Genomic DNA, 57671 nt, shown 5'->3' with positions numbered 1-57671 from the left:
TACTCGGCACCCGGCACCGGAGAAGGACTGAAGTAGGGTGGCGTCAGAGAGGCAGCATGAGCTGCTGCGGGCTGTATCCCGGATGCCCCCGAGGGCTGGTTTTGATAGCCGGCCGGAGCCCGACCACCATTGAACGGAGGTTGGTTTCCGGTAGTGGCGATCACATTCGTCCTGACAGATGGATTTGCCGTACCCTGATGTGATCCTTTTGAATTTAATGCACCGGGCTGCGTTGATCCCTCAGGATAGCCATTGATTCCTGAAGGCATATTTGTCATTCCCGGTGCGGAGACGCCCCGATTGATCCCCGTTGATGTGACGTCCCCGTATGAACCCGCAGGCAATGGACCAGAACTGTTGTACGGCCTCTTGAGAGACAAATGCGACCCCACGTCTGACGAACCACGTGAGGACTGTCCCGACATCGGTACATGCATCTGTGATTGAGAGCCGCTGATTCCGGCTTTAGCTGCAGCGGTGTAAGGCCCGGAGCCTGGCTGCTGATTGTCACGGGACAAAACGGTCGGCTGCTGCAAGACAGGTTGCTGTTGTTGAAGTGCCTGATACTGCGATGACTGCCCGTAAACAACGTTTTGATAATCAGTGTCCGACATGGTGGACACGGTTCCAATCCTGTGTTCCCGATCCGGCTGAGGAATCAGACCGCCGGAGGATACAGAATTCCCGTTATAGACATTCGCAGAAGCAGGCAGTGGAGGTCTCATATTTTGGTGTCCCGGGGGAAGTTTAAACCGAACCCCGATAGAACGTGCCGAATCCAGCGGTGACCGGAAATCCTGTTTGGCTGTCTGCTCAACCGTCTGCTGTATCGCCGCCTGAAAAACCCGATTTGGAGTCGTGTTTACCTCTTCTGCTCCTATATTCCGAACTGAGGACTGAGTCTGAATCAGACCCATTTTACCAACGGGCTGTAGTTGTGTCCGGCTGACATCCGAAGGTCCACTGATGTAACGACCGTGAAGCAATTGGGTCGAATTGTGTGATCCGGGTCCCTGGAGACTCAACGAGTTGGAGTTATGTGAGAGAACCGGGGGACGGGCATGGATCGTGGCCGACATTAAGGGCCGATGCTGTTCGATTAAAGCAACCAGCGAATCCCTGGCCTTTGCAGGGGCATAAACTCGCTCCAGGCAGACGAGTGCTGCGTCTCGGTTACCGCGACGAATATCAAGAATCGCCAGGTTAACATGTGCCTTTTCGTGGTTTGGTGAGATCTCCAGCACACGATTCAGATACCGTGAGGCCTCATGAAAACGATTCTGAAGTAAATACGAATATCCCTGATCGTTCAACAGTCGAACATCATCAGGCCGCATCGCCAGGGCTCGTTTGTAGTTTATGTCCGCCAGGTCCCAGTCTTCATTCAGATCCGACACAACGGCAAGCCCATGAAAGGCATCTGCGTTATTGGGATCGATCCTGAGTACATCACGGAAGGAAGAAGTCGCTTCGGACAGCATGGCCGAAGCTTCACGACTACCACCGGCCTGAGCAATTGCTTCCTGTCCGCGGCGCAACCGTGCTTCAATGCGACCTGTTCTTCGCTCGGTCGAAATATCGTCTGCCGGACCTGAGGAAACATCTGACTTTCCGGACGCCGTTTGAGTGACATCGTCGACCGCATCACGATCGGATGCGACTCCGTCGCCGAACTGATTGAGTTGTCCTTTGGTCATCTGCGGAAGTGAGGAATCATCGGTCCATGGCAACACCCCCAGGGAGGAAGTCCGGCAACCAGTTGCGAGCAGCACACACACAGATAACAGACAGTATGCACGAACGAACATCGTCAGCATCCATAATGAAAGTTCGAACAGACAGAATCAGACCCGTCATTCAAAAAAGCACGGCCCGATCAACTATGCTGAAAACCCTGACTCGACATTTCAGCACGGTGACTGCGTGTTGGAATATCGCGATATCGTTCTTATAGGACAAACTCCGGAAAGGTGTCGAGACATCCTGATTTGACACTGATACATCCGGCAGGATCTGCCGGTTGATGGACTGTCGTACAGATCAAATTGTCCTGATGCATGGAAAAAATCTCATCACCGGAATTTAGAGCCATTAACAAATGGACAACACTAAAGTGGTTCTTAAGGTTCGCGTCACGTTCAGACTCACAGAGAAAAAAAGTCCAAACAAACATTTCAGAACATACCGGTCAACTTTCGTTTTAACGGCAACTGCGCACCAGGGACCAAGGTCAGTTACGTACCTGGTCCACGAGATCAATCCTGCTCTGCTGGCCTGAAAAATGTGGTAAGCCTTCTGTGACGATCAACCGGTGCCGTCCGCTGTCGTATTCGAGAGGATCACTCTATTTTTGAACTCAAACGGGTCCTGCGACTTACCACAATCGGACCGGAAGTTTAGTCGACAGCATCAAAGAGAATTTGTTGAAATCATTTGAATCACGGTTCAGCTAACTGCACAAGCGCGGCATTCAAACTACCACTGCGAAACCCCTGAAGGTCCAGAGTGACGTTACTGAAGCCCAGTGCAGTCAGTTCCGAAACGAGCTTACTCCGGACTTGGTCCTCCACCAGTCTGATTAGTTGCGTCACAGGAACTTCGATACGTGCAAGGTCTCCACTCTCACACCGAACACGAAATTCCCGAATCCCGGTCAGTCTGCGTACACAGGCTTCCGCCAGCTCGATACGACGAACACGTTCCTCTGTCACTTCAACTCCATATGCAATCCGGCTGCTAAGACAAGGAGATGCGGGCTTGTCTGCCACGCTCAGATTCCAGTAGCGAGCAAGCTGACGGACACCTGTTTTGTCAATCCCAAGTTCAATCAACGGACTTCGGACACGGTGCTGTTTTGCTGCCTCCATTCCAGGCCGATAATCTCCCAGATCATCCATATTGGCACCGTTGACCAGAACTTCCACTCCCAGACTCTGCAGCCTTTCAGCCATCAGCGAATACAGAGTATCCCTGCAGAAAAAACACCGGTCGCCGGCATTGCGACGATATTCGTCACGCCCGAATTCCTGGGTACAGATTTCGATTTGCCGAATACCAATTGTCCGGGCTTCCTGCGCCGCACCACGCCGTTCCACCTCGGCCAGAGAAGGACTCACTGCAGTCACAGCCACCGCTTGTTCCTGTAGAGCAAGTGCAGCCGCTTTGGCAACAACAGCACTGTCAACCCCGCCGGACCAGGCAACAGCGACCGATCGTAGTTCCCGAAACAAATCTGTCAGCTGCTGCGCCATCTCGGCAACAGCATTCGATTGAACAGTCTGCTCAGAATCTGAGGGGAACTTAGTCACTCTAATCAGCGTCCTGTCACCGGAAAAATGTTTCTGAATCAGGAGTGTCGTTCCGACCCAAAGCCCCATTCGGACAGCAGCGTCAACCACCAGAAGAATTCGTCGCCGTTACCGGAACAAACAGACCTGCCGAAACACAGCACTGACTGATATTTCGTTCTCAGAATATGTAAATTCTGCAGAATTCCCCAAAAACTGCACTACACGCCAACCATTCAGAAAACTCATCATACACCCACAATCAGCATTACGCGACGAAACTGCAACCAGGACCATGAAGATGAATCCAATTCGGCAGCCATGGCTTCCGTCAGCAACGCTTATCGTTCTGATGATGACATCCGCCTCTGCACAGGAAAACACACCGAATGAGCGTTCCGAGCTCGAGTCAGACGGGGCCACCACAGCAGTTCCCGCACAGCCCCGGGAGGCCCCAGATGGAACGCCCGGTGCAGAATTATGGAATCGTCTGATCTATGTACCATTCGGTGCATTAAACAACGTGTTCAATAACGAGCCCCCTGCGGCTGTCGTACCTTATGACGACTATTTCGAACTGCGGAGCACTCGCTCGAAGAAACAGAGAGCCGATGTGTCTCCGGACGCCGTGGTCACGAAAGCCGTCTACACGGCTGCCATCGAAGAAGATATCGCGAAGATCTCTGTTAAATTCGACATCACGATCCTCAAACAAGATGGTTGGGCCAGACTCCCGCTAACGTTCGGAAACGCGGCTGTCAGCAGGATCACGTCCGATAGCGATGACAAGACAATTCTCAAAGGATCAAACGAAGGCGAATACGATCTGCTGCTGCAGGGAACGGGACTGCGAACGGTCACCCTTGAGCTTCTGGCTTCCGTCGTGACCACACCGGAAGCACGTTCCTTCGAACTCAACTGCCCGATTGTCGGCATCAATGAACTTCACGTCACTGTTCCTGAACAGAACCAAACCATACGGATCAGTCCGCACGAATTCCTGCTGCCAGTGGAGGACAATAACAATTCCCGGAGCGTGGCCAAAGCCGCTCTGGGCGCCACGCAGCAATTCAGCGTTCACTGGTTTCCCAAAGCCGGGTCTCGACCGGTTCAAAACGTCGTTGGCACCGTCGTGTCCAAAGCTGCCATTGAAATCGTGACAGAAAAACAGCCGCTGGCCAGTTACCGCTGCCGCTACCAAATCACCACCACCGAACGACAGCGACTAAAAATCGAAGTGCCGACAGACAGTGAATTACAGGCCCCGTTACTAAACAATCGCCGTACCACGCTTGAACCCGCCGAGGACACAGATGCCACAGAAGGCTGGCAGCCCTACTACATCAATATTTCCAGAAAGGAAGCCTCTGACCGGGCTTTCCTCTTATCGTTCCGGTTCCGTTGTCCGATTGTCGACGCGACCCGAATTCCTTACGAAGGGCAGGGTGGTATACAGTTGCTGCGGACTCCTCGCATCGGCCACGATTCGAAAAGCACTGTTGTCCAGGAAACGCGAATCGGCATCTGGACACCAAACGACGTGGTTGTTTCCGGTGAACCGGAACACTGGACGGCAATCCACACCCCATCATGGTCGATTCTGCACCCACCGAAATCGTCACAGGCCCTGAACGTCGCCAATTCACTGGGAGACTGGATCGGCGACGAAAGCACCTCAAGTGAATTTGCTCATCAGGGAAATGCAGCCGTCTTTCGCACCCAGGGCAGCAAAACAATCCTGCAGACCACCTGGTGGAATCGCCCCTTTGTGACCACGATCGTCAGTGGAGCATTGATACTCATGGGGTTCGTGTTGAGACGAACATCCTGGGAAAATCGCATCACACTGGTTCTCGTATCACTGGTGATCGTGACCTTTTGTGGATTGTTCGACAACTACGCAGTCCGTCAAGCCGTTGATGCTGGTGCGATAGGCCTCATGGCAGTTGCTGCAATCTGGACTATCAACCTGGTGGTGAGTCAATCTTCCCACAGGGAATCCAGTTCACCCACCGATAACAACAAGAACAACAACCAAACAGACGGCAAAGACCATTCACTGACAGCGAATTCTCGTCCGAAAACACGACCAGCCAAAGCTCAACCACACTCTCCCGCCACGGTCACCCCGACTCCCGTCGTCCGGAAAACAATGGACAAACCGAGGGGAAGCAAATAGAGATAAGCCACTCAGGTTTCACACGCAACAAAGGTGCCGGTGCATCACCACTGCCGTTCTTTCACCCAGGACAGGTTACACTTGGCGACTCACACCTGCTTCGGACGGACTTTCACCGTTATGGGATTTGTCAGCGGGTTGGCCGTTCCCGGCGTTCTGAGTATCTTCCTCCTGTTTCTCAGCATTGTTGTTTTCGTTGCAGTCTGCGCCGTTGAAATCAAACCATCAAAGGAAAACTGCAGCCGGAGCATCTTGGATTTCTGCTCATAACCCGTCTTGGCGTTGTCACTCAGATCTGATATCAGAATACTCAATTCACCCGCTCCAGCCGGAAGCACGGATGCTTCGATGGCCACTTCTCTTCACCAGCAGCTCAAAGAATGCTACGTACGCGATCCGTCCCGCCACGAAGTGGACCTGGACAATTATCGTATTGATGCTATTGACGACAACGGCCAACTGATCGAAATTCAATGCGCGTCTCTGGCAGCCATCCGCGACAAGATTCCAAAGCTCACAAAGCGAAACAGAGTCACAGTCGTCAAACCGCTGGCGTGGAAAAAGAAACTGCTGAAGAAACAGCGACGAAACGGTAAAGTCGTCAGTTCACGCTACAGTCCCAGTCATCAAACACTACCGTACATCTTTCTGGAACTGGTTCATTTTACAAACGCGTTTCCTCATCCGAATCTGCAGCTGGACATACTGCTCACCGAGCAGCAGGAAATTCGCGTGCCCGCCAAACGAAAGACCTGGCGTCGAAAGTACAGCGTTCAGGATCGCACACTGGTCAGCATTGAACAGACGATATCCGTCCGCACTCCTGCACAGCTCTGGCAAAAACTCAACCTGTCAGTCGACGCCCGGTTCACGACGATCGATCTGGCAGAGTTGGGCAATATGCCGCGCTGGCTGGCTCAAAAGGCCGCCTGGTGTTTTCGGAAGATGAATTTCATCGAAGTAACCGGCAAACAGGGAAATACGATTGTTTACCGACTGGTGAAACCGATCCGACAGCGGCAGGCTGCCTGAATCAGTTGCGTGCAGCCAGCATTCGCAGTACGGCTGCTCCCTGTTTCAGGACTTCATCCTCGGCGGCATACGAAATCCTGAAGTGTGTGTCCTGGTCACTGAAAACATTTCCGGGAATGATCAGCAGATTATTACGGATTGCTTCGGCCACAAATTCAGTACCGGTTCCCCAGGGCGTTTTCAAAAACAGATAGAAAGCTCCCTGACCACCATGCACTTCAAAATCATCCTGCAGTTCTGCCACGATCAGATCACGTTTTAATCGGTACTCCTCGGCGCGATCTGACACATCCACGTCCCACGCAGTGACTCCCGCCCACTGCACCGGGTGCGGTGCACAGACAAACGTAAACTGCTGAAGTTTCATCATTTGCTGAATGACGTAGTCAGGACCATGGACATATCCAAGGCGATGTCCGGTCATCGAATGCGACTTACTGAATCCATCGATCACGATTGTTTCCGGATTCCATTCCGCCGGACTGTGAAACTCGTGGTCGTAGCAGAAGACTCTGTAGATTTCATCACTGATCAATGCGATATCATTCTCAGCCGCCAGTTCCGCCAGTGCACGTGATTCTTCCGCAGAAGTGACCGCTCCGGTCGGATTGGCCGGGCTGTTGAACAGAATCACTCTGGTCCGGTCTGTGATGGCTGCTTTGACAGAATCGATCTGTATTCGGAAATCCGGATACGTCGTCACCTGAACCACACGACCTCCCGCCAGTGTGGTCAGATGTTTATACATCACAAACCACGGATCAAAGACAATGACTTCGTCTCCGGGATTCACCAGTGCACAAAGAGCCAACATCAAAGCTCCACTGGTCCCGGAAGTGACAAAGGCTTGCCGATTGCTGTGCCCATATTCAGCATCGACATACGTTTGCAGCTGTTGGAGCAGTGGACCGATGCCCTGGGTCTGACTGTAGGCATTCTTCCCATCTTCAACTGCCTGACACAGCGCGTCCTTGATTTCCTGAGGCGTATCGTAATGAGGCTGTCCGATGCTCAGGTTAATTGGATCGGTCATCGATGCCGCAAGATCAAATACCTTACGAATTCCGGAGGCATCGATGCTGTGCAACCGGTCGGAGATCCAGCGGGTACTCACGAAAACAAACTTTCTGTAGTGAATCGGTACTCAAGGACTTTAAAACGTTGCCGGATGAAGGAAATTGTGAGTTTCAGAAAACACTGGCTAACACCGCGAGGTACACAACCGCAGTCCGAACAATCGACCATTGCAGATCATTCAACAGTCAAATTCCATGAAATCAAAACAACACGATGGCCGGATGTTCTGTATAAACAAGAATCGTTATCGCCAAATCCACGTATCACTCACAGAAATTCAGTGATCTCGTGAACGCAACGACAACAATTCGCAAATTTCACGGTGGCTCAGCATCCCGTCCGCCGAAGCCGGTCAATCATTCAAAATACACGAATTTAACAAGTCAAAATTCTGTGGGTCGGCAATGCATTCTTCGGGAATTCCGGAGACCTACAGCCACAATTCGAATTTCTTTTATGCCCTGAGTGCAGCTGTCAACCAATCTGTCTGATTCAGTCAAACGCTGAATATCAGTCGTGCCCATCAGATAAACCGATCCAACGGACCAGCGGTCTTTTTGCCTTGTCGAAAGAATTTTGTTGAATTCAAGGTGCCTTGATCCTGAAATTTCGACAATAATAATAATAAACTGATCAATGTATCATATGTCGATTGGTAAACCACATTACTTCCATTGGTGAAAAGTTGGGGTTACCGTCGGTTGACATGCCTCTGTTTACGATTCTAAGGAAACTCATTATGCGAAAATGCCGTCGACGATCGCATGGATTCACACTGATTGAGTTACTTGTCGTCTTGTTCATTATTCTGATTCTGATCTCGTTACTTCTGCCGGCAGTTCAAAATGCCCGTGCCGCAGCCAGAAAAACACAGTGTCTGTACAACCTTAAGCAAACTGTACTCGCGTTGCATGAATACCACGATTCCTTCATGCTGTTTCCACCAGGACAAATTAGCGCGGCAGCTCCCGAACAGGTCGTCATTAGTGGAGTGGTGGTCAATATAGTCGACCCCGATGAAGCCACATTGAATTTTCAAGGTGCAAACTTCCACGGTACCAGCTGGATGCTGCACACTCTGCCCTACCTGGATATGGCGAACCTCTATAATCTGTGGCGGTTTGACCTCAACGTCTGGGGTAATGCGGAAATCAATTATAATCTGATTCCGTGGACAGAGGCGGGCAACCCGCCGGCAAGATGGGACATCGAACAGTTTTACTGTCCCTCGCGACGCACCTCCATGACTGGTGATGGCATCCGCCTCGATTGGCAATCGCCACTATCGAATTTGGAAACCGTCGGCAGCGGCGGGAATGACTACGCAGGCTGTGCCGGTTCCGGCCTGCTGTTCTGGCAGGATCAAAATCCAGTCGTTCTGAATCCCCTTAATCCAAATTCGAATCCGGACATCAACCCGCGCAGGTCTACATACAACCTGAATGCGCAACAGTTCGCAGACCTCGAAGCACTGGGTCTGAATTCTATTCCGATCTATCAACGCTCGGATTTGAGAGGGTTCTTCGGAGTGAACACTTCTAACTCACTCAAGCATTGCAAGGACGGCTCGAGTCAAACAATGATTATCGCCGAAGCAGAGCGATTCGACGGCATCGGACTCAACATTGATGACCAGTTCGGATTCACACGCACCTTCGAACAGTATGCTTCGGACGGCTGGTGCTGGGGTGGCCCGGCAACATTGTTTAGCGCATACCGACCTCCCAACAAACAGGAACACTTTGAAGCAGCGGGAGGACCTCATGAAAATGGCGTCCAGGTAGGACTTGCAGATGGGTCGGCTCGCATGGTCAGCGATTCAGTCAGTACGCTGGTCTGGCGTCAATTAGGTAGTATGAACGCCGGAATCCCAACCGGCAACTTCTAAGGACGTCTTGGTAGAACCGCGCTCGTAGCTGGATAACTGGTGCTGGTTGCACCCGAACTGGTGTGTGCATCGGAATGAAATCGCCAGAGTCGTCATAATAGCGACTCTGGCGATTTTTGTTGGCATTGCGTTTCACTATCGGAGACGATGCCACGTTAATGGAATCCTGTCGTCGCACCGATGATATTGCTGCGTCCTGTTCAGACAAGACAGGCGATTTTGTTGTTTTCCTCGGCTCAATTCATGTCCTCGATCCTGATTCTGTGCCACATGCCGGAGACTGCAGATGACAATTCGGTATGAATGTCCGGAATGCAGTTCCGTGATGAAAATCAAGGTCGAAAAAGCCGGTCGGCCAGGTAAATGCCCAAAGTGCAGGTTCGAATTTACAATTCCGGACGTGTCCCAACACGCCAAGCCCCTGCTGACCGAAGACGACCTGGTCGATATGCCGCTGGAAATCACACGTATCGCGACCACTGAAGACACGTCAACAGGTTCGACGGGTGAATTCAACCCGATGAGCACCCTGAACAGTAATTCGGCATCAGACCGAACTGAATCAGTTCAGGCAGACAGCAAAATCAAACCTTCAGTAGCAGAGTTGATGAAGGAACATCACAAAAAACTCGCTAAGAAAGAATTACGGCGTTCCAGTCAAACGGTCAAAAGGGTCAATCCGCTGCTGGACGGTGTCGAAACTGCCGGCACCGCCGCCGAGGCAATCACTCGGAGTTACGAAAAGAAACGAACAGACACGGATGTCCCGATATTAAGCCGTGAAGAACGTCGGGCGGCAGAAATGCAGGCCAGTCTGATCCGGTACATTCTGAAGAATGGCACCATTCTGGTGGCAGCAGTGATGTTCGCTTTTTTACTGTTGGACTACGTGCTCAGTAGACCACAGGCCTCCGTGGTGGAGGTCACAGGAAAAGTAACGATCAAAGGTAAGCCACTCGATGGCTGTCGGATTCGGTTCATTCCAATTCAACAGAGAGACGGACCAGCACTTGACGGAGGCGCGTCCTCCGCCGTTGTCGGCAACGATGGTGAATTTCGCTTACTCTACAATCCAACACTTGCTGGCGCGATTGTTGCAGAACACCAAATCACCATCGAAAACGAATTCGGATTACCCCTTTCCATTCCGGAAGAATTCACTCGTCGCGAAGTCAGAAAAGATGCCGAAAATTATTTCGAATTCGACCTGTAATCAAGATCTCGCGGAAAACACATCAGCATGACATCTCCGATCACCATTATCGATTATGGCATGGGAAATCTCCGCAGTGTTCAGAAGGCGATTGAAAGAATTGGCGTTTCAGCGAAGATTGAGAGCAGCGCTGTGCGGATCAGCCAGGCCGACAGATTAATTCTTCCTGGCGTCGGAGCATTTCGAGACGCTATCGCTGCATTGCGGACCAAAGATCTGGTCACCGTCATTCAGGATCATGTCGCAGCAAATCGCCACTTTCTTGGAATCTGCCTTGGTCTGCAGTTAATGTTCGATGTGTCGTTCGAAGATGGAGAGTACGAGGGACTCGGTATTATTCCGGGTGAAGTGCGCCGTTTCAATTTATCGACCGACTACAAAATTCCGCACATGGGCTGGAATCAGCTTCGGACGGTTCAGGAAACCCCGCTACTCACCGGCTGTCCAAAAAATCCATGGTTCTATTTTGTTCACAGCTACCACGTTGTTCCCGCGGATAACTCCTGGATAGTAACCACGACCGAATATGGCTGCGATTTCGTATCGATGGTGGGTCGCGGCAACATCGCCGCGGCACAGTTTCATCCAGAGAAAAGCCAGTCAACCGGAATCCGTCTGCTCTCCAATTTTGTTCAGCCGGAACCTCTTACGACGTCTGCCGCGGCGTATCACACAGAAAATTGACAATGCAGATCTATCCTGCCATCGATATCCGTGGCGGCAAATGCGTCCGCCTGCGTCAGGGTAATTACAGCGACGAAACAGTTTTCGGCGATGATCCCGTCGATATGGCTCTTCGCTGGAAGTCCGCAGGTTCGGAGTGGCTGCATCTGGTTGATCTGGACGGAGCAAAAGCCGGTCATCCGGTCAATCACGACGTGGTTCGACAGATCACTGAAGCGACCGGTTTACCCTGTCAGATGGGGGGCGGTATTCGCACCGAAGACAGTATTCGACAGGCAATCGATCAATTAGGACTCGCTCGCGTCATTATCGGTACGCGGGCCCTCCGCGAACCCGAATGGTTTGCAGAGGTTTGCCGACGGTATCCCAACAAACTGGCACTGGGACTGGATGCTAAAGATTCAATGATCGCAACAGACGGCTGGCTGGAAGTTTCACAGGTGTCCATCATGGAACTGGCACAGAAATTCACAGACGTCCCGGTCTCGGCTGTCATCTATACTAATATCGCCAACGATGGCATGATGCAGGGTATCGACCAGGCAACATTCAGCGATCTGGAAAAACTCGCCGACATGGGACTACCTGTCATTGCCTCAGGCGGGGTTACAACCATGGATGATATTCGACATCTTAAACAGATTTCTGATCGCGCACCCAACCTAATTGGTGTGATCACCGGCCGAGCAATCTATGAGGGAACCATTGACGTTGCAGAAGCCTGCCGTGTGGTCGCCAACTGAAAATCCAGGATCTGTGCATCAGAGACCCATATTTTAGTGAATCAAGACTTTCCGGTCTTTTCTCAAATGACTGCTAAGCCGGACAAGCCAAACACTGCGAATATGCTGAAACAGCGAGGGCACGAACTGGGCTTCCACCACATTGGAATTGCCGCAGCCGTGACCCCCCCGGGATTTCATCCGTTTCTTGAATGGCTCAACCACGGGTTCGCTGCGGACATGAAATGGATCCATCGTCGCCGCGATGCCTATGAACATCCTGACGGCGTTCTACCGAACACTCGCAGCGTCATAATGGGAGCGATGAATTATCACAACAAAGACCCGCAGCCGGACACTGCACGAATTGCACGATACGCGTGGAGCGGACACGACTATCACAGCGTCCTTCGCGAACGTCTCAGAGAACTGAGCGGACACCTGCAGACGGCGGTACCCAATTCTCGGTCACGCATTGTAGTCGACACGGCGCCCCTGCTTGAACGTGATTTCGCCCGTCTTGCCGGCATCGGCTGGTTCGGAAAAAATACAATGCTGATCAGTCGCGGGATCGGCAGCTGGTTCTTCCTGGGCGCCATTCTGACGACAGCCCAACTGGCATACGACAAACCCTATGCGGGTGATTACTGCGGGACCTGCACTCGATGTATTGACGCATGCCCCACCGACGCTTTTCCTCAACCCTATTTACTGGATTCCAACCGCTGCATCAGCTACCACACCATCGAAAATCGTTCAGACGAGATTCCGCCGGATTTATCAGCTGATTTCGGAAACTGGCTGTTTGGCTGCGATATCTGTCAGGAAGTCTGTCCCTGGAATCGCTTCGCCCCCGGGGACAGCGATCCGGCTTTTCATCCCCGATCGGACCTGCATTCCGTGACACCGCAGTCGATACTGGAGCTGACTGAAGACGAGTTTCAAGAACAATTCCAGGGAACACCACTGGAAAGGACCGGATTCGCTGCCATCCAAAGAAATGCCCGAATTGCGCTGCAAAATATGAAAAACGGGTGATCGCTTTGACATGAGTTCACATTTCCTGATTTTGTCTGAATCGCCATAATCCGGTACGGCACCACTGTCTGCTCAATGTTACGGAGAACACGATGCGGATCATTAACCTGTTTCTGATGGCCGACGAAGTTGAATCGCCGTATTTACTTGACCTGCTGTTTAAAGATCCAAAAGCGGCGCTGACGTCGCCTGACGCAGTCAACGTACTGACCACGTATGGCATCGACCTCGTTTCAGCAATCACTGTTTTTGTTATTGGACGGTGGGTGGCAAAATTTACAACCGGATTGATTGTCCGGGCCGCTCGTCGGGCACAAGTGGACGAGACTCTGCTGGGATTCCTGCGGAATGTAGTCTATCTGCTGCTGCTGGTAGCAGTCTGTATCGCGGCTCTCGGCTGCCTTGGAGTCGACACGACATCACTCAGTGCAATCCTTGCAGCTGCCGGTTTCGCAGTGGGGATGGCCATGCAGGGGTCTTTGGGCAACATTGCCTCAGGAGTCATGCTGGTGGTTTTCAAACCTTTCAAAGTCGGAGACTATATTGATCTGGGAACAACCAGTGGCACAGTGGTGCAGATCCAGATGTTCAGCACGATTCTCCTGACACCCGATAACGTTCGCGTTGTGGTTCCCAATGCAAATATTACGGGAGGAGCAATCAGCAATTACTCAGCCGAAAACAAACGTCGCATCGATCTGAGCGTTAGTTGTGGTTACAGCGATGACTTAAAGCAGGTTCGTAGTTTCCTGGAAGAATTGGTGGAATCCGATTCACGTGTCCTGACTCATCCAAATCCTGTCGTAGCAGTTGCCGAACTTGCAGACAGCAGCGTGAATTTCGTGGTCCGGCCCTGGGTACTCAGCACCGACTATTGGGATGTCAAATTTGACCTGACAGAACGAATTAAGCTCGGATTTGACGAACGTCGGTTCACCATTCCCTACCCGTCAAGAGATGTATTTATGCACCCGTCCGACGCTGCCTGAACGTAGACATTCCTCTCTGCGAGGCAATCAGACGCATCCATAACAGAGCCTGCACCTCACCACACATAACTCCTTGCCCCTCATAACTTTACCGATCAATAACACTCTGAAGATTTAACGATTTTGACTTACAGGGAACAGAGAGTAGCTTCGAGCCGGTGGGGTGCGCCGAACCCGTGACAACAGGCCTTAACTCGGTGCGTATTTCGTTGTTCGTAATGCAGATAGTGGACCCAACATCGGAGATCACCTTTTCGGGAACAGGCTAACGAACTGTCGACCATGCCCTTACGTCAATGAGTCAATCTTCGTTTTCCTGAGCTCATGAACAGTCTTCGGAAAAGATTGGAAACTGCCATTTCGGCCGAAAGGAGTGAATCGTCAATCTTTCAACCTTAAGTGGCTCGGGCTGCCAGCGATCTCGTATTGTGGCATTTTCCACATTGAGCTATTGCTACGTCGGTTGCGCAGGTCACTCACTGTGTGACACCCTCTCTCAAGACTGACATTCCCCTTCGAACCTCTCTCTGTCTCTCTTTTCTTTCATCCGCCATCCCTTACTTCAATGAGGTCACTGGCGGTGTTGCACGCACCATGACACAGATTCGATTCGATTCCCGACGGACGGCAATTCGTGCCCTGGCGAACATCGGAACCGTGTTGTGGTTCGCACTTTTTGGCAACATGCTGACCGCCGATCAGGTGCCAAAATCCATCGTTGAGATACGCATCGAAGGTAACGAAACCATCCAGGAAGACTGGATCCTGCAGAAACTCAAAACTCAGCCTGGCCGACAACTCACTGGCCGAATGATTCTGGAAGACGAACGTACCCTGAGACAGACACGCCTGTTTTCTCATGTACAGTCTCGCTACGAAAACACAAAAAACGGTGCGGTGCTGATTTTTAAAGTACGTGAACGTGCAATCGTTCGCAGTGTCCGGTTCGAGGGAAATAAAAAGATCAAAACCAAGCATCTGACTTCCTGGACCGGACTGGCAAAAGGAAGCCCGTTTGATCCCAGAGCCAACGAACAGGCAGTAAGCCGAATCGAACAGGAGTACAGGGAAAAAGGCTACTACCACGTTCGTGTGAAACTCAGAAAAGGCGGTCACCCGGATGACCGCGACGTAGTCATCGAAATTGAAGAAGGCCCGGTCGTTCGAGTCATCAGACGCGACATCACGGGCGCCGTTCAGATGGGCAAGGGGTCACTTAAAAAGAATCTTGTTACAAAGTCAGCTATTCTGGGAATGATCAAGGGGATCTATCGTCCGGAAACACTGAAACAGGATGAAGAGGCATTAAAGGCTTACTGCCAAAAACTTGGATACTTCGACGCACAGGTAAAAGCTGAAGCGTTGTTTTCCAAAGATGGCAGTTCCGTACGCGCCGTGTACTCGGTCACGGAAGGACCACGTTACAAAGTCGGCCAAATTAAATTTGAAGACAACCATCTGTTCTCCGGAGAGACTCTTCGAAAGAATGCGAGGATCCGGGAAGGTGACTTTTTCAACTCAGGACGTCTGACGAAGGATGTCCGTGAGATGTTAGCGCCGTACTGGAATCTGGGTCACTATTACGCCAGCATCGTCCCGGTACCCTTATTTACGGAAAAATCCGGAGAGGTTGATCTGGTGTTCCGGTTTGACGAAGACCGCCCGCGTTACGTGCGCAACATTAATGCGGAATTTTCGGGCGATAACCCCTACACAAAGCAAACGGTACTGCTGAACAACCTCCAGATACGTCCTGGTGATCTGGCTGACCCACGACTGATTCGCCGAGGTCAGAGTCGAGCCAACAGCAGCCAGGTCTTCAACGGCGTCCAGCTGGATGTCGTCCGGATCGATCCGGAAACTGAGATGTTTACTGCAGCTGACGGAACATATCGAGGGCAGCAGCCGGTGCCGGGCGCCGGACCTCACTCCTCATGGCTTGAGGAATTCACATCAAAACTTGATCGCCTTCCCCGACTGGAAAAAAACGGTCACCACAGTGAGTTTGCGCCGCCCAAACAACGGTCACCGGCAACATATCAGTCACAAGGCCGTCGCCTAAACGTTGAGCCGGCTGTTCAAACTTCAGAACAAGATCTGCCCGGGATGTCACACCAGGACAATCAGCAGATACCGGCATCATTCATTTCCTGGCAACCCGTCAACCCCGAGATTTTCCACAGGCCCTGGGGCCCGCTGCTGCCCCAGGACATCACACGTCCGACCGAACCGGTGGTGATTCGAGCTCAGGGACCCGGTCGGGGCAATACGGTACTGGAAGGCAGCCCGTTCTACGGCGAATCCCAGGCACAACCTCCGGGATACGTCGATATCAATGCGATGGGAACCGAAGGACGCACCGGACGCATCATGTTTGGAGCGGGTGTCAACAGCGACAACGGACTCGTCGGATCATTTATCTGGGAAGAAAATAACTTCGACCTGTTTGCTCCACCACGGAATTTGTCCGATGTTGTCAACGGACGCGCTTTTCGCGGTGGTGGACAACGGTTCCGCGCAGAAGCAGCTCCCGGTGACATCGTCAGCCGATACGCCGTCAACTGGGTCGACCAGTATTTCATGCAAACAGACTACGCACTGAGCCTGAGCGGTTTCTATTACAATCGTTTCTTCAACGACTGGCAGGAAGATCGACTGGGCGGGCGAATCGGACTTGGTCAGCAACTGTCTCCGGAGGCGTCTGTGAATGCCACGTTGCGACTGGAAGAAGTCACCGTCAAAAACCCACGCATCCCCACGCCAGCCATTCTGACCGACGCTGTGGGCAGTAATTTTCTGTCCACGATTCGTCTGTCTGCAACGAATGACACCCGTGATGCCAGCATTATGCCGGGTGACGGACACTTTATGGAAGTTGCGTTTGAACAGGCAGCAGGAGACTTCACGTTTTCCCGGTTTGACGGTGAGGCGCGACGATACTTTACACTCTTCCGGAGACCTGATGACAGCGGTCGTCAGGTACTGACCCTGTCCACAACGATGGGATTCACGACCGCCGACACACCAATATTCGAGCGATATTATGCCGGTGGTTTTCAGTCGTTTCGTGGATTTGCCTTTCGGGGAGTGACGCCACAGGACGGCGTTGTGGGTATTGGCGGTACGTTTCAGACGCTTTCCACAGTGGAATATCGGTTACCCGTCACTGCGGATGACATGGTTCAGGTCGTCGGCTTCAGCGATTTTGGAACAGTTGACAACCAGGTGTCATTCCGCAGCTTCCGAGCAACCGTGGGTATGGGTTTGCGGATCATGATCCCGGCCATGGGACAGGTCCCCCTCGCGTTCGATTTCGGATTCCCTGTGGCTAAAGAAGTATTCGATGACGAACGAATCTTCAGCTTCTATGTTGGAATCGTGCAGTAGTCAGCAACCAGCCTGTCCGTACAAATCAGGACGGTTACTGAGAATTCAACCTTCCTGACCGAAACGCAACCGTTATCCTGCTTCGCAAAGACCGTGCTCTGAGGACTTCTTATTTCAGTAAACCTGCTCAGATTGTGTCAGGTTCAGGAATAACCAGCAAAGTCACGGCGCATCGGGAAGCATCTGCTCGCTTGGTCTGAGACGCTCCCTCGTTAGACTCAGTACATGATCGTCGAAGGTGTTGTGACCAGTCTGGACTCCGCAGGAAACCTTAATGTCGCGCCTATGGGCCCGATCGTTCAGGGGGACTTTGGACATCTCGTGTTGCGCCCGTTCCAGACATCTACTACTTTTCACAACCTGAATGAAACCGCGTGCGGGGTGTTTCACGTCGTCGATTCCATTGACCTGTTGTCGAAAGCAGCCATCGGACAACTGAAAGAACTTCCACCAACCCGTCCGGCCAGCCACATTGACGGTCGGGTTCTGTTTGATTGCTGTCGCTGGTTTGAATTTCGCATCACCGACCAGGACCTGAGTCACGAACGCACAGTGATGAATGCTGAAGTTGTGGCTTGTGGTGAACAGCGACCTTTTTTTGGTTTCAATCGTGCCCGTCACGCCGTGCTTGAAGCAGCAATTTTGGCAACTCGCGTTCATTTGCTTCCACACACCGATGTCACTGCGCAGATGACCGTTTTGAAGTCCGCCGTTGAAAAAACCGGTGGAGTCGCCGAGACTGATGCGTTTGACATGCTGCAGAACTACATCGAACAGTCGTATAAGCAAACACTATGAACTCGGTGGAAGTTGTCACCGGCGCCCGCCTGCATTTTGGTCTGATTTGCGGCGGCCCGTCATCGGCGAATCGCTTTGGCGGGATTGGTGTGATGCTGCGTACTCCGCGCTGGGTCATCTCCGCCAGTCAGACAAAGGTTTCATCGTGTACTGCCGCGTCAGCAGAAGTCCGCCAACGGATTGAAACATTTCTTCCGGAACTCTGTCAGTATCTCGGTATCCGTGGCCTGTGCGTTTCTGTACGCGACGAAATACCACTGCACCGTGGTCTGGGAGCCGGTACACAACTCACACTCGCTCTTGCAAGTCTTGGCCTGGTCGCTGGTGGACGTCCACGGCCAGCCAGTTCAATGGGTCTGGCTGGCGATCTGAATCGTATGCGACGGTCGGCCGTCGGAACGTTCGGCTTCGACCACGGCGGATTTATCGTTGATGACGGTCAACCCGGCGATCAATCCGATCGCCTTCTGCACAGGTGCGAACTACCGAAGAAATGGCACGTCGTCCTGATTGCGCCAACCGGATCAGCAGGACTCTCCGGTGACAGGGAAGAATTAGTATTTCGGGAAGAACGACCTATGCCCGAACATCTGGTGAAAAAGCAGGTGTGTCTGATTCGAGAGTCTATCGTACCGGCCGCTCAAACTCACGAATTTGAAGGATTCCGAAATGCTCTGAAAGAGTATGGTCAAAACGCCGGAGGCTTCTTTGCAACACAACAGGGAGGCGTTTACTCCAGCAGTATCATTCGCCGCCTGTCGCAGACTCCGGACTTCGAAGACCTTCCGATGTTGCAGTCGTCCTGGGGACCCACTGTCGCTGTGTTTGCTCATTCCCCGACGTCTGCCAACGAGATCGTTGAACGTGTCCTCCGATCCTCATATGCATCTGAACTGCAGTGTCAGATCGCAGAACCGCTCAACAGCGGCGCGATGGTCAAAAGTGCTGCTCCGCAGCATTTAGATGATGTCGTTCGAGGATAAAATCGCGACAATACGGACGGTGAGACTCCCAGGTGGGCAGCCGCCAGTAACAACCAGTTGCGAAGTGTTTGTCGCAGAACACCGCGGTTTTCCCAGCGACGTGCCGACACCAGCAATGGCGAATCGATACATATCAGATTTCCCCGCTGTTTCAGTTTTTTCATCATGTAAAGATCTTCCATCAGAGGAATTTCCGGAAATCCGCCAATGTCACGAAAGATGTCCGTTCGCACAAAGATCGCCTGATCACCATATGCCCATTTGAGCATGCCGGCTCGCAGCAGGTTCCCTGTTTCAATCCAGCGGTAGACAAGAGGTGAACCATCAATGTGCTGCCGAAAGTAGCCTCCAACACAGGATTTTTCTTTACTCAGACGTCCACGGATTTCAGACAAACCGGATTTCGGCAGGCAACAGTCAGCGTGCAGGAACAGCAACACATCGCCCGCGGCAGACTGTGCACCTGCGTTCTGCTGATGAGCCCGTCCCTGCTCAGCCGACATAACGCTGGCTCCATGGCTTTCCGCGACGGCAGGAGTGCCATCCTGACTTCCACCATCAGCCAGGATTACCTCATCCGCACCGGCACACACAGCGCTGTCAACCGCAGCACCTATGACCTGAACTTCATCAATCGCCGGAATGATGACTGAGATCTTCAATGTGATTCGTCGCTCTCCCGAAGTGCCCGAATTCCGTCCAGCAGATCCGTGACGATTAACTCCAGTCGACCGGAATCCCATACTTTGTTGCCTTCACGATCCGTGACGTGAAAAACATCAACAACCTGATCGATACTTGTAGCAATCCGTGCCAGCCGAACGGACAGCTCATGCTGATATAACGTTCGCGACAGAGTGTACAACAGACCCGGTGTATCCATGGCAAACACATCAATCACGGTATACTGATCCGAACAGTCGTTGTCGATACACACCTGTGGATCGATGGCCATCATCACTGTGTCTCGGTTCACCGGCAGGAACAGACTGTTACGACGAAACACACTGTCAACTATCCGTCTCCCTGTCAGGACCTCGGAAACCGCAGTCGCCACTTCATCCATGCGGCTCTGCAGAACCTTACCTTCAAAATCGTTATCCGTCACAACGAATCTCGCCACGATTGTGCCATCTGCCGCACCACAGGACACGGCGGTGTGGATGTTGTTTCTCAGCCCGCTTAGTATGCCGGCAGTCTTGTGAAAGAATCCGTCTTCATAACACGGTGCAGCAAAAATTCGGTAGGTGACCGTGTCCGATTCCTCGTCGTACAGACTGTTGACCCGCACTTCGCCGTCACCCACATGCTGAATGACGTCCAGGTCTCGAGCAATCTGCGCCGGATCCTCTGTCATGAGATAAAATACCGGGAGTGCATCCAGCTGCTGATCCACCCACGCCGGCCATTCGACAGACAGGCCCGCTTCGACAGGAACAACAGCTTCGTGCACGTGGTCACGAATCGACTGAATCCGCTCACGCTCAAGATGATTCGAAGGACGACCGCTAACAATCTGCATCGTGCGGTTGTACAAATCTGCCAGCAATTCAGCCTTCCATTCAGTCCATACGCCAGGTCCCACGGCTTTGATGTCGGCGGCGCACAAAACATAGAGCATGCGTAATCGTTCCGGAGATCCAACCATCCTCGCAAACTCACCAATGAGAGCGGCGTCGGTGTAGTCTCGTCGCAGAGCCATATCGGGCATATACAAGTGCTGACGCACCAGAAACGCCATCATCTGCTTTTTGTTTTCTGCCATTTGCAGTCGCGTGCCCATTTCGTGACACAGCGATTCACCAATAACTGAATGGTCGCCCTCGCGTCCTTTTCCGATGTCATGCATCAAAAGAGAAAGATGCAGCGTCGCCTTGTGACGAACGTTACGATAAGCCGACCCAAGCTGAGAGTCCTCTTCCTCCAGCGCTGTGACTTCATCAATTGTTTTCAGTGTGTGCTCGTCCACGGTGTAGCTGTGATAATGATTGAACTGCGTCAGACACCGGATCTCTGCAAATGGTGGCAGAAGCCATTCGAGGACACCGGTTTCGTGCATTTGTCGAAGTATTTCGCACAAGCCTGCCCGTGACCGCAGAATCTTTCGAAACTGCCTGCAGTTTATCCGGGATGGCTCTGCCGGAAATGTCGCGACAAGACGTGAAATTGCCAGACGCAGGTCCGGTGACAATGAAAGACACCGCTCAGCACCGTAGACAAAAATTTCCAGTACACCGGACGGATTGTTCCGGAGAGTCTGAAGGCCCGCATGCGTCAAATTGATCGCACCATTGTGGACCGGCAGCCCCTTGAGCCCCGCACCAGGCATGAGTACTGTTCGCAGACGCGTCAGCAGTCCCGCCGAACGAAGTGATTCAGAAATACGACGGGAGATCTCGGCAACGGGAAACGTTCTCTTGAAGTATTCCCGCATGAACGCCGAAACTGCCGCGCGTACGTCAACGCCGTGCGGATCTTTTTCTTTCACCATTTCCAGCTGCAGTTCTCGTGTCAGTACATCCTGCTTAATTTCCGACCGACAATGGAGGCCCAGACGCAGACCGGTGAGAAATTCATCGGCAATCTGCAGCGAAGCGAGTTCACGTGTGCGAATTACTTCGTGTTGCAAAAGTGTAGACGGATCGGCATCACCATACCGGGAATACGAAATCCATCGCAGCAAATGAAGGTCCCGCAGCCCGCCTGGCGATTTCTTGAGATCCGGTTCCAGCTGGTTCACCGAATCACCACGCGCCATCCATTCCTCTCTGCGAGACACGACACAGCGGGCAACGAAGTGCTCGCTGCGCTCCTGGAATATACGATGGTCAAGTTTTTCCTTGAGCGCACGATAAATCTGCGGATCACCGAATAACAATCGCATATCGATCAGTGAGGTAGCAAACTGGATATCTTCGGATGCAAAGCGAATCACATCGACAGGTGTACGAATGCTGTGTCCCAGATCCATTCCCGTATCCCAGCAATCGCGCACAAATGAATTGAGTGCAGCAGAGAGTTCCTCACCGGCGCCGGCTGCCACAACGATCAACAGATCCACATCGGACCAGGGCACCGGACGCCTTCGTCCGTTGCCTCCGACACAGACCACAATAAAACTCGCCGATTCCGAAACCCCCTGTTGATCCAGGCTGTGCCGTAACATTGCGATCAACAGATCGTCCAGTCGGTCAGAAAACCATTCACATATCTCTGAAGGAGAAAGGTCCGTCCCCATTCGCTGCCGGATTCCGTCACGTGACCGGGCAAGGTATGCACGCCGGGCCGACACTTCAGAAACGTTCAATTGAATCGCCGTATTACTCAAGGGTTTAGCCTATCCGTCAGGGTTGCTCAATTGAGGGACAATCACGCCTGCACATTGAATCAACGTCACAACGTCGTCCGTTACGCAGATCGCCAACGAAATTCACCGGCAGCAAAACTTGGCCACAGCAATCCAGGAACTGTTGTAAACTGGCTCAAACCGAACTCGTCAAATGGTTCGCAGGATCCGGACTGTGACATCGCACTCACCGACTCGCACCGACTTCCCGCCGGCTGACGGCGTATCGCTCCGGATAATTTTGTCGGCGAGTGTTTCTCTGCAGATATATTCTCCCCATTCGGCAATCATCGCTTTGATAAAATTGTCCTCACCGTACCAGTCGATCTCAATACGATCCTGAATATGCAGTTCTGCCTCTTTGCGGGCCTGCTGAATATGCCTAACAAAATCTCGTGACATTCCTTCACGAATCAGGTCGTCCGTCAGCACCGTACTGATCGCCACCTGGACCCCGGCTTCGTCACCACAGACCCAGTCCGCCGCCTGTTCGGTGCTGATCAGCACATCTTCAGGAGTGAGTTCAACAGTATGACCATCAAACTCAAGTTTCAAATTTTCACCAAGCCGAAGCGGGCCAAGAACCGTGTCACCCAGTGTCGGGAGTTTTTTGCGCAGGACCCCCAGAAGCTTTCCGTATTTTGGTCCGAGTGTTCTGAGATTCGGTTTGTACGTATAGCCAACTTTGTCGTCCAGATTCGGCTGACGGCTGATTTGTTTGACATTGAGCTCTTCAGCAATCACATCCGCTAGCTGGTCAATTGCGTTCGCGATTGATGAATCTGATGCAGCAAACTGTAATTCCGCCAGCGGCTGTCGAACACGAAGTGCATTCTCTTCACGAAGATGATGTCCCAGACGGACAACCCGCTGAGCTACTTCCATTCTCTGATTCAGTTCTGCGTCCAGCAGAACGGGATTAACCACAGGGTAATCACACAAATGGACTGACACAGGCAAAACGCTGCTGTCCGGAGAGGCTTCATCTCCTGCAACCAGATTCTGGTACATGCGTTCGGTCAGGAAGGGAATACACGGTGCCAGCAGACGACAGACCGTGACCAGTACTTCGTAAAGCGTTTCATATGCCGCGGTCTTGTCCGAATCGGTCGCATCTCTGGAGCGCCAGAATCTTCGGCGATTGCGGCGAATGTACCAGTTACTCAGATCATCAACGAACCGCTCGGCGGCCTCACAAAATGACGCGACGTTGTATTCCCGAAAATCCCGATGAGCAACTTCAACCAAAGACTGCAGATTGGACAAAATCCAGCGATCGATTTCCGGACGCTCACCAACCGAGATCTCATCGCGGGCTGTTGAGGAATGTCCGGCAACGGAACGGCGTAATTCAGCTGACGGGGAAAATTTGTCTACAACGGCATAGTCAACAAAGAATTTATAGCAATTCCACAGTGGAATCAGAATCCGGCGTCTTGTTTCATCGGCAGGCCCGCTGGTAACTCTGGCAGTCGCAATGCCTTCACGCGTCTGACTGATGGGACCGTCCGGAGTCAGCAGAGTCACCGAATCTTCAGGATGGCGCGTACCAAACCGCAGATCGGAAGCAGGATTCTGAATCAGATACATCCATCGCATGGTATCAACGCCCAGTTGTTCAGCTGCCTCTTCGAACCAGATTGCGGTCCCGTCGGACTTATGCATGGGCTTGCCCTGTTCATTCTGAACAAGGCGATGTCCCAGTAGTGTTTTGAAAGGCCTCCTGTCAAGAGCATCGTCGGCTTCGTCGAAACGCATCATGGTCGACAAAGACAACATGCTGTAGAACCAGTTGCGAAACTGCCCGGGAAAGCACTCCGTGACCAAATCAGCGGGATACCACTTTTGCCACTCTTCACGGTCATGGTTGTAGTGCATTGTGCTAAACGGAACGATCCCTGCATCCAACCACGGGTTACCTACGTCTTCGATCCGTGACATCAGATTACCGGAGTTCGGGTTACGGATTTTGACGCAGTCGATCCAAGGACGATGAGGCGTCTGGCCATCAAAATCATCCCACCCCTCTACGGCTCGCTCCTTAAGTTCCGCCAGCGAACCGATGACTTCAAAATCACCTGTCTCGTCATCAACCCATATTGGCAGTGCAAGGCCCCAAAAACGTTTCTTGGAGATCATCCAGTCGCTCATATTAGTGAGCCATTCCACTTCACGATCCTGACCGTCAATACTGTCCGGCAGCCAACGAATCTGCCGAGTGACCTCTTTGATCTCATCGCGCCAGTCCATATTGATAAACCACTCATCAACAAGACGAAACACGAGTTCATCACCGGTACGCCAGCAATGCGGATAAATGTGTGGATATGTTTCAACCGCGACCAGAAGACCTTTCTCTTTCAGTTTCCCGAACACCAGTTCCGCTGTTTCGGATGCAATTGCTTCACGGCCAGAAAATTCGCCGAATTCGTCGCTGTATGTCCCGTCGTCTTTCAGTGGTGCGATAATCGGCATCCCGATGGAGGTCCCGATCCGGTGATCAATATCACCGCAACCGGGCGCCATATGAACGATGCCCGTTCCTTCGCCCGCGACAACATGTGCGTTACCACGGGAGTCTCGCCCGCCATCGATGACCCGGTGCCAGTCCGCCCCGGTCACCTCAAGATTATTTTCATCAATCGGGAACCCGCCGTTCAGCTGCTGTGCGGGCAGATCGTCAAACGGCCCGTCGTAGGCCAGCCCGACGAGATCGCCTCCTTTAATCGTTTCCAGTTCCTGAAAACCACCTTGTTCCTTAAAGATTTGTGCCAATGTCTTGAGCTTTGGAATACCATTCGGCCACTTCCATTCCGGACGTCCGAACCCTTCTTTGAATTCCGTCGACAGTCGCTGATAGTTCAGATTCTCTTTCGCAAAATAATAGACGGCATCATCTTTGTTCGCTTTGATTCGAAGGTATTCCAGATCCGGATTCACGGCAGCACCAACATTACTCGTCAGTGTCCACGGTGTTGTGGTCCAGATGAGTAGAAATTCGTTGTCTCGATCTCTGATCGGAAAACGGACAAAGACGGACTGGTGTGTCGTCAGCCTGCGGCCTTCGGCAATTTCCATTTGCGAATACGCACTCCCCCCCCGGCCGGACCAGGGCATGACATCATGTCCCTGATAGATCTTGCCCCGATCAAAACATTTTTTCAGGAAGGTCCAGATAGTTTCGTTGTTTTCCGTGCTGAAGGTAAAGTAGCTTCCCCCCCAGCCAGGGCTGCCCAGTTTTTCCACAAGCTGACTGGTGGTGCCTTTCTGCTGCAGTCCGCTGGGAACCGTGATCGTCACCTCTTCGTCCGTGCCAAGTGTCTCCGCCAGCTGCCTCAACTGGTCAGGATCATCCCAGTCCATCCAGTAACCCAGGCGGATTGACTGTTCTGTCTGCCGGGCCGCAAAACGCAGAACGCGACGTTTACACTCATTCACAAATCTGTCGATACCATATTCGTTGACGGCAGTTTTCGTCCCGAGTCCCAGTTGTTTCTCAACTTCAACTTCTACCCACAACCCCTGGCAGTCAAAACCATTTTGGTACCGCAGTTCGTGTCCAGTCATTGCGAAAAAACGCTGATACGTATCCTTATAGGTACGTCCCCATGCATGGTGGACACCCATCGGATTGTTGGCCGTAATCGGACCATCCAGAAAACTCCACCTCCTGCCTTCCGCGTTCTTCCGGCGGAGTTGCTGAAATACCTGCCTCTGCTGCCACAGCCGGAGGACAGAATGTTCACCAGGAATAAAATCACTGTCAGCGACGGATTCGAACATGAATCTTTTCGATCAGGAAAATTGGCGACATCAAATAAACGGGCGGGACGCCATGATTCTAGATCAATTCCTGGCTCCAATCGATTCCTGAGTCGTGTCGAAGTCAATTAACGTGTCAATTGATTCACAGACTCACAGCTGTTTCAACGGTGTGCTGATCATCCTGACGTGTTCCGGAATGAATCCGATGAGAACCGGACCTGCCCCTCACTGTCTGTAGTCTCGACACACGCAGTTCAAAATCCGTCTACTCAGCAACCACATCACTGAAACGGATATTTGTCAAAATTGCAGCGAAGGCTGGTTCGACGGTCAGGAACTTTTGAGGGTCCTGTCCTGCGCACTGAACGAACTAAAAATATCGGCCAATGCAGAGTACACAATCTGAGTGTGCCCGAAATGTTTCATTCCTCTGCTACGAATTGACTCCCCTGAGACAATGGTTGAAGTGGATGTTCATGAACGCGGTCAGGATACCTGGCTGAACCGTGGAAAATTCAGATCAATCAACCGGCAACCAGCCCAAGTTTCAGCATCCTCTGAAGTTCTATGAATAACAGCAGGCTCCCAAAAATCTCAGGGAAACTATGATCAGGATTGTAGACCGCATGATGGTCAAATATGTAGATATTGACTGACGGCAGACCGTTGGACATCCTCCATCACATGCTGCAGAATGCCGCATAAACTTGGATTCTGACAACGTGAATCCGGCTTCCCGGCAGACCTGCCTAAAGAAGTCATTGAGATAATCAGGAGACAGCCCATGTCAGCGGACAACACCAGTATCGAAAGTGTTCTCAGGGAAACCCGTACATTTGATCCCCCGGCCACCTTCGCTGAACAGGCAAACATTCGCAGCGAAGAGCAGTACAACGAAATGTGGCAGCGAGCCAAAGACGATCCAGCAGGCTTCTGGGGTGAATTGGCCAGAGAAAATCTGCACTGGTTCAGGCCGTTTGATTCTGCCATGGAAGGTGAGATGCCGGAAACGAAATGGTTTTCCGGAGGAAAAACCAATGTGAGCTACAATTGCCTCGATCGACATCTTGAAACCGATCGGCGGAATAAGGCCGCGCTGATCTGGGAAGGCGAACCCGGCGATACTCGTGTCCTGCGTTACCAGGACCTGCATCGCGAAGTCTGCCGATTTGCCAATGTTCTCAAGAAACTCGGAGTGGAAACCGGTGATCGGGTCACGCTGTATATGCCAATGATCCCCGAACTGACAATCGCAATGCTGGCCTGTGCCCGAATTGGCGCCGTGCATTCAATCATCTTTGGAGGCTTCAGCGCAGACGCAGTGGCCGACCGCAATAATGATGCACAGGCCCGTATCGTGGTCACAGCGGATGGTGGCTGGCGACGAGGCAAAGAGGTGCAACTCAAAGCTGCTGTCGATGCAGCTATGGACAAATCACCGACTGTGGAAAAGGTCGTCGTGGTCAAACGAACCGGAGGCGACGTGGATATGGTACCGGATCGTGATTTCTGGTGGCATGATCTGGTTGAGGGTATGTCAGCCGAATGTGACGCTGTGGAACTCGACGCCGAACACCCACTGTTCATCCTGTACACCTCCGGCAGCACGGGCAAACCAAAGGGTGTCCTGCATACCACGGCCGGATATCTACTCGGTACCACGATGACGTCGCAATGGGTCTTCGACCTCAGGGAAGACGACACCTATTGGTGTACAGCTGACATTGGCTGGATAACCGGCCACAGTTACATCACCTACGGACCGCTATCGAATGGTGCCAGTGTGGTCATGTACGAGGGTGGTCCCAACTGGCCCGACGAAGGACGCTTCTGGGAAATTGTTGAAAAGTACCAGGTCAGTATTTTCTACACAGCCCCGACGGCCATTCGAGCGTTTATCAAATGGGGCAGGCAATGGCCGGAAAAGTATGACCTGTCCAGCATTCGGCTGCTGGGCACCGTCGGCGAGCCCATCAATCCGGAAGCCTGGATGTGGTATCACGAAGTCATCGGCCAGGAACGCTGCCCGATTGTCGACACCTGGTGGCAGACGGAAACCGGTGGAATCATGATCAGTCCACTGCCAGGCATTACACCAACCAAACCCGGCAGTTGTGCCCGACCGCTTCCCGGCGTTGTACCGGATATTGTCACGAAAGACGGCACGAGCCTGGAAGCAAATCAGGGCGGCCTGCTCGTCATGCGGCAGCCGTGGCCTCATATGCTGCGCACTCTCTATGGCGACCACGATCGATTTATCTCTACCTACTTCAGTGAAATCGATGGATGCTATTTTGCAGGAGATGGTGCACGCCGAGATGAAGACGGCTATCTCTGGGTAATGGGCCGCGTGGATGACGTCATTAACGTCTCGGGACATCGACTCAGTACAATGGAAGTTGAAAGTGCACTGGTTTCACATGAAATGGTTGCTGAAGCTGCTGTTGTTGGATTTCCACATGATCTGAAAGGTGAAGGGATCTGCTGCTTTGTGACACTCAAAGACGGCAGCGGTGATGACGATCTGGTCAAAGTCCTGATACAACACGTTCGTGAACAAATTGGTGCCCTGGCCACACCCGACAAGATCCGATTTGCAGCCGGACTTCCCAAGACACGCAGTGGAAAAATTATGCGACGATTGCTGCGGGATATCGCTGCCGGTCGCGAGTCCGTTCAGGATACAACAACACTCGAAGACCTCTCGGTACTGGCAGCACTGCGAAATGACGAAGAGTGATTGTTGCGGAGATACGTACACAAACGGGGACTTTCGGAACACCGGACAGGATCATGCCCCATGAAACTCCGCTGATTAAGTCGTGAGATTTATCTTTAGACGCCAACACTACCCCCTATTGCCCCGTTTACCCCATTCCTCCGAATGACTGCCCGTTGTCGAAATCTGCTGGTTTCTATATGCTGTGCTACTCTCAAGATCTCTGATCTCAGCGGGAGGTTTGACCTCAACCGCTTTTGTGACCAGCGGTTTCGTCAGGATGGCGAGCCGGAAATGCCATGGAGTCGGCGGTGGCAGCACGCAGCAAATACAAACTTCGAGTTCTGTTCGTGGATGATGAGGCTTCACTCACAGAACTCATGCAGTCTGAACTTCCTCGAATGGGACACACCACAACGGTCTGTTCCACACCCGGAGAAGCGAACAAAGCCGTAGATGAAAACACGTTTGATGCAGCCATCATTGATCTCAAGATGCCGGGAGGCAGTGGCTGGGACGTTGTTGATCATCTGCGTACAGTCAGCCCTGAAACCGAGTACGTAATAAGTACCGGGCACGGCGACATGGATGCGACGATTCAGGCAATCCGCAGCGGGGCCTATGATTTCCTTCCCAAACCCGTTTCTTTGTTTGAGATAGCGGCTGTTCTCCAGCGAATCGGCGAAAAGAAATCACTGGAAAACAAAAATGCAGCACTTGAGAATCAGCTGCAACGTGCTGAAGGACGTTCAGACCTGATCGGTGAGTCAAACCCAATGCTGAGGGTTCGAAAGCTCATCGACAAGATCGCTCCAACCGACTCGGCCGTGCTGATTCTCGGTGAAACGGGTACCGGCAAAGAAATGGTTGCGCGCCGGATCCACGAACAGAGTGAACGAGCCCAAGCACCATTTGTTGCCGTTAACTGTGGAGCACTCCCCGAGAATCTGGTGGAAAGTGAGTTTTTTGGCCACCGTAAAGGTGCATTTACCGGAGCAGAAAATACTCGTGCGGGTCTGTTTGAAGTCGCCAACGGCGGTACACTGTTTTTGGATGAGCTTGGGGAACTGGATAAAAGCATGCAGGTCAAGCTGCTGCGTTTCCTTGAATCAGGCGAGGTACGTCGTGTCGGTGAAAATGAAGCGTTTAATGTCGATGTACGAATCGTGTGCGCAACCAACAAAGACATTCAGGATATGGTTGCCGACGGAACGTTCCGCGAAGACCTGATTTACAGAGTCAATACCTTCGAAATTCATTTACCACCGCTCAGAGAACGCCGGGAAGATATTTCAGAATTGTCTCGTCATCTGATCGCTCGCCATCTCAAGCGGGATATCGAACAGATCCCGGCATCGATTCTGACACCGGAGACCATCACAGCGCTGACATCTCACGAGTGGCTGGGCAACGTCCGTGAGCTGGCAAACGTACTCGAACATGCGGTCATTTTGTCCGATGGTAATCACATTACTCCGGATGATCTGCCTCAAAATCTCACCGCACAGAAAGTCTCCGACAAATCTTCGGCCCCCGACATCGTAACGCTGGTAACTGACCAGCCACAAACGCTGCGGGAAATGGAAGATCAAATGATCCTCCATGTCCTCAACAAACATGACAACGATAAACCGGCAGCTGCGAAAGAGCTGGGCATCGCCCTGAAGACACTCTATAACCGGCTGAGTCAAATGGAGTCAAAGCGGGATGCCGGATAGGGCAGGTTGTCAGAAATCTCAGATTGACGCGACCACGCATAGCTAACGGGCAATTTGTTCGCTGAGATCATTGCGGTGTCTGGCTTGAACGATTTTGACAATCTGTACAGATAACCGACGTGTGGAGACTGTCTCAGGGGCGGTGTGACTGCATCTCGCTCCGGATTGACCAATCATGAATTGGTTTTCAGCAGATTACGGACGACACCACGGACCTCTGGTTCGACTGCTGACAGTCCTTGCATTTTGCGCACCACGCCAACAAGGCCCCCCAGGGTTCGCTGTCCGGAAGACGGTAACTCACCGGAAATTGCCGGAACCGGAGGGCCTGCGTCTTCCGGAATCCGACAGATATCAACCTGCTGACGGTCGTCAATGGTGACAACCAGAGTATCCGGTTCACATTGACTGTGCCGGCTGATGATCAAAAAATCACCGTCACAGATGCCAAGAGGAACGAATGCAGAACCTTCGACCTTAATCGTCGATCGATCCGTTTCGTCAAAAACATCTCCAAATTCGATAAATTGATCTGTTGAAACAGGGGCACAAATCGGACCTCCGGAAACAGCGGTGCCATCAAACGGTACTCGCAGGCGGTTGGTGGTTCCGGTGCAAATCTGAATCGCTCGAGACATGTTGGATTCACGGCTGATGAGTCCTTTCTTTTCAAGGGCCTTCAAATGTCCCATCACACCGTTCGGTGACCGAATCCCAAATTCGCCAGCGATTTCCCGGACCGTCGGCCCGTAGCCGCGGTCAACAATCGTTGAACGTATAAATTCAAAAATCTCTCGCTGACGCGGTGTCAAAGCCTGCCGTTTGGAAACGGATTTCATTTTGGTTACCAGTCCAGATTTCCGCTTAAATCAGAAACGCTAAAACAACATCCACACCGGAAGACTTCCACCAAGTCCTGTGGGTAAACGTCCCATAAACAGATATCTAAAGGAACGGCCTCATCGCCCAAAAAAAACAGCCAACTGACAGGAAATCAAAATCGGTCGCCTCCCGTTGGATCAACCGAAGAAATGACAAATCAGCCATCGTTCCCTCTGCGCAGACGGAACCAATTCACATGGAGTCCCCAGAGAACAGGAGCATCGCGGAAGCGAGAATCCACCGGGATAGTTTCCGGGAACTGGATATGTTCATTAACAGTTAACCGTTTCAAGACGTCACCCGGTTTCACGGGTCACCTGAATTCCGGCGTCGCGCTGTCAGTAATCGGAAGTTCGCCGGTCACTGACATGAGTCTGCTTCAGAACTCAAACAGGCAGTCGCTACACTCCATTAATTTCCCCGACGCCTTCTGCAAAATTCAGAAAATCTTAACACAGAAAATTCTCCTCTGTTTATGGAAATGAAGACAAAGACGGACACGTATGACCTTCGTCATTGCGGAAAAGTAAAAACATTTAAAGATATTGCTTTCCCACCCCTGATTTGACAGCCGGTCGGCCGCTGGTTTCGATTGCCGCATGTATGGAAACGGATGGTGACGGGGAACGGATTCAATTAAGAGAAACACGCGAACGACGAACCAGGTTTTTCATGCGGGACGCAAGTTCTGCGCGACGTACGTCAACCGAATCCACCACACCATCACTCCCGACAAGCCACACACCGGGACTCTGAGAAACTCCCCAGAACCTCACAAGCGGACTGTTCCAGCCACAACGTTTTTCGTGCCGGAAACAGATCTGTTCACCTGGTATTCCGAGTTCCTGTACCGATTTTCGACAGCGATCAGGATCCTCATCCAGATTGACACCAATGAAGCGGACCAGATCCGCCGGCAACTGAGATTCGGCCTTCCTGAGCAGCGGTACCCAGTCATTCTTAAAATCGTGACTCTCGGAATCCCAGAAATAGATCAGTATTACCTTTCCGGAAAGTTGTTCCGCACGAAGTGTTCCGCCGGAGAGTAAGGGACCGGAAAACTGAGCCAGTTTTTGACCGGGGAGCTCAAGACGTCTGAGAACCGCCACCGCTTCCTGTCCCTGAGGCTCTTTCGGCCATGTTTCCATCAGCATGACGTAACACAAACGAGCTTCTGCTCTCAGCAAAGCGGCCTCTTCTGCACTGTTGACTCTTGCTGCGTTCATTTCACAGCTGCGGCCTGCTCCAAACAGTAAAGTCAGCGCACGCTCTGTCTGCTGTGGAAATCGAGCAGCAAAGTCACGAGCCCATCTTGAAAAATTGACGTTCCAGTCAGCTTTCTGTTCACGTGCCCGCCGAGCCTTCGTGTGAGCCAACTTAGCAAGGTAGTAAATCCCTTCAGCAGCAGGTTCTGACTTCGGATCACGATCGTTTAACGCCTGAACGTCTGCATACAGCTGATCGATTTGGGCGTTAGAACCGTTGAGCGCCAGGTGCAGCCGCGCCTGAAGGAGACCACGCACTGCGTCCAGAAACTGACCTCCCTGTGACGAATCCTGCATCGTCAGTCGAATGACTTCCGTCGCCTTGAGCACGATTTCACTGTTTGAATCGTCACCGCGGGTAGTACCGGCAGCGGCCTTTACCTGCAGCTGCTGAATCTCTGACAGTAATTTCGCAACAGGATCCTGACTAGCCAGAATTTGACTCCCCCCGACCTGTCTGCCATCCTCATCAGCAGCGTGTCGCTCCGGGCCGGTTACGTCAGCCGTGATACCGGCCGGTACTCTGTTCTCTGCCGTGCCAGGCAAAATGGCTCCGGAAGATTCAGTTGAACGGCTGCCTTGATCACCGCAACCGGTCAGAGTCAAGACTGTCAGAAACCCGATTGCCAGACGAACACACACTCGTTCGATCCTTCGATCCCGTGCAGAAGAAATGTGACCCGCCATCCAGAGACTTCTGATGTCACGGCAAAAGTCTAGTGGGAATCCACTTCCTGGAAAACAGCATTCGACAGTCACGGCCGGGAAAGACCGGCCATTTCTGCCGATCGCTGCATTCCGGCAAACCTGCCAAGAAGAGTCTAACTGGAGACGCAATTGTCAATTGGATACTTTGCAGCTGAGATTCACAGGCAGTCGTCCGAATTTACTGTCCGAACGTATTCGGATCCTGCCCCGTAATACGTCGTCAGTCTCGATTCACTTTCGCACCGAATCCAGGAAAAACAGTCGTGGATGCAGACCCTGCTTCAACAAGAATCTTAGCTGTGCATGCCCACCCCGATGATATCGAGATTCAGTGTGCCGGAACGCTGCTTAAACTGAAGCAGCTTGGCTGCGGCGTGTCCGTTGCAACCATGACCCCCGGTGACAAAGGAAGCGATGAACTTTCGGCGGAAGAAATCTCCAACGTGCGGCGGGCAGAAGCTGCAGCCTCTGCTGCCATGATGGAAGTGGACTACACTTGTCTCGAATTCCGGGATCTGTCGATCGTATTCGACAACAACAGTCGACGCCGAATGACCGAGTTCATCAGACGAAAGCATCCCGACATCATTTTTGCTCCACCTCCCGTGGACTACATGCACGATCACGAAATCACCAGTCAACTTGTACGTGATGCCTGTTTCAATGCCGCAGTACCCAACTATCGCACTCAACAATGGGACCCGGCTCCGTGCTGTACCAGGATTCCGCATCTGTATTACGTTGATTCGGTTGAGGGAACCGATCACTTTGGTGTGCGGCATCCGGTCGACATGATTGTTGATATCAGCAGCGTAATCGAGAAACGTCTGGAACTGCTGGCCTGCCATGCCAGTCAGCGAAACTGGCTACAGCGTCAACACGGCATCGATGAATATCTCAATGCATCGCGCCGCTGGGCTGCCCTGCGGGGGAAAGAACTCGGTACTGAATACGGCGAAGGTTTCCGTCAGTACAAAGGGCACCCTCATCCCACCGACAATCTGCTTGGAAAACTCCTGGAAATCGAATAGTCGTCCGTCAGTGGCCTGTCGATTCCGGTTGTTCCGCCGCAACCCCGGCACTGTTGTCGATCATACATCCCTTATAGGTCAGCATTGTTACGAGAATTGTTGCCCCGACCGTGTATAGAAACAGGATTGACAGCATCTTCCCGATCGCACGTCCGGCTGTTACATCATCATTGGTGAGCTTCTCAACTTCCGCCACTGTAAACAACGGTTCTGAAGAAGTTCCGGTCGCTTGATCGTCACTCATGGGCTCTTCGATCGAATGGCATGAACTAGTAATTTCTATCAGTGTGCAGGATAGCCTGAATTCAATCGTTCGTCGATTTGTTGGTTGCAAGTGAATCCGTTTTTTACAAATCGAGACTGTCGGGCAGAGTTCTGAACAGTGGTTTCGATCCGACGTGCGGCTTATCAGTTGTTTCGCGCCGGATGGCTGACTAAAAATGGTGGCTATGTCGGTCACGGTAAAAAATTTTCCGAGTTCTCAGGATTCATTAGCATGCGTCTGATCCTCTGTTGTATCTCGCTGGCTTCAATGTCCGATTTTTGCCATGCGGCTGACTGGCCAGGCTGGCTGGGACCGCACGGGACCGGCACAGCCGACGGAAGTGGATATCCGGTTAAATGGTCCAAAGACAGCAATTTACTGTGGAAAACCGAGTTGCCAGGACCGGGCGGATCAACTCCTGCCGTTGCCGGAAACCGAATCTTCGTCACACTCAACGCCCGGGGAAAAAATCGTTTGATCTGCTTCAGAATGGATGGACGACAGCAGTGGTCGCAGACTCTGGGCACCGAAATCCCGGGAAAACACAAGAAAGCAACAGGAGCCAACTCGTCGCCGTTAACCGATGGTCAGCACGTATTCGCCTATTTCAAAAGCGGCGACTTGGGATGCTGCAGCCTGGACGGGGAGTTGATCTGGAGCGTGAATCTGCACAAAAAATTCGGAGAAGTGACCGTCGATACACTCTGGTGGGACCTGGGAAACTCTCCAGTGCTCATCGACGGGGCAATCGTGGTTTCCTGTGTACAATCAGGTCCGTCCTGGATCGCTGCACTCCGGGCGACTGATGGCAGAGTACTGTGGAAGGTTGACCGCGACCTGGATGCCCCCCTGGAGGCTAATCAGAGTTATTCAACCCCGGCCGTTGTACGCAACGAAGACAACAGCCAGACAATCATCGTGCTGGGATCTGATCATGTCACAGCACATGCCGCTAAAGACGGAACCGAGTTGTGGCGTGCGGGAGGATTGAACCCGGACGGTGAAAAGTATTTTCGTTCGATTTCATCACCTGTCGCCACTCAGGGTATCGTTTTGGCTCCATATGCTCGCGGTACCACATTGACCGCGATTCGCATGGGCGGATCCGGCGACGTAACCGACAGCCATGTACTCTACACCAACAAAAACACGTCTGCTGACGTGCCGACCCCGGCTGTCCTTAATGACCGTGCGTTCATCTGTGGAGATGGTGGACGCAATCGCGGAACAGTGTACTGTCTGGATATCCGGACCGGCCGAATCATCTGGAACGGACAATTGCCAAAAAGCCGACACAGTTATAGTTCCTCCCCGGTTGTCGCGGACGGTCATTTGTATCTGACTCGGGAAGACGGAACCGTTTTCGTAGTGGACGCCAATGCCAGTGAATTCACTCTCGTCTCAGAAAACGTTCTGGAAAACGAGCTGACAGTGGCAACACCGGTCTTCGTTGGCAGTAAAATTCTGCTGCGGAGTCACAGCAGCCTGAGTCTGATCGGCCTTTAGAATCCAGTGGACACATTTTTGTCCGGTCATACCGGTGCAGGTATGTATGACTGCTCCCGAATTCGGGGTAGTGTCCATTCTGGCTTGTAGGTCCCGAAACCCGGGTTTAGACTGCTTGCCCTGAATTTCTGATGAACGATGGAAGTTTATCTTGGCCGCTGTCGGACTCGTCATCTGCCAGACTGTCAGTCGTGACGTTTGAGTCTGGTTTCAGAATCAAACGAGGCAGCTCCTCGGAATGTGCGAGCGGAGACCTGAAAAACGCTCCCGCCGGTCGCTCCGAAAACTTGACTCCAACTGAACAAGTTTACTGAAATAAGAAGTCTAAGAAGGCACTGGAGTGATGAAAAAAGACATCCATCCAAATTACCGGGATGTGATCTTCATGGACACATCGACAGGAACCCGTTTCCTCATCAAGTCCACGATTGCCTCCAAAGAGAACGACAAGTGGGACGATGGCAATGAATATCCACTGGTCAAAGTCGAAATCAGCTCAGCATCGCACCCGTTCTACACCGGAAAAATGAAGTTCGTCGATTCCGCGGGACGCGTCGAAAAATTCCAGAAGAAATGGGGCAAAGCCAAAGACGCAGATCAATAGCTCAAAACAGACTGACATTTCAAAAGAGGGACGTACACAGAGGTCTGTGTGCGTCCTTTACTTTTTCTCCGCGTAAAGTATGAAACATTCGCTGCGGGGTCATTTACTTTTGATGGACTGCCTGTGATTTCGTTTAATTCCGAATCCATTGAATTTCTGCCTGCTGTGGACTCTGTCTGAAGACAGGACGCCGGACTGCGACAGGACGCAGTCAAGTGCGAACACCTGCAACATCCACTGCCCGCACTATCCGCTGACTCATCCGGAACCGAAATGGCATACCCGTTCGATCCGCTGTCCAAGGAATCTCAGTTATGTTTCCCAGCCTGGAACAAAAATTCGAACGCCACGAAGAACTCCAGCAGCTTCTGATGGATCCGGAGGTCACTGCCAGCATCGATCGAATGCTCGAGATCCAAAAGGAAATGGGTGGGCTCGCCAAAGTCGCCGAAGCTGTTCGTTCCTATCGTCAACTTGAGGGCGACATCGATGCCGCACAAATGATGGTCGACGAAGAAACGGACTCAGCCTCCAAAGAATACGCTCAGGAAGAACTCAGTGAACTTGCTGCACGGATGGCAAAACTCAAAACAGAACTCGAAGACCTGGCAACCGCGGGCGATTCGATCACTCGTGGCTCATTGATTATGGAGATTCGAGCCGGAACCGGTGGGGACGAGGCTGCACTCTTCGCGAGAAATCTCTACGACATGTACATGCGATACTGTGAAACAAAGAAATGGAAAGTCGAATTGATCGAATTTAGCCCGACAGAACTTGGCGGCATCAAAGAAGTCGTTGTTTCCATTTCCGGAGAAGGTGCGTTTCAGGAGCTTCAGTTTGAAAGTGGCGGACATCGCGTTCAGCGTGTGCCCGAAACAGAAACACAGGGGCGCATTCATACGAGCGCCGCGACAGTGGCCGTGCTTCCGGAAGCTACGGATGTGGAGGTCGTCATCAATCCGGAAGATCTGCAGATTGATACCATGCGTGCCGGCGGGCCAGGCGGACAGAAAGTAAACAAAACAGAAAGCGCTGTCCGGATGACACATCTGCCGACCGGCATCTCCGTGAAGATTCAGGACGAAAAAAGCCAGCACAAGAATCGAGCCAAAGCCCTGAAAGTACTTAAGAGTCGAATTCTGGAAACTCAGCAGCGGCAGGCTGCTGAAAAGCGGGCCGAAGCAAGACGCACCCTGGTCGGATCGGGCGACCGCAGTCAGCGAATCCGGACCTACAATTTTCCGCAGAATCGGGTCACCGATCACCGCTGCGGACTTACGATTCACAAACTGGATCGTATCGTAGTCGGAGAAATGAACGAATTAATCGAGGGACTCCTCGAATTTGATCGCCAGGAACGACTGAAGAGGAACTGACTTGATGCTCAAATCAGAATTGCTCCACCCTGAAATCAATCAGATTATTGCTCAGGCCGGGCATAGTTCCCGAATTCTGATTGCGGACGGCAACTACCCGGCCTCTTCGGCGATCGGACCGACCGCAAAACTGGTCAGTCTGAATCTGACTCCAGGCCTGGTCACTGTCGCTCAGGTTTTGCGAGTCCTGCTAACGGCTGTTCCGGTGGAAGCTGTCCAAACAATGGGTATGCCGCAGGACGATCCTCATCGTCTTCCAGAAGATCCGCCGGTCTGGAACGAATATCGCTCCATTCTGGCAGAGGCAGGGCTGACCATCGATCTGTCCCCGATCCAACGCTGGGATTTCTACGATGCTGTAGCATCCAGAGACCACGTTTTAACAGTTCAGACCGGCGACCAGGCTCTTTGGGCCAATCTCCTGTTAACTGTTGGTGTCCGGAAAGCGGGTGAATAGCAGCTGGGAAACGCCCGAATTGGCTTTGAGTCAATTCTCCTTGAATCGCTACAATTCGGTTTTCAGAGTGAAAGGCTCAGTGACCAGGCAGCTGATTCCCGCACAAAAATCGTCGCTGCCAGGGAATGAAAACCCTTCATCCGCGAGTTCAATTCGGCCGGAAACTCTCATTTCCCGTCTGTACCAAACACATCACGATGGAGCCTGCCTGATGACTTCCCGAATCTGCCTCTGGCTGGCCGCCGCAGCCTGTGCCACATCGACAGCCCACTCACAAGATCTTCTGGAATGGAAACTGTCCACTGGAGATTCTCTGAATTACACCGTTGAGAACAAGATGGTCACCACGTCAACGGTTGGGGGATTCGAAAATCAGTCACAACTGGTGCAGAAAATGATGATGGTCTGGGACGTGGAGACGCGTACAGCCAGTCGTGACTTCGTGATTTCTCAGTTCATTAAACGCATTCAGGTAAGAATGTCACCGGACCGGAATCAGACGATTGAATACGACTCAGGTTCGAAGGAATCGCCCGATGATCCGTTTGTCAGATCACTGGGAAACGTCTTCCGCAAAATTGTCGACAGAAGTTTCATAGTCACCATGGCACCAACGGGCGCCATCAAAGAGATCAGTATTCCGGATAATTTGCTGGAAACACTAAAAACGGCTGCCGCAGGAACCCCCACCGGCGTGGACGAAACGGCACTCAAGCAGATGCTGAGCCAGACATCAGTTGTGCTACCGGCAGATTCTGTCGAGAGCGGTGATACATGGCAGAGTCAGCAGACTGTTGAACTACCATTTGCCACGCTTCGCCTGGACGCGCAAATGACTTACAAAGGCCTTGATGACAATGGACTCGCCGTCATCGACTACTCTCCCGCTGTTTCAATTGAACCCAAAGACGATGCCCCCGTAAAACTGACACTGACAGACTCGCGTGGCACCGGTCAGATTCTTTTTGATCAAAGTCTGGGTCGTATGGTCCGTATGCAGTTAAATTTACACATGGAAATGCGATCGGAAGTCCGCGGGGCACAGGCCCTGCAGAAAATCGATCAGCAGACAATCATGGAACTAAAAAATTAAGCTGACAATCGCAAGACATTCTCAGTTTCTCCTCCGGCAACACCTGTGAAGCGGATTTTTCTTACACTGTCGCTGATTGCAAATTCCATTCTGCTCTACGCTGTCTGGCGGGGACTGAACATCGGTGACACCGGGTCGGCATTGCCGGAAGTTCAGCGGCTGGTGGGAACGCACATACTGATTGGACTGGGCGCACTGACATTTGCGGCACTGGTTCACGCAATCGCCCTGACTTACTTCATGGGAACCGGACGGTTTCTTGAAGAGACCGGAAAAGCCTACTCTCTGGACAGCAAGTTCCACAGTGACAGTCAACGACTGAAGTTTCATCTGCTGCCAGGTATGACGGTTTGCCTGCTGCTGCTGGTTGCAACCGGAGCCTTTGGAGCTGTGGCCGATCGGGCAACACCAGTGTCACTTTCAGATACGTTGGGCATTGCGGACTCGCACATACACTTCCTGGGAGCAATTCTGTTAGTCGTGGTGAATATCATCGTAACGCTGCAGGAGTACCGGGCTGTTGTAAAAAACTCACAGGTGATTGATCAGGTTCTCGCAGAAGTCCGCCGAATGCGTCAGGAACGTGGCCTGCCGGTTGATTAAAAGACCAAAGAGACCAACGCAGTCATTTTACTCCCTGGTGCATCCCGGTCATTCCGTCTTCCGGTGACATGTCACGCAGTTTCTGTTTTGTGAGAGTGTGTGCATACCGTTTTTCTGTCGAAATGTCAGTACCGACCTGCAGGACGCTTTGTAGTGGTATGAGTGGGCGGACCGACTGTTACACCGGTTGACTCTGGAGGTATTGTTCTGACACGGTAGAATTAGCAGCAAACATATTTCAAGCCGGCTATTGGCATACTTTCACACAACAGGAACCGATCGATGACTGAACGAATTGTGATGAGAACAGGAGAAGCACTGGTGGCCGGCGGTCCTGCCTTTACGGCTGCCGAGCCGGAGGTGGTGATCGGTGAACTTGATGGTCCTGTTGGTAATGCCATTGCCACCTTGACCGGTGATCAGTCGGTCGGACATTCAAAAGTATTCGCAATTCTCAACACCGATGTGCAGGTACGTCCGGTCACGTTGATGGTCAGTAAAGTGACGGTCAAAAGCAACGCCTACACTAACATCCTGATGGGCACCGTGCAGGCCGCAATCGCCAATGGAGTACTCGACGCAGTTCGTGCCGGTGACATTCCTAAAGAAAAGGCCAACGACCTGGGCATTGTCTGTTCCGTGTGGCTCAACCCGGGCGCGGCAACCGATGACAACCTGGACCACAAAGCCCTGTTCGAGATCCATCGTAATGCGATGGCCCTGGCGATTCACAAGGCGATGAACAACGAGCCTACGATCGACTGGTTGCTGGAGCATCAGGAAGAGATTGTGCACAAATACTATCAGAAGGGGCTGGATGGTGTTCTTTGAAAAGAACAGGGACTCCAACTGGAAAGTTGAATACCATTCGACGTGACGACCGTCTGACACAACCGTAATCGGTCACGTTCGCTCAACTTTTTTCGTAAGCGTCCAGATCCTCTGAGGTTTGTTGAACGGTGCTGACCATCTTTACAAAATCCTGCGTCAACGCCACATGTGCGAACATCGGCATTGAAACAAACTTCATGGCCGTGGCCCCCGGGGATGGCGATCTGATTTTTCCCGTTTGAGACTGGACGTGAGTCCGGGAATTCAAAGGTGTTTTTTGACGCTCAGCATCAGACTTCCAGATCCCTGCCTGTCATAAGTGGCGGCTGTATGCTTAACCTCACTGGTGTACATCCCGTCATAACCGGACCGACGGTTCTCGATCTGTGTAAGGCGTTTACCTGCCTCAACTTGCATACATTCAGCCGAATTATGAAGGGACTGTATTCCGTCATTCTGAATCATTCCTGAACACAACCGCTTGTCAGACAGCGACTTAAGGTGTTCACCTTTTATCTGTCCAAAATGAAGTTAGCATAACTGGACAGCATGGCATGAAGAAACTCTCTGCTGTATGCCCCGGATCCCCGGACTTCATGATGAAATCCGATTTGTTGTTGGTCTCGCCACAGCGATCGCAACCAAACGGAGAAGACGATCAGCGAGCTGACGTAACCACGTGCAAAGTCTGCCGCAATGGGACGTCACTTTTCAAAGAAGCCGGCACGAACCACTCGACGTGCTCGCCAGTCACAACATCAGCGTCATCTGACAGCACGACCTCCTTCTGCGCACAAACGTCGAGGAATCGGGCTGGCAACGGGGCCTCAATTCGACGCTCCGGAAATATGGCATGAGCCACGAGGCGACGGCAAGCTGAAAATTCTGGTGCAAAAACCCGGATCAGGATATGTGCATCCCGTCACTCCAGATGAAACACGCGAACGAATCGCTCTGCTGCCCCCTCAGTTCCGCAAAGGACTCGAATACGTCCAGTTAAGCCGCATGACTCGCAAACGGCGACTGTTTCCCTGCTACGGACTGCAGTGGGGTGCGACCGTATATTTGTATCCTGTCGAACGCGAACTGGAAGAACCATATCTTCGCGCTCCTTCTCCACGACAAAGGATCGAGTCGGAAATGTACGGTGGACGCTGGATTCGGGACGGCGCACACTGGTATCTCGTCTGGACCAAAAACACAATCCGTGACTACTACCTCAACAATGTCCTGATTCACGAAATCGGACACATCAACGATCATCGTAATACGCGATTTGCAGATCGGGAACGGTATGCCAACTGGTTCGCGATTGAATACGGCTATCGTGCGTCACGGCAACGCCGGACATGACATTCCATTACTGTGTGTGATCGTTCGGCCACCGGCGAACAGAGAAACAGCGGTGTACCAACCACGGTGAAAGACAGCAAAGATTCGCAGCCCAGGATATGCCCGGTATCACCACGAGGTTATGCGACCGCCGCTCCTGAGCGGTAGATTCTGCCGGTATGCAGTATGGAGACTGAATGCTGACACTTCACTGGCAGTGATTCTGTAAATGACCTTACAGCTCCGAGGCCGTAAGCATCTAGAATGCATAAAGTAAAAACTGTCTTATTCTCACGCCCTGTTGAAGTGATCTGCCGTGTCCAGTCCCCGCCTGGTCCTGACTGTCTTTCTGGTTCTGCCCGTAGCTGGCTGCGGGACGACTCAAATGCGTTCGGGAACAGAGCAACTCCTGTTGTCTGACGCCGTCGACCGCTCAATCGATCGACTTGATCTGTCAGCTCTGGAGAGGGAAGCAGTCTTTCTGGACACCACTTACATCCTACCGGACAAAGGCACCAACTCATCAGGCGTGGACAATTATGTCAATTCCGCCTACATCATCAGTACTCTGCGGCAAAAACTCATCACGTCCGGATGTCTGCTGAAACCGTCGGCTGACGAAGCAGACTATATTATTGAAGCACGAGTGGGGGCCTTGGGAACAGACGCGTTGGAGGTCACCTACGGAATTCCTGCGAGCAATGCTCTCAGCACTGCGGCAACATTATTACCAACGGTCCCGGCTGCACCAACAATTCCGGAGATTGCCATTGGTAAACGTAATTCGTCAATGTCGACTTCCAAGATCGTTGTGTTCGCCTATCACCGAGAAACCGGGAAACCCGTCTGGCAGTCGGGAGCCGCGGTTGCAAACAGTGACGCCAAAGATTCGTGGTTGTTAGGTGCCGGACCATTTCAAAAAGGTTCCATTTACGACGGCACTCAGTTTGCCGGATCACGTCTGCGTTTTCCGTGGAATCCTCGCAGAGGGAAAAAGCAGTCTGCAGGTGTCAGGATCACTGACTCCCATCAGTTCACCGTTCCGGAACGACTGGCCACTCGAGTTACTGAAACGAATGAAGACACCAAAAATCATTCCAACTCAGGTGTTATCCAAGCCTCGCATGAAAAGCCGACAAAAGAATAGCCCACAACACCGTGAACGGAAGAACGGTGTCCGATCACGAAAGACGGGGACATTGCAAGGTGATGAAGTAAGGAAGTGGACTTGGACGCCGATCAGACGGCAGCAATGCTGGCGGAATTGATGCCACAAAGTGCCACTTCGGAATCTGCTGATAGGTCAAAGCTCGTCGCGCATGAAAAAACCCCGGTAAAAACCGGGGTTTTTAAGAGGCGCGGGCGGGATTCGAACCCGCGCATGACGGATTTGCAATCCGTTGCCTTAGCCACTTGGCTACCGCGCCATCAAGTCAGCTCTCACTGAACGAAACATTTCACAAAACAGGCACTTTGGTGAAGAAGTAACGTCTGGTATATTTTCGCTGATTCTAGGAGAAATATCGGCGTTTCATCCAGCCTGCTGAAGCCAAAAAAATTCGATTCCGTTTGAACAACGGCTCGTCATCCGAAAGCTGAATGGTGTCCTGCCCAAATTCGTCATTGATGGCGTACGGTCACCCTGACTGCTGCATTTCAGGGACACTGCTGCATTTTTCCAGTTCGCGTTGTCCCGAGTAGAACCACGTGAATTGCAGCGGTAGCATGGCTGGCTTGCTCCTGCAGCCCGTTACGCGACTTTTCAGGATTTCAACAAGTGGCAGAATCAGAAGAACAACTTATTTCGGTCGCTCGCGACGCTGTCAGCCAGTGCAACTGGGTCGTGGGAGAATGTGCGTCTCAATGGACCCAAAAATATGCTCGCGGGCGTACTGATCATGACTTCGGTCAAATGGTTGGCCTCAGTGCAGACCAGATTTACCAGCGTCGTCGGGTCTGGACCAAATTTGGTGAAACACACCATAAGTTTGATAATCTCAAGTGGTCTTATTTCTACGTAACACTGAACTGGGATGATGCTGAGGAGTGTCTGAGCTGGGCCAATGACACATCTGCCACTGTCGCCGAAATGCGAGCGTGGCGACGAGCTCGCAACGGCGAGGATCTCAACGTCGAGTCTGAGGAAGCCTATTCAGAGTGGGCGGCTCCGCTGATCGTTGATAGTGCCACAACACCACTGACCGCGGTGGTGGATCCCGGTGATTTTGTCTCCAGCGGGCAGGGCGACCGTGCCGGAACGGGCAGAACGGGCGGTGACGCAGAAACTCTGACCGGAGCATTACGTGAAGGTGGAGATTATTCCCCGTTTCGGTCGGGGGCAGCATCACCGGCACCACGCGAGCAGGAAGGAGAGGTAGCCGTCCTGGAACGTCCAGCTCCCCATCCCGATCAGGTCTGGAGACGAACGGTCGGGTTGCTGGAACGACTCGAAAAAAGTCTGACCTCAGAAGTGATTCGCGCATTCGATGACCAACCGGAAAAATTGCAGGGCCGGGTCGCCAGCGCGTACGACAAAATAAAGATTTCGCTACAAAAAATTCTTCCGGAGTAAGTGGACGCCTGCGATCCACGGTCGGGTCATCACCACCGGCAGACGTAGCCTGCAGAGAAGGTCCTGCAGCGGTTCGGACTACGAAAGAAACCTTTTCACCTGTTGCCGACAGTTGCGGGTGATCTACGGATGAACAAGGCCCACCTGCACGTCCATTACATTCGTATGGGTTGGACCGGTGTTCAACAGTCCGCCGGTTTGGTCGAAAAACGGCCAGGCATTGTTGTTACGGAGATATCTTTCCGGACTGATCTTTCCGGCGTGAACTAACACAAGCAGTTCTTCGTCGGCCACTGCGCCCGCGGATGTCGTAGGACCGTCTTCACCATCCGTGCCCCCTGACAGCAGTGATAATCCCCGCCAGAACACAGGATCCGGATGCTGAACAACCGCACTCAGAACCACCTCCTGATTTCGACCACCGCTCCCTCGAATGGACTCATCGCACAACTGAACGGTGGTTTCGCCCCCCGCCAGCAGGCACACCGGTTGACCTGTGTTTTGAACCACGGATCGAACCTCCTCAAGTCGCGCAATCAGCTGTTTTCCCAGATCCGACGCAGATCCTGCATTTTCGGAACCCCATGATTCCACCTGGTAGCCCAGATCCCTGGCAGCGTTTGCCGCTGCACTGAGGGCAACGTGGTTATTTCCAATGATATGATTACGAACGCTGCATCGAGACACATCATATTCAACAGGTTGGCGCAGAGCCTCAACGATCGAGCGCGGCGTTTGACTCAGGTCCGGATCAAACCTCATCAGCACTTCCAGGGGATCGGCACGATCGTGTGACGCGGACAGCCAGGTTGGTCCGGAAGCAATGATATCCAGTGGGTCACGAATCACATCTGAGATAATCAATGTGACAAGATTCGCAGCAGAACATGCTCTCGCCAGACCACCGACCTTAACCGCCGAAATTCGACTGCGGACCGTATTGAGTTCCTGAATCGATGCCCCCGACGACGACAACAGCTTTGTAACAGCAAGCTTGTCGGCAAGACTGACTCCGCGAATCGGAGCAGGAAGCAGTGCACTGCCACCACCGGAAAGAAGAGTTATACAAATATCGTTTGGTTTGAGTCGTGAGACACGTCGCATGATCTCAACTGTTCCATCGACTCCCGCCTGTGTCGGCTCATTCACTCCGGCCGGTCGGGCGCTGTGCAGCACAATAAAACCCAGCTTGTCAACGCAATCGTCGGGAACGTTGATCCAGCCCGACCGGGTAATCGATTCAGGAAGACCACTCAACGCCTGCTCGACCCCGCGGGCCATACCGGCACCGGCTTTACCGGCGCCTACGATCTCGATATGCCCCACACCAGACAGAGGAATTTTCTGATTTTTGACTGTAAGTGTACTGGAATCTGCAAACAGGGAACGGCGCACCAGACTTTCGGAACTGACTGCATTGACAGCTGTCCGCCAGATTTTGATGGCATCCTGACGACCCGATTCGTACATAGCCAAATGTTGAAGATCAGGGTGTGGAATTGCAAGGCGCCGTTATCTGCACAGCAAAAACTCGTGGCCGGTCAGGTTATTTATGGACGAAAGTTTACGGAATGACGGTACCCGTGTTATCTGCTCATCCGATTTCCACGGAGAGGTATCACGGTTGCGGCTGATCACCGGCACATTGTCAAAACATGGATTCGGGGTGCCGTAGTCATACGACTTCGGATGAACAAATCGTCCGAAGTTCGGCCATTCCGGCTGCACTCCAGGTGCTGCAGATCATCTCATAAACTTTGCAGCAAAAACTGCCTGTCGCCGAAACCAAAAAAAAACGGCAGTCTGTGCCGTTTTGTATGAATTCTGAAACGGTATGCAGGCGGGACAGTTGATGATCAGCCATTGCGGAGTGATCGTACCGCAGGCATACGTGATTCAGGGTTACGCCCGGACCTGACGGATATCGTTGCACATCCGGATGATTTCGTACAAATCCTGTGAAACAATCACCTGGTCATCGGAAAAATCCTGTAGCCAGGTTCGGTCCCACGTCACGGCATCTGCGATGACCCGAGCAAAGTCCTCCAGCGGCATTACAGCGTGTGTTGCTCTGGAGTCTTCGTGCTGCCAGCTGCCGTCACTCTGAAACAGCTTTAATCGCCCCCGCATCAGCCGCCCCTCTACCTTCATTTCATCCGATCAATCATGTGCAGGAGGACCATTGCCGCCCCAACCCAATCAAGTCCCCATGTTGTCCGTAGTGTGTTATCGGGTATCCCGACGCGTGCCTTCATTGAAAATCCTGATTGTACGCACTGGTAAAAACTGGTGATTTGGTGAGTTTTGTTAAACATTGCGGAATCACGGAGCTTCCATAGTCAGCTACACAGATCCTGACTCGACCGTGCCCCCGTAAGAACATTCAAATCTGCCGGTGACGGCATGTTGCAACCCCGTTCACATTTTTCAACACCAAGTCATAACCGACTTCTCAAGTTGAAAGCATTCGTGTAAGACGATTGGTCATTACGGTCGTTCGCATCAAACGGCTTGTCATTTTTTTGAGAAACTAATGAACCGTCTCATCGTCGTGGGAGCCGGCCCCATTGGTCTGCACGCAGCACTGCAGGCCAAAATGAACGGATTCCATGTCACCGTGCTGGAACGAGGGAACGTCGGGGCAGCGATACAGCGATGGGCCCATGTCAAACTGTTCACGCCGTTTTCTATGAACAGCACCGCCAGCGGTCGAACTGCGGCAGCGGAAACAGCACCACTACCGCACGGTGATGAACTTCTCACCGGGGACGCATACGTACAACACTATCTCAGTCCATTGGCCGCCAGCGAACAGCTGCGGGGGGTGATTCAAACGTCCACTGAACTCATTGCTGTCAGTCGCAGTATGTATGGAAAAAAAGACGCAGTCAGAAAGCCGGAACGCTCCACGTCTCCGTTTCGTCTGCTCGTCCGGCGAGGAGATGGTTCTGAAACCGTAATGGAATCTGAAATACTGTTCGATTGTACAGGATTCACAACGCAACATCGTGCTGTCGGTATCGGGGGAATTCCGTGTCCAGGGGAGCTACGTTGCCTCACTCATGCTGATTACGAAATTGCAGCACCACAGTCACTCCCTGGTTCGTCGGATCACACCCTCGTGATCGGCAGCGGCTATTCAGCTGCAACATCGGTCTGCGTGCTGCAGAACTCTGTTCTGAATATGACATGGATCACCCGGGGTTCTCGAGACGTACCGATTGCACCTGTTGCCGACGATCGTTTACCGGAGCGGCGTGCGTTGACAGATCAGGCCAATGCGCTGGCCCTGCGTCCCGGATCCCCGGTCCAGTGGTGTCCAGGCGTTCAGGTCGAATCGATCGAACGCAACAATGGTAAATATCAGCTGAACATATCATCAGCTGACGGTCATCAGAAAACACTGACCTGCGATCGCGTCGTGGCAAATCCGGGTTTTCGGCCCGATAATCGCCCGTTTGAAGAACTGCAAATCCATCGTTGCTACGCGACCGAAGGTCCCATCAAACTGGCCGCTCATCTTATCGGGGAAACTTCAGACGACTGCCTGAACCAGACAGGCGGAACGGTGGAACTTCTCAGTAACCCGGAACCCCATTTCTATATTCTGGGTGCCGCCAGTTACGGTCGCGACCCGAGGTTCCTCATGAAAAATGGATTCGATCAAATTGAACAACTTTTCGATCAGTATCTGTGTCCCAAGGAGACGCCGGTTTGATATCCCAGACAGCATCAATCTGTCCGTCGATTGAGCTTCGTTCCCTGGATGAATTGTGGTTTCAGGTTGCAGGTACGGTCTGCAACCTGAAGTGCGAACACTGTTTTATCAGCTGCAGTCCCCACAACCACAGCTTTGAATTCCTGTCATACAAAGATGTGGAAACAGCGCTTCAGGAATCTGTGCAGCATGGTGTACGCGAATACTATTTCACCGGAGGGGAACCATTTCTGAACAAAGATCTGCGACAAATGCTCAAACGCACCCTGGAGTATGGCCCCGCCACCGTGCTCACAAACGGAACTGTATTAAAATCCGCGTGGCTGGACGAACTTTACGCTGCAGAGCAGGCCGGCCGGTTCAGCCTGGAATTTCGTGTCTCGATCGACGGTCCATCACCGGAAATCAATGACCCTGTCCGTGGGGCCGGTACATTCGACAAAGCCATTCAGGGTGTGAGTCTGCTTTGTAACGCCGGTTTTCTGCCAATCATCACGATGACTCAGACGTGGGACGACTCCGAAAGTCTGCCGATTCTGGAGAAATTCCGATCGGTTCTGAAGCGACACGGGTGCAGCCGCCCCCGTTTAAAAATCCTGCCTCGTTTAAAAATCGGAGCTGAAGAAAACCGTACCGAAGGTTACCACGACACCGAACGCGTCAGCCCTGAGATGATGCACGACTTCGATCGAGACCAACTGCTGTGCCATCACAGTCGCGTGATCACAAGTCGGGGCGTTTTTGTATGTCCAATTTTGATTGAATCTCCGGATGCCCGCATGGGCAAAACACTTGCCGGGTCGCTGCAGTCATTTCCAATGCAGCACGGCGCGTGCTATACCTGCTACCAGTATGGTGCCATCTGCAGCAATACCACACTGAGTCGTCCGGAGCTTCCGACGAAGTCATGAAAATTGCACTGTTCGGAGGTCTGTACAGCAATTATCTGTCCCTGACATCCGCAATTGCGGACGCCAGGGCTCGTAACGTGGATCACATCTTTTGCCTTGGTGATCTCGGCGCCTTCGGCCCTCATCCCGACCGAGTCTTCCCGCTACTCCACGATCACAGCATCAGGTGTGTGCAGGGGAACTACGATGACAGTATCGGCAACCAACTGGACAACTGTCAGTGTGGCTATACGGATCCGCGAGACAATCATTTCGCTCAAATCAGTTACGAGTACACACTAAAAAACACCAGCGACGACAACAAGATCTGGCTAAGAGACCTGCCGGTTGAGATTCGTGTGACGGCAGACGGCCTGAAAATCCTGTTGTGTCACGGCAGTCCGAGAAAGACGAATGAATTTCTGTGGGAATCGTCAACCAGTACTGCATTCCTCGACCGACTTAGTCTGGAATACGACGCGGACATAATCGCCGGAACACATTCCGGAATTCACTGGGAGCGAGAATTGTCAGATGGCCGTCGCTATATCAATGTAGGCGTTCTGGGACGACCGGAAAATGATGGTCAGACGTATGTCTGGTCGACCATCCTGCGAACTGGAGTGGACGCAGACAAAAATGCCTCAGTATGTCGCGGGTCCGACCTGACAGTGCCGGTCAGTATTGATTTCGTTCCAATTCGATACAACCATCACCGATTGGCGTCAGAAATGCAGGCCGAATCGCTTCCGCCTGAATTTGTTGAAACAATTCTGAACGGATGGTGGACAACCTGCCTGGAGATCCTGCCTGCTCGGGAACGTCGGGACGGACGATTTTGACGAAGTGGCAACCATCAGTATCCGAATCCGCCGGCGTGAACACACAAATGTGTGTGTGTGTGTGTGTAACCTTACGTAGTGACCACCTCAGCATCCTGCAGTCGTTCCCGAGCATGATCGGCCCAGGGTCCCCGGAAATCGTGGCGGAGGTACTCTTTCCAGCATTCCAATGCTTCTTCGACTCGCCCCGCCGAGTCCAGCAACTGGGCGTAGTGAAGCAGGGCATCCGGATTAGCCGCATGAATGGCGATCGCAGTCTGAAATGAATCTTCAGCGTTTTCAAGGTCACCCGATTCGGAATGCAGACATCCCAGCTGAGTCCACGCTTCAATAAAATCAGGTGCGAATTCGATCGCGCAGTGATAACGTTCTATCGCCGCATCCTTACGCCCCATCCGGTACAATGCATCAGCCAGATTAAAATTCACTTCGGCAGGATCCGGCATGCCATCCGCCACCATCATCAGATCACTGTTACGAGACGAACTCCATTCAGCACCCAGTAAACTCAGACTGTTGCGAAACGCGTTGACTGCGGATTCGCAGGCCGACTCTTCAGCCAGCCGACATCCCTCGTGAAACCACTCACCGGACGTCCATTCCTGCATATCCCGGTCTCCAATCCGCAAACTCGCTTCCGCAAACGAGATCGATACCGGTATTGATTCATCTTCATCGTCATCATCCTGATTTGGGACCGAATCATCAGCAGCACCCGCACCATGCACTCCGATCTGCTGCTGAGCTTCAAAATCGAGTAAACGCTGGCCGGTTCGCGGGTTAACAACGCCGTACTGATCGCGAATCACCACCTTTTCATCCTGAACCAGAAGGTTCAGTTGTGACAACGAACGATCGGTCCCTGCAAGTGTTTGACTCAGCTGGGTGAGACTGGTCTCCAACACGGCCGGACTCACCCCCTCGTCAAGAAGACTGGCAAGCCGCTGCGCACTGGAGACCTCGCGATAGTCAAAATAAGGCAGGCGACAAATACGACGAACCGGACGAATCAGACCAATCCTCGCCCAGCGGCGAATCATACTGACCGGAACCACCAGCAGCTGACTGAGCATTGCCGGCGTGTAAGCTCGCCGAATATCATCACGCTGTTCGTTTAGTCCCGTCAGATGCAGCCAGTCCGATTCGGAAAGAATCCGCAATTCCGCTCCATCTGCAATGAGGTTGCAGGCCTGCAGCAATTTTTGTGATGTCTGGCCGTCATCTTCAAGTGGCCATCCTTCTTCACCGACCACCAGTATAGAAATCACCCGTGAAACAGATCGAACGTATCTGCCCCCATATTGTTCTGTCAATTCGCCGGCGGCCCGATGCGTCATTGACGCGAGAGTCCCCGTGAACGCAACAGATTCACCGGACAGCGGCAGAGAACTTTGCAAATGGGCCAGTCGATCAGACACACGCACACCTTTACTGTGTCGGGACAGGAATTAAGACCTGAATTTGTCGAAGATACCGTGCCTGATCGACGTTCGGTAGCAATCGGCCTTTCTGGTGCTATAAGACACGAAAATCCCGAATTCGGGGCAAAACAGAATTGCTGACACGAGTGTGAATGCGTCTGCCCCAACTCTCATATCAACTGACAGTTTACCAAACCGAAACATGTCCACACTTGAATCTGCTGATGCAGCTGTCTGGAAGTCCATCTGTCAGGAACGCGAACGACAGGTCGAAGGGCTAGAACTGATTGCGTCCGAAAATTATACGAGTCCTGCTGTCATGGAAGCAGCCGGCACCGTGCTGACAAACAAGTATGCCGAAGGTTACCCCGGACGGCGCTATTACGGTGGCTGTGCTCATGTTGACCAGGTGGAAGATATCGCACGAACCCGCGCGTGTGAACTGTTTGGTGCAGAACATGCCAATGTCCAGCCGCACGCCGGTTCTCAGGCAAACATGGCCGTCTATCTGACGGTTCTGAAACCGGGTGATACCATTCTGGCAATGGACCTCGCTCACGGGGGACATCTCACTCACGGCATGCATCTAAATTTCAGCGGACAGCTCTACAGAACCGTTCATTATGGGGTTCGTGAAGATAACCATCTCATCGACTTCGACCAGGTAGCCGCCCTGGCAAAAACACACAAACCGGCAATCATCGTGGCAGGTGCCAGCGCTTATCCACGGGAAATCGAACACGCAAAATTTGCCGAGATTGCACGTGAGAATAACGCTGTGTTGATGGTTGACATGGCTCATTATGCAGGTCTGGTCGCCGCAGGAATCCACAACAGTCCGGTCCCGGTCGCTGACTTCGTCACATCCACATCACACAAGACGCTGCGCGGCCCGCGATCCGGATTCGTCCTGTGCAGAAAAGACAATGCACGTGATCTGGACCGAAGCGTATTTCCGGGCATGCAGGGCGGGCCGTTAATGCACATCGTCGCTGCGAAAGCGGTTTGTTTTGGTGAAGCACTGCAGCCATCCTTTAAGCAGTACGCTCAACAGGTCGTGGAAAACGCTCAAACGCTGGCAGAAATACTCATTGCAGGAGATCTGCGACTCGCCTCGGGCGGAACCGACAACCACTTGATACTGTGCGACGTCACTGCCGCCGGACTGTCGGGCAAGATCGCGGAAACGGCTCTGGAACAAGCAGGAATCACTGTCAACAAAAATATGATTCCGTTTGACACACGTAAGCCACTGGATCCAAGTGGAGTGCGAATCGGAACGGCTGCCCTGACGACTCGCGGAATGAAAACAGATGAAATGCGGCGTGTTGGTGCATGGATTCTGGAAACACTCCGGAATGTCGACAACAACAATGAATTGAAACGAATTCGCTGCGAGGTGGCAGAGTTTGCATCAGACTTCGCGGTGCCGGGAATCGTTCGGAAATCAGTTGCCGGATCGAGCCTCGTGTGAGACGTTCGAACCCGGTTACTTAACATTTGGCGCCGTGATTACTGCTCAGGACCAAAAGCCTGCAGGGCAACCTGTTTCATTGCGTGAAGGTCCAGCTTTCCCGTGCCCAGCAGTGGCAGTGAATCAACTTCACGGAAACTCTCTACGGAAGGAATCCAGAGGTTCGGAAGCCCGGCCCGTTTTAGTTCATCAATCACTTCTGAAACCGGCCGGGCAATAGGCCGATGCAACACCACCAGACGTTCGCCTTTACGAACGTCGGGAACCGCTGTCACGGCACAAATGACATCCGGGTCATCCGTGTCATCATCCTCAAGGATACGCGTCAGTTCCTGTTCGATTTTTATATGTGGAACCATCTCTCCGCCAATTTTGGAGAAGCGACTCTGACGTCCTGTAATTTCAATGAAACCTTCATCATCAATGCATCCAATGTCCCCTGTGTTGTACCAGCCGTCCTGAATAACCTCAGCTGTCAGTTCAGGTCGGTCAAGGTATCCCAACATCACATTGGGCCCCTTAATTTTGAGCAGTCCGCTCTGATTCGTTCCCAGTTGTTCTCCGGTTTCCGGGCTAAAGACGGCAGCAACGGATCCGGGAGTCACACGACCAACGGTTCCGTGTCGTAGTCCTTCGAAGCCGCCTGCTCCTCCACTGATTCGGCTGTCCGGAACATTGAACGACGCGACCGGTGAAAGTTCAGTCGCACCGTAGCCTTCGGTCGGTTCGATCCCGTATTTTTCCTGCCAGGCGTTGCGCAGTTCCGGTTGCAGTTTTTCCGCTCCAACAATGGCAAGACTCACAGACTCCATTTGCTTCGGGGTGCACCTCTTGAGGTACGTTCTGAGAAACGTGGGCGTCGCTGCCAGAATGCTGACACGTTGTTTTTCGCAGAGTTTTGCCACCTCCCGACTGTCCAGAGGATTGAAATGATAAACCCCTGCCGGATCGGCACACAGCATCAGCCACATTGTAACGGTGAAGCCGAAAGAATGAAAAAACGGCAGCACACCCAGAATCGTATCCTCACTTGTCAGATTAAATATTCCGGTCATGGAATCCAGGTTGGACAGGATGTTGTTGTGCGACAACATCACACCTTTCGGCTCTCCGGTTGATCCTGATGTAAATACGATCGTCATCAGGTCATCGGGCTCCGCGAGGTGCAGTCCCAGTCGTTTACTCAGTATCCCAAGCGGCATGAATCGAGCTGCTGCAAACGCTCTGGCTTTATCGACTCCCGTGATTTTCGGGCGCAGGTCTTCCATGAAAATCAACTCTGCGTCCAGCTCGTATGGACGCTGTTTCATGAAACGCCTGCTGGTGATGATCTGCTTCACTCCCGCCGTTCGGATACAATAATTGACAACGTCTTCCGAAAGTGTGTAGTTCAGATTCACGGTCACTTTGCCGGCAAGGCTCAGTGAAGAATTCGCCAGAACCCCACCCACAGACGGCGGTAACAGGACCCCAACATTCCTGACTTCAGGATACAGGACTGACGATGTCAGCAGCCGGTGAAACGCCAGCGTTCCTGTTAGTAGTCGGCCTCCGGTAAGCTCAACACCCGAAGAGTCAGCACACTTGGTGCGGTTCCATGCAAGACGACACTGGCGAATAAACCGACGGGCAGGAATCATTCTGCGTTCCTTTCTTCGTGCAAAAGATTCAGCGCCAAGTTCCAGCACTGACTGTCGCACGACGTGGACGTCATTCACACGTGAGAGGGGTTTTCCAAAGCTGATCGAAACGGGATAAGGCCAGTGGCCGAGTTTTTTCCAAAAAACACGGCCACCATGATAACTGAAGAGACTTCCCCAATGCTCATCCAGGTAGACCGGAATCACGTCCGCATCTGTCCCCCTGAGGATCTCCAGCATACCACGTTCAAACTTTAACAACTGCCCGGACGGGGTAATCTGTCCCTCAGAAAAAATGCATACCAATTCGTCGTTTCTCAGCGCTTCGCGGACCGTGTCTAAAGATTTCACCAGTGCCCGGGGCCCGTCCAAAGAGCGGATCGGAATAATCCCGAACAAACCGGCCAGTTTGCCCATCAACGGCCCTTCAACATAATCAGCCCACGCAATCAATCGGACGGGACGGGAACTTGCCAGCAGGATCAGAATCGCATCCAGCCAGGTCACGTAATTAGCGACCAGCAACGCAGAACCCTGTTCGGGAATATTTTCGACGCCGTACTTACGAACACGGTAAATGGTTCGACTGAACAACCACACAACAAACCGAATGGTGGCCCGGGGAATCAACCAGCAAACATAGAGGAAGATCGGCAGCGTCCACAATCCGGCCAGCAGGAATACCTGATTGGACGCCATTCCCAGCTGATTTCTGAGAAAAGGAAACACCATGGCCACGAAGATCATCCCCACTGCGGTGAGTTGATTTCCTGCCGCCAGTATTGCACCCAGTTGACCATGCGGACTGCGTTCCTGAATAAACGCATTAAGCGGGACGCTGAACAGACCACCCCCCAGTCCAATCAGGAACAGCGAAACGCCAAACAGATACGGAGACCCACTGCTGAAAAATGCCAGAACACTGGCCAGGGTCATCATCAGTGACCCAAGCGGCACCATACCGAGTTCCACTCGTCCACCAGACCACCACCCTGCCAGAACGCTCCCCAGTCCCACACCAATCGAAAGAACGGCCAGATACGGCCCGACCGCATCCTGTTTCATTTCGAGCTCGTTATTGACGAACGTATCGATCGTGAGTTGGGACAGCGAAGCCAGTGACCAGAAAAAAACGATCCCCAAAGTCACACGACGAATGGCCCGGTTCTCCATGACCAGTCGCAGATCCCGAATCGAGTAACGAATCAAATTAGCCGGAAACGGCATTGATGGTCTGCAGGCCGCCACGCGATCGATGGGATAACTGGCCAGCAGTCCGGTCACAGCCACACCCAGCAGAGCCACTGCGGATATCCACAGCCCCGACAGACCGGTCCGGTCAGACATTCCATAAAGACCGTTTCCAGCCACGGTTCCGGCGATAACTCCCACCAGCGTAACCAGTCCCGACAGTCCGTTTGCAGCCGACAGCTGCCTCCTCGGAACCAGTTCAGGAATGATTCCAAACTTCGTCGTTGTCAATAGCGCACTTTGTGTACCCATCAAAAAAAGAATGACAAACAGCATCGTCAGGCTGCCAAACCGGATCGTGAACAATCCTGCAGTGATGATAATCAGTTCAGCAATCTTCAAAGCGATCGTCACCCGGCGTTTGCTGAACCGATCCGCAAGCCAGCCGGACCAGGGTGAGAACACCATAAACGGCAGAATAAAACACCCGAGACCAAGTCCCAGAATCAGCGATTCCCGACCGGCGATCTGTTCCGCAGGTAAATCCTGCGTTGCTCGATACTTGGCAATGGGCACCACCAGCCAGCGAAACATGCTGTCATTGATGACCGTCATCAGATTCATTGTCAGGTAGCTGACAAATGAAACCGACCAAATACCGCGACGGGCTGATGACGAACGTTTAGAATCAGAATCAGATGACATAGCGGACGAAAGATGAGGCAATGCCGTTTTCGGATACGAATCGCTGTCAAAGCGAATCAGAGTGAACTTCGGGAACAAGTGCAACCAGTGATTCGACATGTAACCCAAAACATGCGTTACAATGACAGTGTTTTGACGGAATGGTAAGTAGGATTCTCCTGCGAGCGAACCACCTGTTACCTGTCAGCTTCAGGCAAAACAAATTCAGAAATTGACGGAATCCAACCAGTCAGGCTCTCGTCATGCCGGAAACATCTGCAGACAACTCAACACTCGGTGAAAAATCTGTTCCGCCGTCAGTCCCGGCGGACCGAATCGTTTTCTTTGATGGTGTCTGTGGTCTCTGCAATTACACGATCAACTTTCTATTGAAGCGTGACACAAAAGAAATCCTGCAGTTTGCTCCCCTGCAGGGCACTACGGCGACAGAAGTACTC

Annotated in this window: 43 protein-coding genes and 1 tRNA gene (2 of these 44 cut by a window edge); 29 read left to right on the top strand and 15 right to left on the bottom strand. The window is 52.4% G+C overall.

Annotated elements, in window-relative coordinates; genetic code table 11:
- Together MK110_13850 and larE are read right to left on the bottom strand one after the other, a co-directional pair.
- A protein-coding gene (locus MK110_13850) for a hypothetical protein (GenBank protein ID MCH2212383.1) crosses the window boundary here: on the bottom strand, nt 1-1808 show its 5' portion. It extends 127 nt beyond the left edge of the window; the window shows 1808 of its 1935 coding nt (coding positions 1-1808); its start codon is at nt 1806-1808; its stop codon lies beyond the left edge, outside the window.
- 630 nt (nt 1809-2438) lie between these two features.
- The gene (larE, locus tag MK110_13845) at nt 2439-3308 is read right to left on the bottom strand and encodes an ATP-dependent sacrificial sulfur transferase LarE (GenBank protein MCH2212382.1); all 870 of its coding nucleotides are present in this window, start codon (nt 3306-3308) and stop codon (nt 2439-2441) included.
- Nucleotides 3309-3588: 280 nt separating this feature from the next.
- On the opposite strand from larE, the gene MK110_13840 reads away from it, so the two are divergent.
- Together MK110_13840 and MK110_13835 are read left to right on the top strand one after the other, a co-directional pair.
- Entirely contained in the window at nt 3589-5466 is a 1878-nt protein-coding gene (locus MK110_13840; protein ID MCH2212381.1) for a hypothetical protein, read from the top strand.
- Between the two features lie 348 nt (nt 5467-5814).
- Nucleotides 5815-6498: a hypothetical protein gene (locus MK110_13835; protein MCH2212380.1), complete on the top strand. Its 684-nt coding sequence runs from the start codon at nt 5815-5817 to the stop codon at nt 6496-6498.
- A 1-nt stretch (nt 6499) separates the two neighbouring features.
- Here MK110_13835 and MK110_13830 read toward each other — a convergent pair whose 3' ends face one another.
- Nucleotides 6500-7612 carry an aminotransferase class I/II-fold pyridoxal phosphate-dependent enzyme gene (locus tag MK110_13830; protein MCH2212379.1) on the bottom strand — a complete coding sequence of 371 codons (1113 nt, stop codon included), beginning with the start codon at nt 7610-7612 and terminating at the stop codon, nt 6500-6502.
- Between the two features lie 702 nt (nt 7613-8314).
- On the opposite strand from MK110_13830, the gene MK110_13825 reads away from it, so the two are divergent.
- From MK110_13825 to MK110_13785, 9 genes are all read left to right on the top strand, one after another.
- A complete protein-coding gene (locus MK110_13825) occupies nt 8315-9463 on the top strand; it encodes a DUF1559 domain-containing protein (protein MCH2212378.1) in 1149 nt (382 codons plus the stop codon).
- Nucleotides 9464-9749: 286 nt separating this feature from the next.
- Complete coding sequence (locus MK110_13820; GenBank protein ID MCH2212377.1) at nt 9750-10676, top strand: hypothetical protein; 927 nt, start codon at nt 9750-9752, stop codon at nt 10674-10676.
- Between the two features lie 27 nt (nt 10677-10703).
- Nucleotides 10704-11360 carry an imidazole glycerol phosphate synthase subunit HisH gene (gene hisH, locus MK110_13815; GenBank protein ID MCH2212376.1) on the top strand — a complete coding sequence of 219 codons (657 nt, stop codon included), beginning with the start codon at nt 10704-10706 and terminating at the stop codon, nt 11358-11360.
- Between the two features lie 2 nt (nt 11361-11362).
- Nucleotides 11363-12103 (top strand): 1-(5-phosphoribosyl)-5-[(5-phosphoribosylamino)methylideneamino]imidazole-4-carboxamide isomerase, encoded by a 741-nt coding sequence (hisA, locus tag MK110_13810; protein ID MCH2212375.1) that lies wholly within the window; start codon nt 11363-11365, stop codon nt 12101-12103.
- Nucleotides 12104-12169: 66 nt separating this feature from the next.
- Entirely contained in the window at nt 12170-13120 is a 951-nt protein-coding gene (queG, locus tag MK110_13805) for a tRNA epoxyqueuosine(34) reductase QueG (GenBank protein ID MCH2212374.1), read from the top strand.
- Nucleotides 13121-13212: 92 nt separating this feature from the next.
- Nucleotides 13213-14109, top strand: coding sequence for a mechanosensitive ion channel (locus tag MK110_13800; GenBank protein MCH2212373.1), 897 nt, complete (start codon nt 13213-13215; stop codon nt 14107-14109).
- 594 nt (nt 14110-14703) lie between these two features.
- Nucleotides 14704-17496 carry a BamA/TamA family outer membrane protein gene (locus MK110_13795; GenBank protein MCH2212372.1) on the top strand — a complete coding sequence of 931 codons (2793 nt, stop codon included), beginning with the start codon at nt 14704-14706 and terminating at the stop codon, nt 17494-17496.
- Nucleotides 17497-17721: 225 nt separating this feature from the next.
- Nucleotides 17722-18294, top strand: coding sequence for a DUF447 family protein (locus MK110_13790; GenBank protein MCH2212371.1), 573 nt, complete (start codon nt 17722-17724; stop codon nt 18292-18294).
- Nucleotides 18291-19277: a hypothetical protein gene (locus MK110_13785; GenBank protein ID MCH2212370.1), complete on the top strand. Its 987-nt coding sequence runs from the start codon at nt 18291-18293 to the stop codon at nt 19275-19277. Before MK110_13790 ends, MK110_13785 begins: the two co-directional genes overlap by 4 nt.
- Here MK110_13785 and MK110_13780 read toward each other — a convergent pair.
- The 4 genes from MK110_13780 to MK110_13765 all read right to left on the bottom strand — a co-directional run bounded on the left by MK110_13780 (nt 19196) and on the right by MK110_13765 (nt 27062).
- Nucleotides 19196-19939 carry a TIGR04283 family arsenosugar biosynthesis glycosyltransferase gene (locus MK110_13780; GenBank protein ID MCH2212369.1) on the bottom strand — a complete coding sequence of 248 codons (744 nt, stop codon included), beginning with the start codon at nt 19937-19939 and terminating at the stop codon, nt 19196-19198. The genes MK110_13785 and MK110_13780 overlap by 82 nt on opposite strands.
- A complete protein-coding gene (gene glnD, locus MK110_13775; protein MCH2212368.1) occupies nt 19936-22584 on the bottom strand; it encodes a [protein-PII] uridylyltransferase in 2649 nt (882 codons plus the stop codon). The genes MK110_13780 and glnD overlap by 4 nt, the downstream gene beginning before the upstream one ends.
- Before the next feature lie 189 nt (nt 22585-22773).
- Nucleotides 22774-26406 carry a class I tRNA ligase family protein gene (locus MK110_13770; protein MCH2212367.1) on the bottom strand — a complete coding sequence of 1211 codons (3633 nt, stop codon included), beginning with the start codon at nt 26404-26406 and terminating at the stop codon, nt 22774-22776.
- Between the two features lie 506 nt (nt 26407-26912).
- Nucleotides 26913-27062 (bottom strand): hypothetical protein, encoded by a 150-nt coding sequence (locus MK110_13765; protein ID MCH2212366.1) that lies wholly within the window; start codon nt 27060-27062, stop codon nt 26913-26915.
- A gap of 110 nt (nt 27063-27172) precedes the next feature.
- On the opposite strand from MK110_13765, the gene acs reads away from it, so the two are divergent.
- A complete protein-coding gene (gene acs, locus MK110_13760; GenBank protein ID MCH2212365.1) occupies nt 27173-29128 on the top strand; it encodes an acetate--CoA ligase in 1956 nt (651 codons plus the stop codon).
- 278 nt (nt 29129-29406) lie between these two features.
- Complete coding sequence (locus MK110_13755; protein ID MCH2212364.1) at nt 29407-30825, top strand: sigma-54 dependent transcriptional regulator; 1419 nt, start codon at nt 29407-29409, stop codon at nt 30823-30825.
- Between the two features lie 173 nt (nt 30826-30998).
- On the opposite strand, the gene MK110_13750 is transcribed toward MK110_13755, so the two are convergent.
- Both MK110_13750 and MK110_13745 read right to left on the bottom strand, forming a co-directional pair.
- Nucleotides 30999-31664 (bottom strand): repressor LexA, encoded by a 666-nt coding sequence (locus MK110_13750; GenBank protein MCH2212363.1) that lies wholly within the window; start codon nt 31662-31664, stop codon nt 30999-31001.
- Between the two features lie 675 nt (nt 31665-32339).
- A complete protein-coding gene (locus tag MK110_13745) occupies nt 32340-33659 on the bottom strand; it encodes a hypothetical protein (protein MCH2212362.1) in 1320 nt (439 codons plus the stop codon).
- 320 nt (nt 33660-33979) lie between these two features.
- Between MK110_13745 and MK110_13740 the strand changes: the two genes are divergently transcribed.
- The gene (locus tag MK110_13740) at nt 33980-34711 is read left to right on the top strand and encodes a PIG-L family deacetylase (GenBank protein ID MCH2212361.1); all 732 of its coding nucleotides are present in this window, start codon (nt 33980-33982) and stop codon (nt 34709-34711) included.
- A gap of 7 nt (nt 34712-34718) precedes the next feature.
- On the opposite strand, the gene MK110_13735 is transcribed toward MK110_13740, so the two are convergent.
- Nucleotides 34719-34955: a hypothetical protein gene (locus MK110_13735; protein ID MCH2212360.1), complete on the bottom strand. Its 237-nt coding sequence runs from the start codon at nt 34953-34955 to the stop codon at nt 34719-34721.
- Nucleotides 34956-35207: 252 nt separating this feature from the next.
- On the opposite strand from MK110_13735, the gene MK110_13730 reads away from it, so the two are divergent.
- The 9 genes from MK110_13730 (at nt 35208) to MK110_13690 (ending at nt 43928) form a co-directional block, all read left to right on the top strand.
- Complete coding sequence (locus MK110_13730; GenBank protein MCH2212359.1) at nt 35208-36482, top strand: PQQ-like beta-propeller repeat protein; 1275 nt, start codon at nt 35208-35210, stop codon at nt 36480-36482.
- Between the two features lie 343 nt (nt 36483-36825).
- The gene (locus MK110_13725) at nt 36826-37086 is read left to right on the top strand and encodes a type B 50S ribosomal protein L31 (GenBank protein ID MCH2212358.1); all 261 of its coding nucleotides are present in this window, start codon (nt 36826-36828) and stop codon (nt 37084-37086) included.
- Nucleotides 37087-37400: 314 nt separating this feature from the next.
- On the top strand, nt 37401-38465 hold the full coding sequence (gene prfA, locus MK110_13720; GenBank protein MCH2212357.1) for a peptide chain release factor 1: 1065 nt from the start codon (nt 37401-37403) through the stop codon (nt 38463-38465).
- 4 nt (nt 38466-38469) lie between these two features.
- Nucleotides 38470-38922, top strand: a complete 453-nt coding sequence (locus MK110_13715; GenBank protein MCH2212356.1) for an RbsD/FucU family protein — start codon at nt 38470-38472, stop codon at nt 38920-38922.
- A 211-nt stretch (nt 38923-39133) separates the two neighbouring features.
- Nucleotides 39134-40015 carry a DUF6263 family protein gene (locus tag MK110_13710; protein ID MCH2212355.1) on the top strand — a complete coding sequence of 294 codons (882 nt, stop codon included), beginning with the start codon at nt 39134-39136 and terminating at the stop codon, nt 40013-40015.
- Nucleotides 40016-40060: 45 nt separating this feature from the next.
- Nucleotides 40061-40618 (top strand): hypothetical protein, encoded by a 558-nt coding sequence (locus tag MK110_13705; GenBank protein MCH2212354.1) that lies wholly within the window; start codon nt 40061-40063, stop codon nt 40616-40618.
- Nucleotides 40619-40900: 282 nt separating this feature from the next.
- Complete coding sequence (gene fae / locus MK110_13700; protein ID MCH2212353.1) at nt 40901-41449, top strand: formaldehyde-activating enzyme; 549 nt, start codon at nt 40901-40903, stop codon at nt 41447-41449.
- Nucleotides 41450-42145: 696 nt separating this feature from the next.
- Nucleotides 42146-42802 carry a hypothetical protein gene (locus MK110_13695; GenBank protein ID MCH2212352.1) on the top strand — a complete coding sequence of 219 codons (657 nt, stop codon included), beginning with the start codon at nt 42146-42148 and terminating at the stop codon, nt 42800-42802.
- 295 nt (nt 42803-43097) lie between these two features.
- Complete coding sequence (locus MK110_13690) at nt 43098-43928, top strand: hypothetical protein (protein ID MCH2212351.1); 831 nt, start codon at nt 43098-43100, stop codon at nt 43926-43928.
- 207 nt (nt 43929-44135) lie between these two features.
- Here MK110_13690 and MK110_13685 read toward each other — a convergent pair.
- A tRNA-Cys gene (locus MK110_13685) sits at nt 44136-44208 on the bottom strand.
- Nucleotides 44209-44558: 350 nt separating this feature from the next.
- Here MK110_13685 and MK110_13680 point away from each other — a divergent pair.
- Complete coding sequence (locus tag MK110_13680) at nt 44559-45353, top strand: hypothetical protein (GenBank protein ID MCH2212350.1); 795 nt, start codon at nt 44559-44561, stop codon at nt 45351-45353.
- Nucleotides 45354-45476: 123 nt separating this feature from the next.
- On the opposite strand, the gene MK110_13675 is transcribed toward MK110_13680, so the two are convergent.
- Together MK110_13675 and MK110_13670 are read right to left on the bottom strand one after the other, a co-directional pair.
- On the bottom strand, nt 45477-46823 hold the full coding sequence (locus MK110_13675; protein ID MCH2212349.1) for a DUF4147 domain-containing protein: 1347 nt from the start codon (nt 46821-46823) through the stop codon (nt 45477-45479).
- Nucleotides 46824-47255: 432 nt separating this feature from the next.
- Nucleotides 47256-47483, bottom strand: a complete 228-nt coding sequence (locus tag MK110_13670; GenBank protein MCH2212348.1) for a hypothetical protein — start codon at nt 47481-47483, stop codon at nt 47256-47258.
- Between the two features lie 403 nt (nt 47484-47886).
- Here MK110_13670 and MK110_13665 point away from each other — a divergent pair, with 403 nt between their 5' ends.
- The 3 genes from MK110_13665 to MK110_13655 are packed head-to-tail and all read left to right on the top strand — an operon-like array spanning nt 47887 to nt 50803.
- On the top strand, nt 47887-49071 hold the full coding sequence (locus MK110_13665; protein ID MCH2212347.1) for an NAD(P)-binding domain-containing protein: 1185 nt from the start codon (nt 47887-47889) through the stop codon (nt 49069-49071).
- Nucleotides 49068-49982 (top strand): radical SAM protein, encoded by a 915-nt coding sequence (locus tag MK110_13660; GenBank protein ID MCH2212346.1) that lies wholly within the window; start codon nt 49068-49070, stop codon nt 49980-49982. Before MK110_13665 ends, MK110_13660 begins: the two co-directional genes overlap by 4 nt.
- Nucleotides 49979-50803, top strand: coding sequence for a metallophosphatase family protein (locus MK110_13655; protein ID MCH2212345.1), 825 nt, complete (start codon nt 49979-49981; stop codon nt 50801-50803). Before MK110_13660 ends, MK110_13655 begins: the two co-directional genes overlap by 4 nt.
- Nucleotides 50804-50874: 71 nt before the next feature.
- On the opposite strand, the gene MK110_13650 is transcribed toward MK110_13655, so the two are convergent.
- Nucleotides 50875-52221, bottom strand: coding sequence for a tetratricopeptide repeat protein (locus MK110_13650; GenBank protein ID MCH2212344.1), 1347 nt, complete (start codon nt 52219-52221; stop codon nt 50875-50877).
- 205 nt (nt 52222-52426) lie between these two features.
- Here MK110_13650 and MK110_13645 point away from each other — a divergent pair, with 205 nt between their 5' ends.
- Entirely contained in the window at nt 52427-53698 is a 1272-nt protein-coding gene (locus MK110_13645) for a serine hydroxymethyltransferase (GenBank protein ID MCH2212343.1), read from the top strand.
- Nucleotides 53699-53736: 38 nt separating this feature from the next.
- Here the strand turns inward: MK110_13645 and MK110_13640 are convergent, their stop codons facing one another.
- Nucleotides 53737-57153, bottom strand: a complete 3417-nt coding sequence (locus tag MK110_13640) for an MFS transporter (GenBank protein ID MCH2212342.1) — start codon at nt 57151-57153, stop codon at nt 53737-53739.
- 323 nt (nt 57154-57476) lie between these two features.
- Here MK110_13640 and MK110_13635 point away from each other — a divergent pair, with 323 nt between their 5' ends.
- A protein-coding gene (locus MK110_13635) for a DCC1-like thiol-disulfide oxidoreductase family protein (GenBank protein MCH2212341.1) crosses the window boundary here: on the top strand, nt 57477-57671 show its beginning. 261 nt of this gene lie beyond the right edge of the window; the window shows 195 of its 456 coding nt (coding positions 1-195); the start codon lies at nt 57477-57479; its stop codon lies beyond the right edge, outside the window.

Origin of the sequence: Fuerstiella sp. (assembly GCA_022447225.1) — a bacterium.
In the GTDB taxonomy this organism is placed as follows: domain Bacteria; phylum Planctomycetota; class Planctomycetia; order Planctomycetales; family Planctomycetaceae; genus S139-18.
The sequence above is the reverse complement of the archived record's forward strand: the minus strand, read 5'-3'. Positions and strand labels throughout refer to the sequence as shown.

What these genes read in the sequence shown, in the direction of transcription:
- MK110_13790 (MCH2212371.1), top strand. Translation starts at nt 17,722, where the DNA reads ATGATCGTCGAAGGTGTTGTGACCAGTCTGGACTCCGCAGGAAACCTT.
- MK110_13750 (MCH2212363.1), bottom strand. Translation starts at nt 31,664, where the DNA reads ATGAAATCCGTTTCCAAACGGCAGGCTTTGACACCGCGTCAGCGAGAG.
- MK110_13795 (MCH2212372.1), top strand. Translation starts at nt 14,704, where the DNA reads ATGACACAGATTCGATTCGATTCCCGACGGACGGCAATTCGTGCCCTG.
- MK110_13735 (MCH2212360.1), bottom strand. Translation starts at nt 34,955, where the DNA reads ATGAGTGACGATCAAGCGACCGGAACTTCTTCAGAACCGTTGTTTACA.
- MK110_13800 (MCH2212373.1), top strand. Translation starts at nt 13,213, where the DNA reads ATGCGGATCATTAACCTGTTTCTGATGGCCGACGAAGTTGAATCGCCG.
- MK110_13730 (MCH2212359.1), top strand. Translation starts at nt 35,208, where the DNA reads ATGCGTCTGATCCTCTGTTGTATCTCGCTGGCTTCAATGTCCGATTTT.
- MK110_13820 (MCH2212377.1), top strand. Translation starts at nt 9,750, where the DNA reads ATGACAATTCGGTATGAATGTCCGGAATGCAGTTCCGTGATGAAAATC.
- MK110_13655 (MCH2212345.1), top strand. Translation starts at nt 49,979, where the DNA reads ATGAAAATTGCACTGTTCGGAGGTCTGTACAGCAATTATCTGTCCCTG.
- MK110_13710 (MCH2212355.1), top strand. Translation starts at nt 39,134, where the DNA reads ATGACTTCCCGAATCTGCCTCTGGCTGGCCGCCGCAGCCTGTGCCACA.
- hisA (MCH2212375.1), top strand. Translation starts at nt 11,363, where the DNA reads ATGCAGATCTATCCTGCCATCGATATCCGTGGCGGCAAATGCGTCCGC.
- MK110_13785 (MCH2212370.1), top strand. Translation starts at nt 18,291, where the DNA reads ATGAACTCGGTGGAAGTTGTCACCGGCGCCCGCCTGCATTTTGGTCTG.
- MK110_13770 (MCH2212367.1), bottom strand. Translation starts at nt 26,406, where the DNA reads ATGTTCGAATCCGTCGCTGACAGTGATTTTATTCCTGGTGAACATTCT.
- MK110_13665 (MCH2212347.1), top strand. Translation starts at nt 47,887, where the DNA reads ATGAACCGTCTCATCGTCGTGGGAGCCGGCCCCATTGGTCTGCACGCA.
- MK110_13725 (MCH2212358.1), top strand. Translation starts at nt 36,826, where the DNA reads ATGAAAAAAGACATCCATCCAAATTACCGGGATGTGATCTTCATGGAC.
- hisH (MCH2212376.1), top strand. Translation starts at nt 10,704, where the DNA reads ATGACATCTCCGATCACCATTATCGATTATGGCATGGGAAATCTCCGC.
- MK110_13645 (MCH2212343.1), top strand. Translation starts at nt 52,427, where the DNA reads ATGTCCACACTTGAATCTGCTGATGCAGCTGTCTGGAAGTCCATCTGT.
- acs (MCH2212365.1), top strand. Translation starts at nt 27,173, where the DNA reads ATGTCAGCGGACAACACCAGTATCGAAAGTGTTCTCAGGGAAACCCGT.
- MK110_13765 (MCH2212366.1), bottom strand. Translation starts at nt 27,062, where the DNA reads ATGTCCAACGGTCTGCCGTCAGTCAATATCTACATATTTGACCATCAT.
- MK110_13715 (MCH2212356.1), top strand. Translation starts at nt 38,470, where the DNA reads ATGCTCAAATCAGAATTGCTCCACCCTGAAATCAATCAGATTATTGCT.
- fae (MCH2212353.1), top strand. Translation starts at nt 40,901, where the DNA reads ATGACTGAACGAATTGTGATGAGAACAGGAGAAGCACTGGTGGCCGGC.
- MK110_13835 (MCH2212380.1), top strand. Translation starts at nt 5,815, where the DNA reads ATGGCCACTTCTCTTCACCAGCAGCTCAAAGAATGCTACGTACGCGAT.
- MK110_13825 (MCH2212378.1), top strand. Translation starts at nt 8,315, where the DNA reads ATGCGAAAATGCCGTCGACGATCGCATGGATTCACACTGATTGAGTTA.
- queG (MCH2212374.1), top strand. Translation starts at nt 12,170, where the DNA reads ATGACTGCTAAGCCGGACAAGCCAAACACTGCGAATATGCTGAAACAG.
- MK110_13675 (MCH2212349.1), bottom strand. Translation starts at nt 46,823, where the DNA reads ATGTACGAATCGGGTCGTCAGGATGCCATCAAAATCTGGCGGACAGCT.
- MK110_13755 (MCH2212364.1), top strand. Translation starts at nt 29,407, where the DNA reads ATGGAGTCGGCGGTGGCAGCACGCAGCAAATACAAACTTCGAGTTCTG.
- MK110_13745 (MCH2212362.1), bottom strand. Translation starts at nt 33,659, where the DNA reads ATGGCGGGTCACATTTCTTCTGCACGGGATCGAAGGATCGAACGAGTG.
- prfA (MCH2212357.1), top strand. Translation starts at nt 37,401, where the DNA reads ATGTTTCCCAGCCTGGAACAAAAATTCGAACGCCACGAAGAACTCCAG.
- MK110_13695 (MCH2212352.1), top strand. Translation starts at nt 42,146, where the DNA reads ATGGGACGTCACTTTTCAAAGAAGCCGGCACGAACCACTCGACGTGCT.
- MK110_13840 (MCH2212381.1), top strand. Translation starts at nt 3,589, where the DNA reads ATGAATCCAATTCGGCAGCCATGGCTTCCGTCAGCAACGCTTATCGTT.
- MK110_13670 (MCH2212348.1), bottom strand. Translation starts at nt 47,483, where the DNA reads ATGCGGGGGCGATTAAAGCTGTTTCAGAGTGACGGCAGCTGGCAGCAC.
- MK110_13640 (MCH2212342.1), bottom strand. Translation starts at nt 57,153, where the DNA reads ATGAATCTGATGACGGTCATCAATGACAGCATGTTTCGCTGGCTGGTG.